This window comes from Maritalea sp. (genome assembly GCF_047634455.1).
GTDB lineage: Bacteria > Pseudomonadota > Alphaproteobacteria > Rhizobiales > Devosiaceae > Maritalea.
Map to the genome: position 1 here is coordinate 1 of NZ_JBLIAI010000006.1, position 56,867 is coordinate 56,867.

The 56,867-nt window shown below is 49.9% G+C and carries 58 protein-coding genes, 1 tRNA gene and 1 pseudogene (1 of these 60 running past the window's edge); 30 read left to right on the top strand and 30 right to left on the bottom strand.

Annotation, left to right across the window (positions count from 1 at the left end):
• Positions 1–174: 174 nt before the first annotated feature.
• On the bottom strand, positions 175–2,322 hold the full coding sequence (locus ACJAZW_RS03370; protein ID WP_415155460.1) for a hypothetical protein: 2,148 nt from the start codon (positions 2,320–2,322) through the stop codon (positions 175–177).
• A 1,028-nt stretch (positions 2,323–3,350) separates the two neighbouring features.
• Between ACJAZW_RS03370 and rplS the strand changes: the two genes are divergently transcribed.
• Positions 3,351–3,860: a 50S ribosomal protein L19 gene (gene rplS / locus ACJAZW_RS03375; RefSeq protein ID WP_415155461.1), complete on the top strand. Its 510-nt coding sequence runs from the start codon at positions 3,351–3,353 to the stop codon at positions 3,858–3,860.
• 129 nt (positions 3,861–3,989) lie between these two features.
• Here rplS and putA read toward each other — a convergent pair whose 3' ends face one another.
• Positions 3,990–7,553 (bottom strand): bifunctional proline dehydrogenase/L-glutamate gamma-semialdehyde dehydrogenase PutA, encoded by a 3,564-nt coding sequence (gene putA, locus ACJAZW_RS03380; protein WP_415155462.1) that lies wholly within the window; start codon positions 7,551–7,553, stop codon positions 3,990–3,992.
• A gap of 175 nt (positions 7,554–7,728) precedes the next feature.
• On the opposite strand from putA, the gene ACJAZW_RS03385 reads away from it, so the two are divergent.
• Entirely contained in the window at positions 7,729–8,166 is a 438-nt protein-coding gene (locus ACJAZW_RS03385) for an Lrp/AsnC family transcriptional regulator (RefSeq protein WP_415155463.1), read from the top strand.
• Position 8,167: 1 nt separating this feature from the next.
• On the opposite strand, the gene rocF is transcribed toward ACJAZW_RS03385, so the two are convergent.
• Positions 8,168–9,106: an arginase gene (gene rocF / locus ACJAZW_RS03390; protein ID WP_415155464.1), complete on the bottom strand. Its 939-nt coding sequence runs from the start codon at positions 9,104–9,106 to the stop codon at positions 8,168–8,170.
• Positions 9,107–9,255: 149 nt separating this feature from the next.
• On the opposite strand from rocF, the gene ACJAZW_RS03395 reads away from it, so the two are divergent.
• Both ACJAZW_RS03395 and ACJAZW_RS03400 read left to right on the top strand, forming a co-directional pair.
• Positions 9,256–9,690, top strand: coding sequence for an Lrp/AsnC family transcriptional regulator (locus ACJAZW_RS03395; protein ID WP_415155465.1), 435 nt, complete (start codon positions 9,256–9,258; stop codon positions 9,688–9,690).
• A gap of 57 nt (positions 9,691–9,747) precedes the next feature.
• Entirely contained in the window at positions 9,748–10,368 is a 621-nt protein-coding gene (locus ACJAZW_RS03400) for a YdeI/OmpD-associated family protein (protein WP_415155466.1), read from the top strand.
• A 107-nt stretch (positions 10,369–10,475) separates the two neighbouring features.
• Here the strand turns inward: ACJAZW_RS03400 and ACJAZW_RS03405 are convergent.
• Positions 10,476–10,550 (bottom strand) — tRNA-Gly (locus ACJAZW_RS03405).
• A 255-nt stretch (positions 10,551–10,805) separates the two neighbouring features.
• On the opposite strand from ACJAZW_RS03405, the gene trxA reads away from it, so the two are divergent.
• Genes trxA through ACJAZW_RS03420 form a run of 3 tightly spaced genes read left to right on the top strand, consistent with a single transcriptional unit; the run spans position 10,806 to position 12,636 of the window.
• Positions 10,806–11,735, top strand: coding sequence for a thioredoxin (gene trxA, locus ACJAZW_RS03410; RefSeq protein ID WP_415155467.1), 930 nt, complete (start codon positions 10,806–10,808; stop codon positions 11,733–11,735).
• A gap of 24 nt (positions 11,736–11,759) precedes the next feature.
• Complete coding sequence (locus tag ACJAZW_RS03415) at positions 11,760–12,419, top strand: LON peptidase substrate-binding domain-containing protein (protein ID WP_415155468.1); 660 nt, start codon at positions 11,760–11,762, stop codon at positions 12,417–12,419.
• A 1-nt stretch (position 12,420) separates the two neighbouring features.
• Positions 12,421–12,636: a Trm112 family protein gene (locus ACJAZW_RS03420; RefSeq protein WP_415155469.1), complete on the top strand. Its 216-nt coding sequence runs from the start codon at positions 12,421–12,423 to the stop codon at positions 12,634–12,636.
• Between the two features lie 23 nt (positions 12,637–12,659).
• Here ACJAZW_RS03420 and ACJAZW_RS03425 read toward each other — a convergent pair whose 3' ends face one another.
• Entirely contained in the window at positions 12,660–13,883 is a 1,224-nt protein-coding gene (locus ACJAZW_RS03425; protein WP_415155470.1) for an FAD-dependent monooxygenase, read from the bottom strand.
• Positions 13,884–14,153: 270 nt separating this feature from the next.
• On the opposite strand from ACJAZW_RS03425, the gene ACJAZW_RS03430 reads away from it, so the two are divergent.
• The 5 genes from ACJAZW_RS03430 (at position 14,154) to ACJAZW_RS03450 (ending at position 20,254) form a co-directional block, all read left to right on the top strand.
• The gene (locus ACJAZW_RS03430; protein ID WP_415155471.1) at positions 14,154–14,492 is read left to right on the top strand and encodes a P-II family nitrogen regulator; all 339 of its coding nucleotides are present in this window, start codon (positions 14,154–14,156) and stop codon (positions 14,490–14,492) included.
• 32 nt (positions 14,493–14,524) lie between these two features.
• A complete protein-coding gene (locus tag ACJAZW_RS03435) occupies positions 14,525–15,862 on the top strand; it encodes an ammonium transporter (RefSeq protein WP_415155472.1) in 1,338 nt (445 codons plus the stop codon).
• A gap of 165 nt (positions 15,863–16,027) precedes the next feature.
• Positions 16,028–18,655: a DNA translocase FtsK 4TM domain-containing protein gene (locus ACJAZW_RS03440; protein WP_415155532.1), complete on the top strand. Its 2,628-nt coding sequence runs from the start codon at positions 16,028–16,030 to the stop codon at positions 18,653–18,655.
• Positions 18,656–18,752: 97 nt separating this feature from the next.
• A complete protein-coding gene (locus tag ACJAZW_RS03445; protein ID WP_415155473.1) occupies positions 18,753–19,364 on the top strand; it encodes a LolA family protein in 612 nt (203 codons plus the stop codon).
• An 86-nt stretch (positions 19,365–19,450) separates the two neighbouring features.
• Positions 19,451–20,254: an exodeoxyribonuclease III gene (locus ACJAZW_RS03450; RefSeq protein ID WP_415155474.1), complete on the top strand. Its 804-nt coding sequence runs from the start codon at positions 19,451–19,453 to the stop codon at positions 20,252–20,254.
• Positions 20,255–20,276: 22 nt separating this feature from the next.
• Here the strand turns inward: ACJAZW_RS03450 and ACJAZW_RS03455 are convergent, their stop codons facing one another.
• The 3 genes from ACJAZW_RS03455 to ACJAZW_RS03465 all read right to left on the bottom strand — a co-directional run bounded on the left by ACJAZW_RS03455 (position 20,277) and on the right by ACJAZW_RS03465 (position 22,196).
• Positions 20,277–20,720: a cyclic nucleotide-binding domain-containing protein gene (locus ACJAZW_RS03455; RefSeq protein ID WP_415155475.1), complete on the bottom strand. Its 444-nt coding sequence runs from the start codon at positions 20,718–20,720 to the stop codon at positions 20,277–20,279.
• A gap of 9 nt (positions 20,721–20,729) precedes the next feature.
• On the bottom strand, positions 20,730–21,413 hold the full coding sequence (locus ACJAZW_RS03460; protein WP_415155476.1) for a response regulator transcription factor: 684 nt from the start codon (positions 21,411–21,413) through the stop codon (positions 20,730–20,732).
• A 102-nt stretch (positions 21,414–21,515) separates the two neighbouring features.
• Complete coding sequence (locus ACJAZW_RS03465) at positions 21,516–22,196, bottom strand: YggS family pyridoxal phosphate-dependent enzyme (protein WP_415155477.1); 681 nt, start codon at positions 22,194–22,196, stop codon at positions 21,516–21,518.
• A gap of 174 nt (positions 22,197–22,370) precedes the next feature.
• Between ACJAZW_RS03465 and leuS the strand changes: the two genes are divergently transcribed.
• From leuS to holA, 3 genes are read left to right on the top strand one after another with little or no spacing between them, the layout of a single operon-like run.
• Positions 22,371–24,998 carry a leucine--tRNA ligase gene (leuS, locus tag ACJAZW_RS03470; protein WP_415155478.1) on the top strand — a complete coding sequence of 876 codons (2,628 nt, stop codon included), beginning with the start codon at positions 22,371–22,373 and terminating at the stop codon, positions 24,996–24,998.
• Complete coding sequence (gene lptE / locus ACJAZW_RS03475; RefSeq protein ID WP_415155479.1) at positions 24,985–25,482, top strand: LPS assembly lipoprotein LptE; 498 nt, start codon at positions 24,985–24,987, stop codon at positions 25,480–25,482. Before leuS ends, lptE begins: the two co-directional genes overlap by 14 nt.
• Positions 25,479–26,501 (top strand): DNA polymerase III subunit delta, encoded by a 1,023-nt coding sequence (gene holA, locus ACJAZW_RS03480; protein WP_415155480.1) that lies wholly within the window; start codon positions 25,479–25,481, stop codon positions 26,499–26,501. Before lptE ends, holA begins: the two co-directional genes overlap by 4 nt.
• Before the next feature lie 22 nt (positions 26,502–26,523).
• On the opposite strand, the gene ACJAZW_RS03485 is transcribed toward holA, so the two are convergent.
• The 8 genes from ACJAZW_RS03485 to hemE all read right to left on the bottom strand — a co-directional run bounded on the left by ACJAZW_RS03485 (position 26,524) and on the right by hemE (position 35,041).
• Entirely contained in the window at positions 26,524–27,411 is an 888-nt protein-coding gene (locus ACJAZW_RS03485; protein ID WP_415155481.1) for a ParB/RepB/Spo0J family partition protein, read from the bottom strand.
• Between the two features lie 9 nt (positions 27,412–27,420).
• Positions 27,421–28,221, bottom strand: coding sequence for a ParA family protein (locus ACJAZW_RS03490; protein WP_415155482.1), 801 nt, complete (start codon positions 28,219–28,221; stop codon positions 27,421–27,423).
• Between the two features lie 26 nt (positions 28,222–28,247).
• On the bottom strand, positions 28,248–28,895 hold the full coding sequence (gene rsmG, locus ACJAZW_RS03495) for a 16S rRNA (guanine(527)-N(7))-methyltransferase RsmG (protein ID WP_415155483.1): 648 nt from the start codon (positions 28,893–28,895) through the stop codon (positions 28,248–28,250).
• Positions 28,896–28,906: 11 nt separating this feature from the next.
• A complete protein-coding gene (gene mnmG / locus ACJAZW_RS03500; RefSeq protein ID WP_415155484.1) occupies positions 28,907–30,787 on the bottom strand; it encodes a tRNA uridine-5-carboxymethylaminomethyl(34) synthesis enzyme MnmG in 1,881 nt (626 codons plus the stop codon).
• A 28-nt stretch (positions 30,788–30,815) separates the two neighbouring features.
• Positions 30,816–32,132, bottom strand: a complete 1,317-nt coding sequence (gene mnmE / locus ACJAZW_RS03505; RefSeq protein WP_415155485.1) for a tRNA uridine-5-carboxymethylaminomethyl(34) synthesis GTPase MnmE — start codon at positions 32,130–32,132, stop codon at positions 30,816–30,818.
• An 11-nt stretch (positions 32,133–32,143) separates the two neighbouring features.
• Positions 32,144–33,409: a transcription termination factor Rho gene (gene rho / locus ACJAZW_RS03510; RefSeq protein ID WP_415155486.1), complete on the bottom strand. Its 1,266-nt coding sequence runs from the start codon at positions 33,407–33,409 to the stop codon at positions 32,144–32,146.
• Between the two features lie 164 nt (positions 33,410–33,573).
• A complete protein-coding gene (hemJ, locus tag ACJAZW_RS03515) occupies positions 33,574–33,999 on the bottom strand; it encodes a protoporphyrinogen oxidase HemJ (protein ID WP_415155487.1) in 426 nt (141 codons plus the stop codon).
• A 4-nt stretch (positions 34,000–34,003) separates the two neighbouring features.
• Complete coding sequence (gene hemE / locus ACJAZW_RS03520) at positions 34,004–35,041, bottom strand: uroporphyrinogen decarboxylase (protein ID WP_415155488.1); 1,038 nt, start codon at positions 35,039–35,041, stop codon at positions 34,004–34,006.
• A 456-nt stretch (positions 35,042–35,497) separates the two neighbouring features.
• Here hemE and ACJAZW_RS03525 point away from each other — a divergent pair, with 456 nt between their 5' ends.
• Genes ACJAZW_RS03525 through dnaQ form a run of 4 tightly spaced genes read left to right on the top strand, consistent with a single transcriptional unit; the run spans position 35,498 to position 38,260 of the window.
• Positions 35,498–36,082, top strand: a complete 585-nt coding sequence (locus ACJAZW_RS03525; RefSeq protein WP_415155489.1) for a Maf family protein — start codon at positions 35,498–35,500, stop codon at positions 36,080–36,082.
• Positions 36,083–36,925: a shikimate dehydrogenase gene (locus ACJAZW_RS03530; protein WP_415155490.1), complete on the top strand. Its 843-nt coding sequence runs from the start codon at positions 36,083–36,085 to the stop codon at positions 36,923–36,925.
• Positions 36,918–37,511: a dephospho-CoA kinase gene (coaE, locus tag ACJAZW_RS03535; protein ID WP_415155491.1), complete on the top strand. Its 594-nt coding sequence runs from the start codon at positions 36,918–36,920 to the stop codon at positions 37,509–37,511. Before ACJAZW_RS03530 ends, coaE begins: the two co-directional genes overlap by 8 nt.
• 47 nt (positions 37,512–37,558) lie before the next feature.
• The gene (gene dnaQ, locus ACJAZW_RS03540; protein ID WP_415155533.1) at positions 37,559–38,260 is read left to right on the top strand and encodes a DNA polymerase III subunit epsilon; all 702 of its coding nucleotides are present in this window, start codon (positions 37,559–37,561) and stop codon (positions 38,258–38,260) included.
• 8 nt (positions 38,261–38,268) lie between these two features.
• Here the strand turns inward: dnaQ and secB are convergent, their stop codons facing one another.
• Entirely contained in the window at positions 38,269–38,766 is a 498-nt protein-coding gene (secB, locus tag ACJAZW_RS03545) for a protein-export chaperone SecB (protein WP_415155492.1), read from the bottom strand.
• Between the two features lie 95 nt (positions 38,767–38,861).
• Positions 38,862–39,335, bottom strand: coding sequence for an FxsA family protein (locus ACJAZW_RS03550; RefSeq protein ID WP_415155493.1), 474 nt, complete (start codon positions 39,333–39,335; stop codon positions 38,862–38,864).
• 152 nt (positions 39,336–39,487) lie between these two features.
• Between ACJAZW_RS03550 and ACJAZW_RS03555 the strand changes: the two genes are divergently transcribed.
• Genes ACJAZW_RS03555 through ACJAZW_RS03565 form a run of 3 tightly spaced genes read left to right on the top strand, consistent with a single transcriptional unit; the run spans position 39,488 to position 41,221 of the window.
• Positions 39,488–40,210, top strand: a complete 723-nt coding sequence (locus tag ACJAZW_RS03555) for a Tim44/TimA family putative adaptor protein (RefSeq protein ID WP_415155494.1) — start codon at positions 39,488–39,490, stop codon at positions 40,208–40,210.
• A gap of 22 nt (positions 40,211–40,232) precedes the next feature.
• A complete protein-coding gene (locus tag ACJAZW_RS03560; RefSeq protein ID WP_415155495.1) occupies positions 40,233–40,844 on the top strand; it encodes a Smr/MutS family protein in 612 nt (203 codons plus the stop codon).
• Positions 40,841–41,221 (top strand): helix-turn-helix domain-containing protein, encoded by a 381-nt coding sequence (locus ACJAZW_RS03565; RefSeq protein ID WP_415155496.1) that lies wholly within the window; start codon positions 40,841–40,843, stop codon positions 41,219–41,221. Before ACJAZW_RS03560 ends, ACJAZW_RS03565 begins: the two co-directional genes overlap by 4 nt.
• Before the next feature lie 42 nt (positions 41,222–41,263).
• Here the strand turns inward: ACJAZW_RS03565 and hslU are convergent, their stop codons facing one another.
• From hslU to hslV, 3 genes are read right to left on the bottom strand one after another with little or no spacing between them, the layout of a single operon-like run.
• Complete coding sequence (gene hslU / locus ACJAZW_RS03570) at positions 41,264–42,574, bottom strand: ATP-dependent protease ATPase subunit HslU (protein WP_415155497.1); 1,311 nt, start codon at positions 42,572–42,574, stop codon at positions 41,264–41,266.
• Complete coding sequence (locus tag ACJAZW_RS03575) at positions 42,571–43,092, bottom strand: GNAT family N-acetyltransferase (protein ID WP_415155498.1); 522 nt, start codon at positions 43,090–43,092, stop codon at positions 42,571–42,573. Before ACJAZW_RS03575 ends, hslU begins: the two co-directional genes overlap by 4 nt.
• On the bottom strand, positions 43,089–43,652 hold the full coding sequence (gene hslV, locus ACJAZW_RS03580) for an ATP-dependent protease subunit HslV (RefSeq protein WP_415155499.1): 564 nt from the start codon (positions 43,650–43,652) through the stop codon (positions 43,089–43,091). Before hslV ends, ACJAZW_RS03575 begins: the two co-directional genes overlap by 4 nt.
• Before the next feature lie 168 nt (positions 43,653–43,820).
• Here hslV and hisB point away from each other — a divergent pair, with 168 nt between their 5' ends.
• From hisB to coaA, 7 genes are read left to right on the top strand one after another with little or no spacing between them, the layout of a single operon-like run.
• Positions 43,821–44,408 (top strand): imidazoleglycerol-phosphate dehydratase HisB, encoded by a 588-nt coding sequence (hisB, locus tag ACJAZW_RS03585; RefSeq protein ID WP_415155500.1) that lies wholly within the window; start codon positions 43,821–43,823, stop codon positions 44,406–44,408.
• Positions 44,409–44,439: 31 nt separating this feature from the next.
• Positions 44,440–44,847 (top strand): DUF2628 domain-containing protein, encoded by a 408-nt coding sequence (locus ACJAZW_RS03590; RefSeq protein WP_415155501.1) that lies wholly within the window; start codon positions 44,440–44,442, stop codon positions 44,845–44,847.
• Positions 44,844–45,500 carry an imidazole glycerol phosphate synthase subunit HisH gene (gene hisH, locus ACJAZW_RS03595; RefSeq protein ID WP_415155502.1) on the top strand — a complete coding sequence of 219 codons (657 nt, stop codon included), beginning with the start codon at positions 44,844–44,846 and terminating at the stop codon, positions 45,498–45,500. The genes ACJAZW_RS03590 and hisH overlap by 4 nt, the downstream gene beginning before the upstream one ends.
• Positions 45,501–45,518: 18 nt before the next feature.
• Entirely contained in the window at positions 45,519–46,250 is a 732-nt protein-coding gene (gene hisA / locus ACJAZW_RS03600) for a 1-(5-phosphoribosyl)-5-[(5-phosphoribosylamino)methylideneamino]imidazole-4-carboxamide isomerase (protein WP_415155503.1), read from the top strand.
• Positions 46,247–47,047, top strand: a complete 801-nt coding sequence (gene hisF, locus ACJAZW_RS03605; protein WP_415155504.1) for an imidazole glycerol phosphate synthase subunit HisF — start codon at positions 46,247–46,249, stop codon at positions 47,045–47,047. Before hisA ends, hisF begins: the two co-directional genes overlap by 4 nt.
• 3 nt (positions 47,048–47,050) lie before the next feature.
• Positions 47,051–47,368: a phosphoribosyl-ATP diphosphatase gene (locus ACJAZW_RS03610; protein ID WP_415155505.1), complete on the top strand. Its 318-nt coding sequence runs from the start codon at positions 47,051–47,053 to the stop codon at positions 47,366–47,368.
• Between the two features lie 4 nt (positions 47,369–47,372).
• The gene (coaA, locus tag ACJAZW_RS03615) at positions 47,373–48,329 is read left to right on the top strand and encodes a type I pantothenate kinase (protein ID WP_415155506.1); all 957 of its coding nucleotides are present in this window, start codon (positions 47,373–47,375) and stop codon (positions 48,327–48,329) included.
• Positions 48,330–48,398: 69 nt separating this feature from the next.
• On the opposite strand, the gene ACJAZW_RS03620 is transcribed toward coaA, so the two are convergent.
• Positions 48,399–49,403 carry an adenosine kinase gene (locus ACJAZW_RS03620; protein WP_415155507.1) on the bottom strand — a complete coding sequence of 335 codons (1,005 nt, stop codon included), beginning with the start codon at positions 49,401–49,403 and terminating at the stop codon, positions 48,399–48,401.
• Positions 49,404–49,471: 68 nt separating this feature from the next.
• Positions 49,472–50,128: an endonuclease III gene (nth, locus tag ACJAZW_RS03625; protein ID WP_415155508.1), complete on the bottom strand. Its 657-nt coding sequence runs from the start codon at positions 50,126–50,128 to the stop codon at positions 49,472–49,474.
• 158 nt (positions 50,129–50,286) lie between these two features.
• Here nth and ACJAZW_RS03630 point away from each other — a divergent pair, with 158 nt between their 5' ends.
• Positions 50,287–51,159 carry a methylated-DNA--[protein]-cysteine S-methyltransferase gene (locus tag ACJAZW_RS03630; RefSeq protein WP_415155509.1) on the top strand — a complete coding sequence of 291 codons (873 nt, stop codon included), beginning with the start codon at positions 50,287–50,289 and terminating at the stop codon, positions 51,157–51,159.
• Positions 51,160–51,295: 136 nt separating this feature from the next.
• Here the strand turns inward: ACJAZW_RS03630 and ACJAZW_RS03635 are convergent, their stop codons facing one another.
• From ACJAZW_RS03635 to dnaK, 7 genes and pseudogenes are all read right to left on the bottom strand, one after another.
• Complete coding sequence (locus tag ACJAZW_RS03635) at positions 51,296–51,910, bottom strand: 2,3-bisphosphoglycerate-dependent phosphoglycerate mutase (protein WP_415155510.1); 615 nt, start codon at positions 51,908–51,910, stop codon at positions 51,296–51,298.
• A gap of 44 nt (positions 51,911–51,954) precedes the next feature.
• Positions 51,955–52,755 carry a 4-hydroxy-tetrahydrodipicolinate reductase gene (dapB, locus tag ACJAZW_RS03640; RefSeq protein WP_415155511.1) on the bottom strand — a complete coding sequence of 267 codons (801 nt, stop codon included), beginning with the start codon at positions 52,753–52,755 and terminating at the stop codon, positions 51,955–51,957.
• A 68-nt stretch (positions 52,756–52,823) separates the two neighbouring features.
• A complete protein-coding gene (locus ACJAZW_RS03645; protein ID WP_415155534.1) occupies positions 52,824–53,219 on the bottom strand; it encodes a GNAT family N-acetyltransferase in 396 nt (131 codons plus the stop codon).
• Between the two features lie 129 nt (positions 53,220–53,348).
• A pseudogene (gene pyrF / locus ACJAZW_RS03650) lies at positions 53,349–54,041 on the bottom strand (orotidine-5'-phosphate decarboxylase); the annotation flags it as partial.
• A gap of 159 nt (positions 54,042–54,200) precedes the next feature.
• The gene (locus ACJAZW_RS03655; protein WP_415155512.1) at positions 54,201–54,755 is read right to left on the bottom strand and encodes an NADPH-dependent FMN reductase; all 555 of its coding nucleotides are present in this window, start codon (positions 54,753–54,755) and stop codon (positions 54,201–54,203) included.
• Positions 54,756–54,826: 71 nt separating this feature from the next.
• Positions 54,827–55,981 carry a molecular chaperone DnaJ gene (gene dnaJ, locus ACJAZW_RS03660; protein WP_415155513.1) on the bottom strand — a complete coding sequence of 385 codons (1,155 nt, stop codon included), beginning with the start codon at positions 55,979–55,981 and terminating at the stop codon, positions 54,827–54,829.
• 89 nt (positions 55,982–56,070) lie between these two features.
• Positions 56,071–56,867, bottom strand: the end of a protein-coding gene (gene dnaK, locus ACJAZW_RS03665) for a molecular chaperone DnaK (RefSeq protein WP_415155514.1). The gene runs 1,105 nt beyond the window's last position; 797 of the gene's 1,902 nt are visible here — the last part of the coding sequence; its start codon lies off the right edge, out of view; its stop codon occupies positions 56,071–56,073.

Sequence of the window (56,867 nt, forward strand, 5' to 3'; positions counted from 1 at the left end):
TGACATCAGCCGCCAGTGGTGGAGTTACGACACCCCAGGGTCAGCAATTGGGCTGACCTTGAAAGCGACTTTAATGTGATTTGCTGAGTATGGGTAGAGGGAGAGTTGCAATGCCGGAATGTGGGGTGATGTTACGTAATTTCACGTACACTTGTCGAGGTGCAGTTCATTACCTTAGTCCTGTCCATCAAGTAAATCGAGTTGCGGCTTCCTTCGAACTTCCGAGTTCTCTATAAGCATCTCGGTGGAGTCACTAACAACTGTTCCCTGAACGCGCCCCATCTCCCAATTAATTTCAAATTCGCGACTGTACTTTTCACCCAAGAACCTTTGCGCTCTACGATTTGCACGGTTTACCCAGAAACCTTGCAAAAACCTTGCAGGCTTTAACAATTTGAAATTCAGCATCGTTGCTGCAACTTGGTATGCCGAAACAATTCCCAGTGTAGCGAAACAAACCATAACGAAGATGTTTCCGATCCCAAAAAGTGTAGGCCAAAAGGAGCCAACGCCAAACACTACCAGAGAAAGGGCGGTCGCCACCGCTCTGATAACAAGTATCTCACGATTCACGCCATCAACTTCTTCATTTGCATTTGTCAGGACAACTTCTCTTTCAGATTCAAGTTGCGTCCGCAGCTCCGCAATTTCAAGCCGTTTTGCGCCAATTTGTTCGGCATGTAATTCTTCGATTTTTTTTTGGTTCTCGTTAGTATAACGCACATGGTCGTCGATTAGAGACTCTTTCATCTCTTTCAAAAGTCGGGGTGCATCAGTCTCGCCGAACATTCCTTGCATTCCATAAGTAGAATTCATCACCACTCTTGCGGTACGGCTATCACTCATCAGAGTTTTGTATTCCTCAAAGTCTGCCTCCGAACTTCCAGAAATAATATCTGCAACTTCCTCCAAAACTCCTTTTGAGGTTTGTAAAATTGTTGAACAGGCGGCATAGAGTATATTGCGGGGGATCTCGTTTGAAGAAAACGCACCGGTTTTTAGCCAAACAAGCGTCGCGAGCTGGCGGCGTAGTATTACTGCACTAACATGTCGTCGACGGACCACATCTAAATCTCGTTGTAATTTCCATGCCGCAGAGCTGAAATATGCATTCTCAGTCACAAATACATAATTCGCTTCGAAGAGATCGGGAAATCTTTTATCCTCACGCATCCTAACTACCGTCGCCAATGCTAATGCATCATGCTGCTTTGCATCGATACTTTCAACCCAGTTTGCATCGTCTATGAATGCTTCATATTGAGACTTATCAAAATAACGGTGTTGGTTTGGAAAGTCGTCGATCTTCCGCGTGATGATTGAAACGCCATTTTGCTTTGCGGCATTCTCGGGATTTCCACGAACAGACTTCACAAATTTCATGGAAACTTCATTTCTTCGCAGCGCATCGGCTGTAGGTCCATACCTCTCGTGTGCTTGCAGATTCAACATTGTCTTTAGGCTTCTGGATGCCTCGTCCAGTGTCGCGGCATGTACTGCTAACCTACCCCCGATTGACTCCAAACTGCGTAAGGTGGTCGTCATGTTTTGCTTGTGCAGTTTTCCATTTGCACCGATGAATGCCAAAAATGGCCCGGTATCTAGGATTACTGTTAAACCTGTTTTTTGTTTTTGAGACTCTGGTGAACGCAAATCTTCTATGACTTCCGCGACCAACCCAATCTTGACTACCGGCAGAAGTGCATTAAACAAGTGTTCGTTCGTCCTAGATAACTGCTCTACAAACGACGCGCAGATGTACTTTTCGTCCGCATTTAGCGCAAAGATTGAGTCAAGTTCGCTAACTTCTTTTCCGTTGTCAAAGGCAGCCTTAAGTTGTGATTGCGCATTCTTACGAATTTCGATGTTGCTATACGACTCAACGGAAACCAACCACTTAGTAAGGATTTCGGCATACTCGCTTTGAGTTTTGTTAAACTCAAAGAGTGGAGAAACGGTAGGGGCGAATGCCGCGAACTCCGAAATAATGGTTTCAAAGTCGCCATAGCTGTCGTCTGCACTTCCAGAACCATCGTTGAACTCCAAAACCTCAAATGCGATTTTGTTGTTAGTTTCCATCTTTTTAAGGTAGCCGGCACTGACAAGTCTTGGCGCTAGTTCCTCGATTACGTCGCTGGTAATGTTCCAACCGTAGGCTCTAACTGCGGCTGCTGCAATTAACTCCGCGTTCAAAAGCCTTCCTCTGAAGGGAAGTAACAAGGGAGCAAAGAGTGGAACCAGGGCCTCGAGAAAATCAGTTGCGCCACCAGAAAATCCATCAAGCAGTTCTGAAACACGCCAAGCCCGTTTGGAAAATGCCATCTAAATATACTCTTGAAAAAGCAAAAAAGTAGCATGCATTTGCACCTACTTTCTGTCAACCTAACAAAACCAATCCCCCCCCCAATAAAAACTTATCCTCGCCCCCAGCAACCTGTGCCATCATCCCCATGTCTTTCATTTAGCCACGCAGCTTGCCGACGGGTGGGATGTGGTCGGGTTGGTCATTCAGGCTAGCCTGTTGGAAGATGGTGGAGAGTTGCGATGACGATGCAGCTTGAACGTTCAATTGCTATGTCCAGTCTGACGCCGAAGGCAGCTTGTAAGACGCTTATTGGGTGCTGTTATCCAATATCGCCAAATGATCCATGCCGATCATAACAGTTTTGGTGGAGCGCTGAGTAAGGGGATAAAAGGGTTTAGCTCCTCGGGGCATAGAAATTGAAACGTGAAATCCGCCACATGCGAGGCCTTTTTGGGCTCAAATTACAAACCACTAGCGCATATCGAGCCTTAAAAGACCTCGCATGCTGCATTAATATTCGCTCGCGGTGCATACCGCCAATCGCATGACGCGCTAAACACACTAGTGTGTCTGCGCTATGTGAGTGGCTGCACCTGCGCGGGCGCGGCCAAAAAGTTGGCCGGGGTCCTCAACAACAAGTTGTTTCGTCCGTCTTTTCTCTCGCTTGCTCAGAATTGGTGGCGGGCACCAATCGGCGGGGGTGCCGGGGTCGGGAGCGCAGCGACCAACGGCGGCACGAAAAAAAGAGCCCGGGGGTGCCGGGGAAGCGCCAAAGGCGCGACGGCGGCACGTAAAATGCTCGGGGGTGCCGGGCCAGCCTGCGCGGCGAGAGCGCCAAAAGATGCTGAGCGTAGCGACCAAGGGCGGCGCGTAAAGTACCCCCCCTTAATTCATCAAAAACGCAACAAAACCATAGACTCTGAACTCATTTCGCGGTATAGCCCGCCAATCTATTTTGTCACTAAACAACAAGACCGGTGTAACCGCCCCTTCTGGCTAGACTATTAGGGACGCTCTGATTGGCGAGAATCAACGGACGAAAAAAATGAACATTATTCAACAGCTCGAAAAAGAGCAGCTCGACGCGCTTGCCGCCAAACGTGAAACACCTGACTTTTCTCACGGTGATACTGTTAAAGTTTGGGTGAAAATTCGCGAAGGCGAAAAAGAACGTTTGCAAGCCTATGAAGGCGTTGTGATTGCCCGTTCAGGCGCCGGCCTAAACGAGAGCTTCACAGTGCGCAAAATCTCTTACGGCGAAGGCGTTGAGCGGGTTTTCCCAGTTTACTCACCTGTTGTCGACAGCATTGAAGTGCTGCGCCGCGGTAAGGTCCGTCGCGCGAAGCTTTACTATCTTCGTGAATTGCGCGGCAAATCAGCTCGTATTTTTGAATCAACAAATTCACGTACGAAGAAAATTCAAGACGGCGAGCGTCAAGCGAACGCAATAGCAAAAGCTGCCCGCGAAGCTGATAAAGCTGCTGCAAAAGCCGCATCAGATGCCGCAAAAGCTGCTGAAGCGGCGGCCGCAGAAGGCGAAGCAAGCGCTGAATAGTTGCTCTTCACGTCATCAAGAATTAAAAAAACCCGGCTGATTGGCCGGGTTTTTTATTGCTTGTTGACAGAACACCAAGCTGAAAATGGCAGCCCCGGATTTGATCCGACGCCAATTTCACTCTGCGGGCTAACTCGATTGCGCCAACAATGATGCGTTGCCGCCAGCCGCTGTTGTATCCACGCAAATCGCCCGTTCATGCACAAACCCGGCCACGTCAAATCCATTGCTGATCACCGGCACAATCGGCCCATTGCGCTTTGCCAGTTCGATGCGCACAGATTGCGCAAAATCACCCGATGCGGCAAGACCGAAGCCGTCAATATCCAGATGCGATAATGCAGATATTTCCAACTCACCTTCAAGAATAGTAATTGGCGCGCCCACCATTTGAACCTGGGCCAGTTGCGCCGAATTCTCTGGCGTCACAACCACAACTGAATTGCCGCATGCCAGCGCCATTTTTGCCAATTCAACCAACCCCTCTCCGGCACCCAACAGCAACATTTTGCCGCGCGGCGTATAGGATAAACGGTTAAGCTCACCGGTTGGGCCGGGCAGTTCAATTTGCATCTGCACAGGATCAACACCTAAGAGCTCGGCTCTATCATCCCGCAAAATCCATTCGGCACCATCTTGGGTTGAAAACGCATCGGCAATGCTTTGTCCATCAATCTGAACCCCACCTTTATCCAATTCGCGACCGACTGAAATATTGCGGAAACGATTGAGGTAGTTCGGCCCACCAGCTTTTGGCCCTGTGCCAGAAAGCCCTTCCCCGCCAAATGGTTGCGAGCCAACAATCGCACCGATTTGGTTGCGGTTAACATAGAAGTTACCGACCTTGATCTTCGCACCAATCTTTTCAATCCGATCATCAACCCGCGTATGTAACCCAAACGTTAAGCCGAAACCACGTGCATTAATATCTGCAATCACCTGATCAAGATCGCGCGCCTTAAACGTCGCCACATGCAGGATTGGGCCGAAAACTTCCCGTTCCAAATCCTTGATGCCGTCCACTTTGAAGATGTGCGGCGGCACAAAATATCCCTTTTGCGGCGCATCGAGTTTGCGCAACAACCGACCTTGTTTCTCTTGAGCTGCGCAATAGGCCAAAATCTCTGATTGTGCTTCCGCATCAATCACCGGCCCCACATCGGTCGCATCATCCCACGGGTCGCCCATTTTTAAGGTTTCCATGGCGCCGTAAAGCATTTCCAACAAATTGTCGGCGATATCTTGCTGCACATAAAGCATACGCAACGCCGAACACCGTTGACCTGCGGATTGGAATGCAGAGGCGACAATGTCGCGAACCGCTTGTTCGGCAAGGGCTGTACTATCCACGATCATGGCGTTCAATCCACCCGTTTCAGCGATCAACATCGCATCACTTGGTGCGGTTTTGGCCAATTGCATATCAATCAGCTTTGCCACTTCCGTTGACCCGGTAAAACACACACCTGCGATCCGTGGATCGGCAGTTAGAGCTGCTCCAATATCGCCCGCACCAGCGCACAATAACAACACATCTTTGGGCACACCCGCATCATGCAAAATGGATATTGCCAACCCACCCATCAAAGGGCTTTGCTCGGCCGGTTTTGCCACGACCGCGTTACCGGTCACCAATGCGGCGGCAACCTGTCCGGTGAAAATCGCCAAAGGAAAATTCCACGGCGAAATACAAGCAATCACCCCACGCGGCGCACCATGATGCTCAGCGCTCAAGCCCTCATTTGCGTAATACCGCAAGAAATCAACAGCTTCGCGCACTTCAGAAATACCGTCTGGCAGGCTTTTACCGGCTTCACGTGTGGCCAGCGCGAAGAATTCAGTTGCCCGCTCTTCAAACATGGTGGCGGCACGCCGAAGAATGCCAGCACGATCCACCACATCGGTTTCCCCCCAAGCCTTTTGCCCTTCAAGAGCAAGACCAATAGCTTGTTTGACTTGGGCAGGCGTTACATTCTCCACAAAGCCAACGATTTCGCTGGGGTTGGATGGGTTAAAGATCGGCTGATCCTTCGCCCCTTCGCCTAACATTTTTGCAGCTTTTGCATGCCATTGGAATGGCGTCGCAAATTTGCGGCTTTCCTCGTGGATCGCGCGCACATCATTCACGTCGGTGAAATCCCACCCCTTTGCGTTCTTGCGGCCAACCCCAAAAATACCGCGCGGCAACGGCAAATTTGAATTGTGCGCACTAACATGATCAAGGTGGGCAGAAATGGGGTCAGACACAATCGCGCGGGGCGGAATATTTTTGTCGTAAGCTTGGTTCACAAAGCTTGAATTTGCCCCATTTTCAAGTAAGCGCCGCACCAAGTAAGCCAACAAATCGCGGTGGGCCCCAACAGGCGCATATATGCGGCAGCGGGTTCCATTTTGCGCCCGCGTAACATCATGTAAACCTTCACCCATGCCGTGCAACCGTTGAAACTCGAACCCTTGCCGATCATTGCCCGCCATGCGCAACACAGCAGAACTTGTGTGGGCGTTATGGGTGGCAAATTGGGGGTAAACCCGGTCCTGCATATCCAACAATTTACGCGCGCAAGTAAGATAGGAAATGTCGGTGTTCACTTTGCGGGTAAAGACGGGATAACCTGAAAGGCCCATCACTTGGGCGCGCTTCACTTCCGTGTCCCAATAAGCGCCTTTTACCAGCCGCACCATGATTTTGCGGTCAAGCTTTGTGGCCAGCGCATATAGCCAATCGATCACAAAGGAAGCCCGCGGACCATAAGCTTGCACCACCACGCCAAATCCGTCCCAGCCGGCAAGCTCGGGATGTTTGAGGACTTTTTCAATGATGTCGAGCGACAAGTCCAAACGGTCTGCTTCTTCCGCGTCGATATTCAGCCCCATATGTGCGGCGGCAGCGGGTTTAACCAGCTCAATTACCCGCGCAACCATCTCGTTCACAACCGTGTCGCGTTTAATATATTCGTAGCGCGGATGCAGCGCTGAAAGCTTGATCGAAATACCCGGATTTTGGCGCACATCGCCAAAAGTACACTCCTTGGCCAACCGCTCGATCGCGTTCAAATAAGCTTTGTGATAGCGCTGCGCATCTTCTTCTGTACGCGCGCCTTCCCCCAACATGTCGAAGGAATAAGTATAGCCTTTGGACACCGGACCAGCGCCGTTTTTAAGCGCTTCATTGATGTTACGGCCCAGCACAAACTGCGACCCCATAATGCGCATGGCCTGGCCCACAGCAGTGCGAATAACCGGGGCAGACAGACGACGGCTTAATTGGGCAATTGGTTTCAGCACACCCGGACCATCACCATCCAGCAGCGCCGCGCTAACCACCAACCCTAAGGTTGATGCTTGCACCAAGAAGCTTTCAGCAACACCCAAATGTTTCAGCCAATCCTCATCAACAATTTTATCGGCGATCAAATCATCAATCGTTGGTCCGTCCGGCACCCGCAACATGGCTTCAGCCAAACACATCAGCGAAACGCCTTCGTCGGTGGAAAGCCCATATTCGGCCAGAAATGTCTCCATCAAACCCTGTTTAGACTGATCGCGTAGTGTGGTCACCAAATTGGCAGCATCATCAACAATTGTCGCGCGGTCGGTCTCGCTGAGTTTGCTCTCACGCACCAAACGATCAACGACTTTGTCCTCATCGGGCAAATAATGTGCTCTAATCTCTTCGCGAATTTGGTCCAACATGGGTCCACCCTTTACCTAGCCAGTGCAGCGTAACTACAAATACAACTTCTATGGATATCTTACCACTTCCAACTCAGCACATTGTCCCGTACAATACGAATATGTAGAGCTTATGGACTTTAATCGAACGGTTTTGCCCGCTTAATGATAAGCATTTCAGAGAAACACAGATCAAATGGATCAAATAGACCGAAAAATCATCAATGCGCTTTCCGCAAATGCCAGACTGTCAATGGCCGAATTGGCAGCAAAGGTTGGCCTGTCTAAAAGCCCCACCCAAGCGCGGGTAAAAAAACTCGAACGCGATGGCGTCATTTTAGGCTATGGAGCCCGTATCAACCATGCCAAAACCGAAAGTGGTCACATCGCCATTGTGCAAGTGACCTTAAACGATACACGCGCCAACGCGCTTAACGCATTCAATGCGGCCGTAAAGCAAACACCCGAAATATCGCAATGCCATATGATGGCCGCCAGTTTTGACTATTTATTGAAAGTCCGCACCAAAGACATTTCTGCTTATCGGCGGGTGTTGGGCGAGGTCATTTCCGCCCTGCCCCATGTCGCTCAAACGTCAACTTTCGTGGTCATGGAATCGGTCAAGGAATATTGATCTAGCCAGTTGAGGTGGGTCGATCAAACACGCGTCGCCCAAAACCACTTTCTGTGAGCGCCACCAACATGCGGGCGCTTTTGCCACGCTCGTCCAGATAAGGGTTCAACTCAACCAAATCCATTGAAGTCATCAATCCGCTATCTGAAATCATTTCCATCGCCAAATGCGCTTCACGATAAGTCGCACCACCTGGCACTGTGGTCCCAACGCCGGGCGCAAACTGGGGATCAAGAAAATCCACATCAAGACTAACGTGCAGCATTGCATCATCTTGGCGAACCGCTTCAATCACGCCATTGATCAAAGAAACCACGCCCCGCTCATCAATCCGGCGCATATCCATCACGTCAACACCACGGGCGCGCAATAAAACGCCTTCTGCCTCGTCAATCGAGCGGGCGCCAAACACATGATAATTTGTGGGATCAACCGGGTGAATAGGTTCGTCCAAAACCCCATCAAATCCGGGTTCTCCACAAAATAGTGCGGCCGACATGCCGTGCATATTGCCCGATGTCGATGTTGTTGGCGTATTAAAGTCCGGGTGCGCATCAAGCCACAAAACATGCAATTTGTTGCCCCGTTCAGCGGCATATTTGGCCACACCAGTGACCGACCCCATCGCCAAAGAATGGTCACCACCCATAAAAATTGGCGTCTGACCAGATTTTAGCGCTGTATAACCGGTTCGGTTCAGCGCACGAGCAAAACCGGCGACCTCATTCTCATGATGAGTTGCACCGGCCAATTTGAGTGACACCTGTTCGGGTGTCACGTCCCCTAGGTCCTGAACCTCAAAACCCAATTCCGTCAACGAAGTGGCCAAACCTGCCACACGCAATGCGGCCGGACCCATGATGCAGCCCGAAAGACCAGCACCGCCGTCAACAGGCGCACCGATCAGCGCCACTGATCCGCGTGAAGCAGTATTTGTCATAAATGTACCCTAGCTCTTTACCCCAGAACTCTTTTGTTTCCGGTTCCACCCTTTATAGAGCAGACAAGCGTACATCGAATAGTTGAATATATGTGCAAAATTGAGTTATCATTTCTCATATCGTCAGCCAATTGTGAGCATTTTGATAAATGGATGATCTCGACAATAAGTTAATTGCCTTGCTGCGCCACGACGCACGCACCCCGGTAGCAACCATCGCCATGACCTTGAATATTTCGCGCGCCACCGCAAAATCACGCATTGATCGGTTGGTTGGCGCTGGCATTATTGCCGGTTTCACCATCATTACCGGTTCACCCAGTGATGACAAAACCATTCATGCCATCACGCTGGTCGAAGTCGGCGGGCGCAGTACAGAGGCAGTGGTAAGGTCGATGATGGGACTGCCCCAAGTGCGTTCTTTGCATACAACCAATGGAAGATGGGACCTGATCGCGGAGCTCGAAACATCGGATTTGATTGAATTTGACGATGTGTTGCGTCGCATTCGCCTGATAGAAGGCGTCAGTCTGACAGAAACCAACATTTTGCTGGCACCGAAAAAATCAAAACTGGATCGTTAGAATTAAATCCAGTCAAATTTGATTGATTTGCCGCCCAACGCATTCTACAAAATTGATATGATTACAGATGTCGAAGATTTTTTCACCAAAGGCTGTGGCCGCTGCAAACGATTTGACACCCCAGATTGCTCTGCCAACATTTGGAACAAGGGTTTGCGCACCTTACGCCAGCTTTGCCTCGCGGCTGGTTTCGAGGAAACCGTGAAATGGGGTCACCCCTGTTACATGCGCGGGCAGCGAAACATGGTCATTATAGGCGCATTTCGCGGTGATTTCCGTTTGACCTTTTTCAATGCGGCGTTGATGAAAGACCCTCAAAGTGTGCGGGAAAAGCAGGGCCCTAATACGCAAAACCCTAACATGTTGCGGTTCATTAGTGATGCGCAAGTTGATGAGATGACGCCGATCATTTCAGCCTACCTCGCCGAGGCAATTAGCTATGCAGACGCGGGCATGAAAGCACCAAAAAGCCAGACTGAAATTGAGATGCCAGAGGAGCTCATTGATGCACTGGATAGCGACCCGGAACTGGCAGAGGCATTTCACGCCCTTACCCCCGGACGACAAAAGAGCTACGCATTTAACTTAAACGGGGCGAAACAATCTGCCACGCGGGTGACACGGATCGCCAAATTCCGAGACAAAATCATCGCGGGCAAAGGGGCCTTGGAGCGCTAGAACCCAGCAGCCAACCTGTTGGGCAGGGTTTTTTAAGAAACGCCTCAAAGTTGATCACAACGGCCAAGGGCCGTTCTTCAGTCATTTGATCATCATTTTGAGTTTTTTGGAGCGGGCGATGAGATTCGAACTCACGACCCCAACCTTGGCAAGGTTGTGCTCTACCACTGAGCTACGCCCGCATCCGTACCAAGCCTATGTGCGTCGCTAGGACGTGGCTGGTGCGCGCTTATATGCCCAAACCATTCAGCAATTGCAAGCCATATTTTTCACCTTTTTTTCGTGCTGCCGTAAAAATAGCGCGATGCGTCGGCAAATCATTGAAAAAAGCACGCCGCAAGCAGCTCTGGCTCTAGCCAGGGCCTTGTTTTTGTCGCATGAAGGTCCCAAATTAGGCCGTAACACATTAGACTTTGATCGATGAACTGGAAAACAATATGAACTCAGATCTCATAAATGGTGCCACACCCACCCAATCAGCGGATCTGATCAAGGATTCGAACACACAAAACTTTGCGGCTGACGTTCTTGAAGAATCACAAAATGTGCCGGTTTTGGTGGATTTTTGGGCACCTTGGTGCGGCCCGTGCAAGCAACTCGGCCCGATGATCGAAAGTGCGGTCATCAAAGCTGGTGGCAAGGTCAAGTTGGTCAAGATCGACATCGATCAAAACCAAGCGATAGCAGGACAGATGGGCATTCAATCCATTCCAGCGGTCATTGCCTTTGTGGGCGGGCGCCCACTTGATGGATTTATGGGTGCCATCCCTGAAAGCGAAATCAAAACCTTTATCGACAAAGTCATAAGCGCAGCCCCAGCTGCCCCTGAAGACCCCGCAGCACAAATAACAGCCGCGCTTGAACAGGCACAAGGCGCTATGGACGCGGGCGATTTCGCCAGTGCTTCGCAAATCTATTCGCAAATTTTACAATTCGACCAGGAAAATGACGAAGCGATTATTGGGATTGCAACGATTCACGTGAAACTTGGTGACACTGACAAAGCGCAGCAAACCTTGATGGCGGTAAGTGAAGACGGCCAAAAGTTGGATACTTATCAAAAATTGAACGCCAGCCTTAACCTTGCCGCTGAAGCTGATGGTCTGGAAACCCCCGACGCGCTTGAAGCCAAACTGCAGAACAATCCAGAAAATCATCAAATACGATTTGATTTGGCCATCGCCTACAACGCCGCCGATGAAAGACTAAAAGCAGCGGAAGCCCTTGTCGCCATCATCAAACAGGACCGCGAGTGGAACGAAGATGGCGCGCGCACCAAGCTGCTTGAACTGTTTGAAGCCTGGGGGCCAATGGACCCCGCATCAGTTAAAGGCCGCCGCATGCTCTCGGCTGTACTTTTCAGTTAGGTCAATTTGAGGTATTATTTTTCCATGGGCTCCTCAACAACAAAAAAGCTTGCCACTGTAGAAGTGGCACCATTATTGCCGCTAGAAGGCGCGCTGTTGTTTCCACGCGCCATCTTGCCGCTACACATATTCGAAGACCGTTATGTGCAATTGGTGGACGACGCGCTTTCGAGCAACCGCCAGATCGGGTTAATCCAACCACAACGGCCCGACGATGAGAGTGAACAACCTGCCCTTCAATCCATCGGCACATTGGGCCGGATAACACATTTCGAAGAAATTGGGGATGACCGCTATATGATCGGCTTAACTGGCCTATCGCGTTTTGCGCTGAAAAGCGAAATTCACTCCAAGGACAAACTCTATCGCAGCGCACATATCGATGTCTCTGCGTTCAGCATGGACTTGATCGCCGGATTTGGTGAAAACACTATTGATAGAGACCGGTTTGTAAATCTACTGCGCTCCTATGCCGAGTACGCTGATTTTGATTTGGATTGGGACGAAATCAATGAAGCGGGTTTGGAAGACCTGATCAATACCTGCTCGATGGCCAGCCCATATGCCGCGCGCGAGCGCCAAGCCCTGCTGGAAGCTGAAACATTGGCGACCCGTGCCGAAATGCTAATGGCGTTTGCTGAAATTGAGATGGCTCGGCAAGAATCCAACATCACGATGCAATGATATGACAACCAAAGAGCACAATATCGACCCAAAAATGCTCGAGATTTTGGTGTGCCCGTTCACAAAAACCCGGCTTGAATGGTCAAAAGACAAAACCGAACTAATCTCGTACGCCGCCCGACTTGCTTTCCCCATCCGCAACAATGTGCCGCTGCTGATTTTAGATGAGGCCCGGCAATTAACTGACGAGGAACAACGCAATCCACATCAAAAATGAGCGGCCCAACTAGGGTTAGGACCCTAAATTGGACGGCCGTCCAATAGCCTTGGACCGCCATTTTGCGCAGCAGCTGCATGACCAATAAAGGCGTTTTTGAGCATCGGCAGGCGATCAACCACGCCCAATCCCACATCGCGGATCACCCGAAGTGGTGGCAAATTATTCGAGAATAATTTGTTCAACCCATCCGTTGCTACTGCCATCAAACCAATATCCATACGTCGCCATTCTTCATAGCGTTCCAACACTGCACCATGACCAATGTCTTCGCCGTGACGCATCGCCAAAATGACCACCTCAGCCAACGCCGCCACATCTTTGATCCCCAAATTCATGCCCTGCCCGGCGATCGGATGCACCACATGCGCAGCGTCGCCAACCAAAGCCAGGCGGTCCGCAATAAAACTTTTGGCAATTTGTAGCTTCAATGGAAAAGCCTGCAACGGGGCCTCAATGGTCACCTTCCCAAAGGATGAGCCCATGCGCCTTTCAATCTCCAGCGCCGCATCTGCCAAACTCATATCCAAATAGTGTTGCACGTCTTGCGTACGTTCCGTCCAAACCAAACTCGAACGTTTGTTGGGCAATGGCAAAGTGGCAAATGGACCCGCGGGTAAAAAGTGCTCATAGGCGATTTGATGATGGTCATATTCATGGGCAAAAGTCGTCACAATGCCCGACTGCTTGTAGTCGTGACCAAATGTGTCGATTTTCGCCAACGCTCTAAGCGCTGACCGTGCGCCATCTGCGGCCACCACCAATGACGCGGTTAATGCAGTACCGTCTTGCAAAGCAACATCAACATGCGAAGAGCCAAATCTGAAATCAACGGCTTTGTTGGGTGCAAATATTTCAACACCCGATTCTTTAGCCGCCTCAATCAACGCCTTTAAAGTCACTCTATTTGGCACCATATGCGCAAACGGTTTGCCCGGCTTCACATCACCCTCAAAGTGCAAAAACAACGGCCTGTGCAAGTCAGCCTGATCACTATCTGTAATTTTCATGCCCTTAATTGGTTCCGCTTCGGGCAGCATTTGATCCCAAATATTTAAGGCCTCAAACACAGAAGTGATGCCCAGCGCCAGTGCAGACGAACGCTCATCCTTGGGCACAACAAGGTCCCGCACATCATTAATCGCCACGCGCATGCCCGGTGCAAATTGCTTTAACGCCAAAGCCAACGTCAGGCCAACAGGCCCCGCCCCAACAATCATCACATCAAATTGCAGTTTCTTGGCCATATTCTTGCTCCACAAATCACTTGCACGCATTCTAATGCCTTTCACAATCGGGGCAAGACGTGCTTCGTCGCATGCTGTTCATTTTTTGATCACCTGCGTAATTATGCATATAAATTGAGCAAATCTAAAATCGCTTAATTGCAGACCAATAGAGTCACGCTGCTGAATTTATCTCGATATTTCAATAGCATAAGTAGTTACAAACCGACTTGGCACGAGTCTTGTTCCTCTTTCAGCAGGAAAGACGTCACAAGTATAAGGATTCTGCTCATGAAACTACTTGCCGCAATTATCAAACCCTCACGCCTAGACGCTGTGCGCAATGCACTAAGCGCTAAGGACATTCACGGCATGACCGTCACCGAAGTGCGCGGCTATGGCCGACAAAAGGGTCACACAGAGATTTATCGCGGTGCTGAATATGCCGTGAACTTCATCCCAAAACTCAAAGTTGAAGTTGCTGTGACAAGCGATCAACTCGCAGACGTCACTGATCTGATCACAGAAGCGGCACATTCGGGTCGGATTGGCGATGGCAAAATCTTCGTCTTCGACCTGCTCGATACCATTCGTATTCGTACCGGCGAACGCGGCACCGAAGCACTTTGAACCGATTGATAGACATTTTGGAGGTCCAAAAAATGATCAACAACAAGAAAAATATCGCCTTAGCGTTCGCCGTGCCTGCATTGGTGACAGCGTTGAGCTTACCCGCCTTCGCGCAAGAAGCGAGCGCAGCACCTGTGCCAGCAGAGCACACCATTTTCATTCTGAACACATTGCTGTTTCTCATCGGCGGATTTTTGGTGATGTGGATGGCTGCTGGGTTTGCCATGCTCGAAGCGGGGCTGGTCCGTCGAAAAAACGTCTCCATGCAATGCCTAAAGAACATTTCACTATTCTCCATCGCAGCCGTCGCCTATTACGCTCTAGGATACAATTTAATGTATCCAGGCGACGCATGGATCATCCCCAACGTGCTTGGTGCCATCAGCCCAACTAGCTTGGAACCTGTGGGCGTTAGTGCCGACGCGGTCGTTGACTTAAGTTACGCATCAGTTGGCGCGGATTTCATCTTCCAACTGATGTTCTGCGCGGCCACAGCTTCCATCGTTTCTGGCACATTGGCCGAACGCATTCGCCTCTGGCCATTCCTCGCCTTCACCATTTTTCTCACCGCTGTTATTTATCCCATTCAAGCGTCATGGAAATGGGGCGGCGGCTTCCTCGATGATATGGGCTTTCTTGACTTTGCCGGCTCAACAATCGTTCACTCAGCAGGCGGTTGGGCTGCCTTGGTGGGCGCGCTCATTCTTGGTGCTCGGGCAGGCAAGTATGATGCACAGGGTCAAACAGTGCCAATGCCAGGGTCGTCCATGCCCCTCGCCACATTAGGCACATTCATTTTGTGGCTCGGATGGTTCGGTTTTAACGGCGCATCTCAACTGGCCATGGGATCAATTGGAGATGTTGCTGACATTTCACGTATTTTTGCCAACACCAATGCCTCAGCCGCTGGTGGTGCCATCGCCGCTCTTATTGCCACGCAGCTATTGTACAAAAAAGTAGACCTGACAATGGTGCTCAACGGCGCGTTGGCTGGTCTGGTTTCAATCACAGCTGAACCGCTAACACCGGGGCTCGGGACTGCCACTCTTATTGGTGCTACAGGCGGTATCATTGTGGTCTTTGCTGTGCCAATGCTCGACAAATTGAAAATCGATGATGTTGTCGGCGCGATCCCGGTTCACTTGCTGTGCGGCATCTGGGGTACAATTGCAGTTGTGTTTACCAACCCAGCGGCAAACCTCATCACCCAACTTACCGGCATTGCTGTAGTGGGTGTTTTTGTGAGCACGGTTAGTGCCGTTGCATGGCTAGTCCTCAAAGCCGTTTGGGGCATTCGTGTTTCAGCCGAAGATGAGGCGCTCGGCCTTGATAAAGCTGAAGTGGGTGTGGAAGCCTATCCCGAGTTCTAACCAAGACTGTTATTATGTTGACTGTGTAAGCGCAGTCGATTGATAAACTGGGCCCGGCGGTATCCACCGCCGGGCCCTTTTTCATGCAAAAGTTAGCCACAAATTAACCATGCACCCCTAGTTTATGAAATGAGTTATTGCGTAAAATGAGATCGACCATTGGCTGTGCACACATCATCCGCTTTGGAAAAACAACAAAATGCCCAAACGGCAATCGCTGTGAAAATCCCACTGCGCTTGATTGGCATCCTTTGTCTGATCTTTGTTGCCTTCATCATTCTGGCGCTGATGTCATGGTCAGTAAATGACCCAAGTTTAAGCTATGCCTCTGCCGAGCCGGTCAACAATTGGATCGGTTATCCCGGTGCCGTTGTCGCCGATATTATGTTCCAGTTCTTTGGATTAAGCGGCGTCTTATATATCACCCCGCCCGCCATTTGGTCACTTTCACTCATCCGCAAAAAAGTCCCGCTTGGGTTTGGCCTGCGTGTTATTATGTGGATCAGCGCTTTGTTGCTGACATCAGGCGTGCTCGCGTTTATCCCCACCCCAACCACTTGGCCACTGCCCACAGGCTTGGGCGGCATAATTGGTTTGGGCTTTTCAACCATTGCAGGTTTCGTTGTTGGCGCAGAATTGCGTACAGATGCGGGCTGGTTGTTTTCCCTCATTTTGCTCACCCCCGCGCTTGTGAGTTTCTGGATTGCCGTCAAACCGGGCGCGCGGTTTGGGCTTGACCCAAATGGCACAAACGAGTTGAGCAATAAAGACACCAAGTCTGATGAACCCAAAAACATTGTGCAATGGATCGGTGCACAACTGTCTGCCATGTTCACAATTTTGCTCGGTGCCATTACCCACCTGATTTTTTCAACCCATACCAGCATCAAAAAGTCATGGGCAGAAAAAAAAGCGCAAAAATCCGACGCCGCACAACAACCATGGCGACACGGCGGGCAAGAACCCCACTTATCGGCGCAACCAGCAAACACGACACCACAAAACGAGCGCCGCATTGAACCTCGGTTCCAGGATCAAACAGCACATGACAATCAAACGTGGGTTGAAGGGCAGCATCAACCCCTTGGTGATGATTATGTCGATGTGGCCCCAACTGAGTACAACTATGCAGCACCCGCTGCTGGCCCCACATCTTCATCCCCAGACCCGCAATCGCACAGTACCGCCTCAAAACCAGGGCCCCGCGTCACCGCTCCTGCGCCGCGCCCTGCGCCCGGCCGCCGAATTGTTGCAGAAGCCCAACAAAGCCTATTGGGCAATGACACATTTGAATTGCCCGAGCTCAGCTATATGGCTGAACCGCCAATCACCAAAGCTGCCCGCGAACACTTGCCGGAAGTATTGGAAGAAAACGCGCGGCTCCTAGAAGGCGTGCTTGAAGATTTTGGCGTACGAGGTGCCATCATCAATGTACGTCCCGGCCCTGTGGTCACCCTTTACGAGTTGGAGCCAGCCCCGGGCATAAAATCTTCACGTGTTATCGGGTTAGCTGACGACATTGCACGATCCATGAGCGCCATCTCAGCTCGGGTTGCGGTGGTTCCTGGGCGCAATGCCATCGGCATTGAATTACCCAATAAAACCCGTGAAACCGTTTATCTGCGTGAAATGCTGGGTTCTGTTGATTTTGAAAAATTCAAAGGCAAATTGCCACTTTGTTTGGGCAAAACCATTGGCGGCGAACCAGTGATTGCCGATTTGGCGCGGATGCCCCACCTATTGATCGCCGGAACAACCGGGTCGGGCAAGTCGGTGGCGGTAAACACTTTCATTCTCTCATTGCTCTATCGCTGGACACCCGAACAGTGCCGCTTGATCATGATCGACCCCAAAATGCTCGAGCTGTCGATCTATGATGGCATTCCGCATCTATTGACCCCCGTGGTCACCGATCCAACCAAAGCGGTCACCGCCCTTAAATGGGCCGTGCGCGAGATGGAAGATCGCTATAAAAAGATGTCAAAAATCGGTGTGCGCAACATTGATGGCTTCAACCAAAAAGTCATCGAGTTCAAGAAAAAGGGCGAAATCATCACCCGCACGGTGCAAACCGGTTTTGACAAAGACACCGGTGAAGCGGTTTTTGAAACCGAAGAATTTCATCTTGAACCTCTCCCCTTCATTGTGGTGATTGTTGATGAGATGGCCGATTTGATGATGGTTGCGGGTAAAGACATTGAAGGCGCAATCCAACGCCTCGCCCAAATGGCACGCGCATCTGGTATTCATCTGATCATGGCCACACAACGCCCTTCGGTTGACGTGATCACCGGCACGATCAAAGCCAATTTCCCGACACGGATTTCATTCCAAGTCACCTCAAAAATTGATAGCCGCACCATCCTAGGTGAACAAGGCGCGGAACAATTGCTCGGAATGGGAGATATGCTCTATATGGCCGGTGGTGGTCGCACCAGACGCTTGCACGGCCCATTCGTGGCAGATGGCGAAGTGGAAACCGTTGTTAATCATCTCAAGGCACAAGGCACCCCCGAATATCTTGAAAGCGTCACCGAAGAAATCGACGACAGTGGTGATGGGGGCAATTCAAATCTGGGCAATTCCGGCGATGATCTATACGACAAGGCCGTCAATATCGTTCTAAGCGATCGCAAAGCATCCACCAGCTATATCCAGCGGCGGCTGTCAATTGGCTACAACCGGGCCGCAACGCTGATTGAACGTATGGAACAAGAAGGTGTCATTTCGCCTGCCAACCATGCGGGCAAACGTGAAGTGTTGGTCGGGGGCGAAGACGACGCTCCGTTCTGATTCACGTGAAACTTTGCGCATATGCACCGCTCATGTAATCGCCATATTGTATCGATATGAGTTTAAACAACATCACGTCACAACCAGCGGATTATTTATGCGCCTCTTTTTCAAAACGCTTCTCGCTTTTCTAATTGCAATCGGTTTGACCATGCCTATCCAAGCGCTTGACCGCGCCCTGACAGAAGAAGAAATCCAGATCATCAATGACATTAGCGCGCACCATTCTGCCGTAGAACAAATGGCTGGTCGGTTCTTGCAACTCGATAGTGCAGGCAACCGCTCCGAAGGCATTTTCTATTTGAAACGGCCAAACAAAATCCGCTTCAAATATGCCCCACCATCCTATGAAGAAGTCATTTCAGTGGGCAGCGGCTTTTATGTGATCAACCGAAAAGAGAAATCCAAATTCGCCTACCCACAACAACGTGTGCCTCTGCGCCAATTCCTCTCGGACAACATTGATCTGTTCGCGGCCAACATTACCGACGTGGTCAAAACAGAAGAAATGATTGCGGTTACCGTTGCTGACGACACCCCCGCAGGCCCTGTATCTGTGACCATGATCTTCAATCTTGAAACCAAAGACATACAGCAATGGACACTTACAGAACCCAACGGCAACGAGGTGACCTTTTCGATTTACGACACCACGACTGAGATCGATATACCAAAAGCATATTTTTACCTGCCAGATTACAACAATTAACTGCACAAAACGGGTGGACCCTGCCAACCAAATTGCCAATATAGAACGGTTGGCGATTCGCCAATTTGTTGAGCGCGGGAGCATCTATGTCTATATCGGTCGCCACTTGGAACATCAATTCGGTGCGTTTGCGCTTGCCCATGGTGCAAGACTTTTTAGCCGATCATCGACCTGACATTTTATGTTTGCAAGAAATCAAGTGTCAAAACGATCAGTTCCCCACCAAAGCGTTTGAAAAGTCGGGCTATCAATATCAGGCGGTGAATGGCCAAAAGAGCTATCACGGCGTGGCGATTGTTTCACGTATTCCACTTCAAGACCATCAAGCGCGTGAATTTTGCCAGATGGGCGACGCCCGCCATATCAGTGGGGTCGTTGAAGCGCCATTTGGCAAAACCCGGATCCACAATTTCTACATTCCGGCAGGTGGCGACGAAGCCAATATTGAGACCAATCCAAAGTTCAAACACAAAATGGATTTCCTGAGCGAATTGCAAACTTGGTTTGATCACAAGGATTTTGATGCAGGCCAGGTGATTGTTGGCGATTTCAACATCGCCCCACACGAAAACGATGTGTGGTCACACAAGCAATTGCTAAAAGTCGTCAGCCACACCCCGCTTGAAACACAGACCCTGGACGCCATGCAAGCACGGCGCGATTGGGTTGATGTGGTGCGCAAACACATCCCGCATGAAGAACGGCTCTACAGTTGGTGGAGTTACCGCTCTAAAGATTGGAGCGTATCCAATAAAGGTCGTCGGCTCGACCATATTTGGTCAACACCAGACGTCGCCAAACATAGTACTGAAACAATCGTATTTCGCGATGCGCGCGGCTGGACAGAAAAGCCGTCTGATCATGTGCCGATTATTTCAAGATTTGGCTAAAACGCGATTGAGCCTATTCACATCAATGCACGTCGGCAGCGGTAATTGCGTGCACATATCGGCTAATGGATAGTTTGATCCGGGCGGCGACTTTTGCTGCCAAGTCGGGGTAGTTCTCAATCAACCGTTTGAAATGAAGTCGCGGTACAAATACCAGCTCTGTGTTTCCAATCGCGCGCACGGTCGCGGGACGCGGCTTATCAACAATCAAGGCCAATTCACCAAAGGTCGTGCCCTGCTCCTTGATAACCGGACCCTGTGATTTTGCCCCTTCATGGCTCGATTGCATCGCGCCCTTAACCAGAATATAAGCACCATCTGCCACCGCGCCCTCGCTGAACAATATTTCATTATCCGCCAATTTGCGCGTATCAGAAACAAAGCCAATCAGCTTGAGCTGCTCGTCGCTTAACGTTTGAAACGGATCAGCAAGTTTTAATATCGCCGTAATTTCATCAAGTGTCATCTTTGACCCTTAAGGTACCAATCGGTAGCCGCCCTCTTCTGTGACCAAAAGTCTGGCATTGCTGGGATCTCGTTCAATTTTCTGCCGCAAGCGATAAATGTGCGTCTCAAGCGTATGGGTCGTCACCCGATTATTATATCCCCAAACCTCCTGCAACAACACATCACGTGAAACCGTTTTAGCCCCTTGGCGATAGAGGAACTTCAATATCGATGTTTCTTTGTCGGTCAGCCGCACCTTACCGCCATCCTCGGTTTCAAGTGTCTTGGTGGCGGGCTGGAAATTGTAATGCCCGATGGTAAACACCACATCTTCACTTTGATCATGTTGACGCAACAATGCCCGCACCCGGGCGAGCAAAACAGAAAAGCGAAAAGGTTTTGTCACATAATCATTGGCCCCGCTCTCAAGGCCCAATATCTCATCCGAATCGCTATCGTGCCCGGTAAGCATCAGAATCGGGCTTTTAAAACCGTCCTGACGCATGATTTTCACCGCCTCACGCCCGTCCATGTCCGGCAAACCAACATCCAACAGGACCAAGTCAAACGGGGAAGCTTTTACCGATCGCAATGCCGTCGCTGCATCGGCACCTTGTGTGATTTCAAATTCTCGATAATGCGAAAGCTGGTCCACCAAAGATTGGCGCAACTCATCTTCATCATCCACAATTAAAAGCCGACGTTTGTTCATGTTCTTGCCTTTTGTTGGCGCACCAGAGTTTTAACGCGAAGCACTAATGTAGACATTAGCTGTTAACATCCCAATCACAAGCCCGTGTGAAGATTGTGTTGGTTAATCGACAAGATATTCCCGCCGCCCAAAAATTGCAGACCCAACCCGAACATAAGTAGCACCCATTTCAATAGCTGTATCAAAATCCGCACTCATACCCATCGACAGTTCGTGCAAATCGGCAGTTTTTGCCAACCCGGCCAATTGTGCAAAATACGGCGCAGCTGGCACCCCGGCTGGGGGAATACACATCAAACCGCGCACATTCAGACCGTATGTTTCACGGCAAGTGTTCACAAATTCAACGGTTTCAGTTGGCGCAACGCCCGCTTTTTGCGGTTCCTCGCCGATATTAACCTGAACAAAAACCGGCAAATTTCGACCCGTCGCCGTAAACTCTTTAGCCAAAGCCTTCGCCAGCTTCTCTCGATCAACTGAATGTATGACGTCAAACAAAGCGACAGCATCTTTTACTTTATTTGTTTGCAGCGGACCAATCAGGTGCAAAATGGTATCTGGGAACTGCTCTTTCAGGGCGGGCCATTTGCCCAACGCTTCCTGAACCCGGTTCTCACCAAAGTCAATTTGGCCCGCTTCCAATATCGGCAGGATATCTTCAGACGCAAACGTTTTAGACACTGCAATCAGTTTTGGCGCTGGCGCGTGCACACTTAACGGGCCAAACCGAGCCGAAGCAATTGCAATGCGGTCATTTACGTCTTCTAATCCTGTGATAGTCATAATTCCCCTCAAATCACTTGCCTCCCCCTTTTTGAATCATTTTTCGCTACCGAGCAAACGATTCAATGCCAACCGATATTGACCCCACCACCCAAATCTGGTGAAGGTCGCTGTAACGCTTAGAAATCGGGCGATTGACCCGATCGAACATGACGACTTAAAGGACGTATAGAATTGACCGGCAATAATTCAGAACGGTATAACCCTCGCGAAAGCGAACCCCATTGGCAAAACCTATGGCGCGAACGCAAAAGCTTCGTTTCCAGCAATGATGACGACCGCGAAAAATACTACGTCCTAGAAATGTTCCCCTACCCCTCAGGCCGCTGCCATGTGGGTCATGCGCGTAATTACACAATGGGCGACGTGATCGCCCGTTATAAACGCGCCAAAGGTTTTAACGTTTTGCACCCCATGGGTTGGGATGCGTTCGGCATGCCCGCTGAAAACGCTGCGATGAAAAACAATGCCCACCCAAAAACATGGACCTACCAAAATATCGCATCGATGAAGACCCAATTGCAATCCATGGGGTTTAGTCTTGATTGGACCCGTGAATTCGCCACGTGCGATCCCGAATATTACGCGCATCAGCAAAAACTATTTATAGATTTTTTGAGCGAAGACCTCATCTACCGCAAAAGCTCCAAAGTTAATTGGGATCCAGTTGACAATACAGTATTGGCCAACGAACAAGTGATTGACGGTCGTGGTTGGCGATCTGGCGCGTTGGTGGAACAAAAAGAGCTCACCCAATGGTTCTTCAAAATCACCGACTACGCCGAAGACCTGTTAAACGAAATCGACAATCTTAATGATTGGCCTGAAAAAGTCCGGTTGATGCAAAAAAACTGGATCGGCAAATCCGAGGGCCTAACCATCCGCTGGGCGCTTGATGCAGCAACCGCACCCGAGGGTTTTTGCGATCTTGAAGTCTATACCACACGCCCTGATACGATTTTTGGCGCCAGCTTTATGGCTGTCGCCGCCGATCATCCATTGGCGCAAGAAGCAGCCAAATCGAACCCTGAACTGCAAACCTTTATCGAGGAATGTCGCCGATTGGGCACATCCGTCGCCGCACTTGAAACCGCAGAGAAGCGTGGCTTTGATACCGGGATTCACGTGAAACACCCGTTTGACGACGATTGGACTTTGCCGATCTATGTGGCAAACTTTGTTTTGATGGATTACGGTACGGGTGCGATTTTTGGCTGTCCATCCGGCGACCAACGCGATTTGGATTTCGCCCGCAAATATGATTTACCTGTCAAGGCAGTGGTTATGCCAGACGGCGAATTGGCAGAACATTTTGTCATCGACAATGAAGCCTATACAGGCGAAGGCGTGATGATCAACTCCGCCTTCCTAAATGGCATGACACCAAGCATCGCCTTTGATGAGGTGGCCAACCGTTTGGCCAATATTGACATTAACGGTCGCGTACAGGGCGAACGCAAAGTCAATTATCGCTTGCGGGATTGGGGCATTTCGCGCCAGCGCTATTGGGGCTGCCCAATCCCCATTATCCACTGTGATAATTGTGGCATCGTGCCAGTGCGCGATGAAGACTTGCCCGTAAAATTGCCCGACGATGTAAGCTTTGATAAACCGGGCAATCCGTTGGACCACCACCCAACATGGAAAGACACGCACTGCCCAACTTGCGATGCACCTGCACGGCGCGAAACCGATACCATGGACACATTTGTTGACAGTTCTTGGTACTTTGCGCGGTTCACAGCCCCCAATGCCTCGTCGCCAACTGATCCCAAAGCCGCCGATGAATGGTTGCCTGTCGACCAATATATTGGCGGTGTTGAGCACGCAATTTTGCACCTGCTTTATTCCCGCTTCTTCGCCCGTGCCATGAAAAAGTCGGGCCACTTGAATGTCACAGAACCGTTCAAAGGTCTGTTTACCCAGGGCATGGTCACCCACGAAACCTACAAAACGTCTCATGGCGACTGGGTGTCACCTGAAGAAATCAATTTTGAAGGGACGACGGAAAACCGTAAAGCCACGCACAAGGTGTCCGGCGAAGCGGTAAAAATCGGTTCGATTGAAAAAATGTCGAAATCAAAACTCAATGTGGTCGACATGACAGCAATGGCGCAAAGCTTTGGTGCCGACGCTACCCGATGGTTCGTGCTGTCTGATTCTCCGCCAGAGCGCGACGTTCAATGGACCGAAGCAGGTATTGAGGGTGTTTGGCGATTTGTGCAAAAGGTTTGGCGTTTGGTAGACGAGGCCCATGCTATTGTTTGTGCAACTGAAGATGCGTCCGTTGAGAACTTTGATGTCGAAGCTTTGCTAAAGTCAGCTCACCGTGCGGTTGATCAAGTGTCTGATGCATATGAAAATTTGCGCTTTAACCGTGCCATTGCCCAACTCTATGAGCTCACGAATGTTTTGGGCAAGGCGACAGCGTCCATAAAGCACAATCCAACAATTAAAGAACGTTCGGCCATTCGCACCGCGACAACATTCTTGGTCAAATTGTGCAACCCAATCGTGCCCCATGTAACCGAAACATGTTGGGCACATTTGGGCAACACCACCATTTTGGCCGACGAGAGCTGGCCGGAGCCGGACCCGAAATATCTTGTGAGTGACACCATCATCTTGCCCGTTCAAGTCAACGGCAAACGACGTGGTGAAATACAAATCAATAAGGATCTTCCCAAAGATCAAATTGAAGATGCCGCCTTGTCACTGGACGCGGTTTCGCGCATCTTGGACGGACAAGCACCCAAAAAGGTGATCATCGTTCCAGGCAGGATCGTCAATGTTGTTGTTTAACAGATCAATCAAATATCTATTCGTCGCTCTGACCGGCCTTATCGTCTTGGCCGGCTGCACCTTCAGTCCGGTATATGATGCTGGTGGCGCAAACAATTACGCTATTGGTTTTGGCAAACCGGCATCGGTTGTTGAACAAACAATCGTGCAGGAATTGACTTTCAAATTGGGACGCGCAACAACACCAGCTTATATGGTAAATCTGTCAACATCGACCGCAACGCGCTCCATTTACGGTGTTGGTTCACAATTTGTGCGAACCGAATATGAGGCCACCGTGCGCACGTCTTTCACCTTGATCGATACGTTGACGGATGAACAAGTGACATCGGGCCAACGTTTCGCTTCCGCAATCTATCAAAGCAGCACGCAAAATGTAGCCAACAATGCCGCGCTATCTGACGCCTACCAGCGCGCTGCCAAAGATGTCGCGGGCCAGATCGAACTGCTGATCGTTGCGGCTTTAAAAGAGAACAAACCTTGACTGCAATAAAAGCCCGTGATGTGGACAGTTTTCTTGCGCACCCTGACATAAAAGCGGGTTTTATATTGATCTACGGCCCAGACGCCGGTCGGGTTCGAGAAACCACAGATAAACTGCAAACACAGTTTCACGGCCAAACTGGTGACCCAATGGGCCTCGTCAGTCTGCAATTTGGCGACTTTGAGAACCCTGGCGAACGCATTTCGGTGGAGGCCAACACACCTTCCATGTTCGGCGACCAGCGTATCATACGTGTGCGTGGTGCCACCAATGCACTGACCAAAGAGATTGAACAGACTGTAAAAGACGGGTTTGATGCGATTTTATTGGTCGAATCGGGCAATTTGACCCCAAAAGATGGGCTGAGAAAGCTCGCTGAGGCTCAAAAATCGGCTCGAGCCGTGCCCTGCTACGCTGACGACACTAGAAGTTTGACCCAATTGGCCCGTCAAATGTTCGAAAAGGCGCAAATCACGGTCGAAAACGACGCTTTGCGTGCACTAATTGACGTATTGGGAAATGACAGGCAGATCACCAGACAGGAAGTTGAAAAACTTATTCTGTTTGCACAGGATACAAAGCACATTGATTTTGACGATGTGATGGTGCTGTGTGGCGATAATGCAGCGCAAACCATGGATGAAATTCTGGATAGCACTGGCACGGGCCACATGCAAAAGCTGGACACCGCCCTCACCCGGGCATTTAGTTCGGGCACCAATTCATCTGCCATCCTTACGCGGGCATTGATGCACTTTTCCACTCTGCGCGAAATGCGCGCCGGGTTCGATGAGGGAAAAACCTTAACTGAAGTTTTGAACGCGGGGCGTTTCCGCGTTCACTTTTCCCGCAAAAGCGCCATTGAAAGCCAAATCAGATCTTGGTCTTCAACAAATTTGGCCGCCGCTTGCGTCCGACTGCACACAACGGTGCTTGAGACCCGCAAGAACGCCAATTTGGCCGATGAGCACACGCGCCAAGCCTTGCTGGCAATCGCAACGATTGCCGCAAGAAACTAACTAACATGCTGTAAACAAAGAACTATCGAGACTGAAGCCGCTGACACACATCGTCCAATTGCTCAAGCGTGCGATACTTAATCTCAATCTTACCGCCGCGTTCTTTGTGATCGATTGCAACTTTTAGCCCCAGTAAATCACTCAGGCTTTTCTCGAGCGCTAAAGTATCCGCATCCTTTGCCGCCTTGGCAGCTTTTGTAGAATGCCCAACATCGTCATTGGCCTGTGCTTGCTTTTGAGCCAAATTTTCAGCTTCACGAACGCTCAGACCACCATCAATAATTCGACGGGCCAATGCTTCAGGATTTGTTGCCGTAATCAATGCCCGCGCATGGCCCGCCGACAACGCACCGTCTGTCACATATTGCTGCACATTGGCTGGCAATTTCATCAACCGCAACGTATTCGCCACATGGCTCCGGCTTTTGCCAATAACTTGCGCCAAGTCGGCTTGGGTATATCCAAACTGTTGCATAAGCTGATCATAACCCTTTGATTCTTCTAAAGAATTAAGGTCTGACCGTTGAACGTTTTCAATAATCGCAAGTTCTAAAGCTTCGCGATCATCAACCTCTCGAATAATCACGGGCACTTCGTGCAAGCCCGCGCGCTGCGCCGCCCGCCAGCGGCGCTCACCTGCCACCAATTCATATTGGTCAGGATCAACCGCACTGGGTCGCACCAAAATCGGTTGCATGACGCCTTTTTCACGAATTGAGTTGGTTAAGTCTTCCAACTCCTCAGGGGCAAAATGTCGCCGTGGATTGTTGGGACTGGCCACAATAAACTCAACTGGCAAACGACGAATACCGTCGCCCGACGGCACCCGCGTCGCTTCAATAGGTGGCACATCGCCTATCAGTGCTGCCAAACCCCGGCCAAGTCTGCTGTTTGTGTTTTTGTCGTTCATTTTGCTGTCCTATGCCGCCGTCAATCGACGTTCGCGCTTAATAACCTCAGTAGCCAGATGCAAATAGGCCTGGCTGCCTGCACATTTCAGATCGTATAAGAGCGCCGGCTTCCCGTAGGAAGGCGCCTCAGATAGTCGAACATTTCTCGGAATGACCGTTTCATAGACCAAGTCACCCATATGCGAGCGAACATCACTAAGTACTTGATTAGACAAGTTATTTCTCTTGTCATACATGGTCATAACCACACCTTGAATATAGAGGCCAGGATTAAGACTGGACTTGATCTGCTCAATGGTATGCAAAAGCTGGCTAAGACCCTCAAGCGCAAAAAACTCACATTGCATTGGCACCAAAACCGCGTCTGCGGCGGCGAGAGAATTAATTGTAAGTAAGTTAAGTGACGGCGGGCAATCAATCAGAATGTAGGTAATTGGCTTGCCATCAAAAATGATGTCACCAGCCCCACTCAGTGCATTCCTCAACCGAAATGCTCGATCACCTTCATTTGAGATTGCCATTTCCAGGCCCAATAAATCCATTGTGGACGGTACCACCACCACATTTGGCACATTGGTTGAAACAATCGCGTCCTTAAGCTCAACTTCGCCGGTCATCAAATCATAAGCAGAATAATGCCGCGCCTCCCGGTCTATGCCAAAACCTGTGCTGGCATTGCCCTGTGGGTCAATATCAACAATCAAAACACGCTCACCAATGGCGGCAAGGGCTGTTGCCAAATTGATGGCCGTCGTTGTTTTACCAACACCGCCCTTTTGATTTGCCAATGTAAGAATCCGCGGTTGCACTGCAAGCCCCTCCGACAACGAATAATTTAGCGTCGTTCCAACCTGGTAATCGACAGAATAACCGAGTCAGACGCAACAACGCTGCTATAAGTCTTATGAGCATACCGCCAATTTGCGGCAGCCGCTGAAATTTCTTCATCATATCCACGGCCTTTTTGCAAAAGCGCTATTGTATCCACGCCAAAATGCGGAAAACAATAGGAGAATGTGGACGCCAGATCAGCAAAACCGCGCGCTGTAATGACCCCAACCTGCAGACCAGCATCAAGCACCAAATCCTCCGCGCGAACATTGTGGACAACGCAACTTAGGCCCAGCAAACGAGAAATATGTCGCAAAAACGAACACTTACGGGCATTCGCCTCTATCATATGCACAATTAGGTCACAAGATTTGAACGCAATGGCGAGCGGAATTGCAGGCAACCCACCGCCACTGCCATAGTCCAACAAAATGCCCCTGTCTGGATCCACATGTTTTGCGAGCTGCAAACTATCCAAGAAGTGTCTCGACCATATTTCCGGCAATGTTTCACGTGAAACAAGATTTTTGATCTTTTGCCACCGAATCAGTTCCTGGGCGTATTTTTGCAGGTCTGACCGCACAGTTTCAGCGTCCAAACCAAGTTCAACGCACATATGAGAGATGCGGTCAGCCTCTATGGCAGTCGGCAATATCGCTTCCATCACACGGCACGCTTGGCAAAAGTTTCACGTGAATCCATTCGCTTCGCCGCCGCAAGAATCAACAGGATAGCCGCCGGGGTCATCCCTTCAATCCGCTGTGCCTGGGCGATCGTAGAGGGATTGTGTTGAATTAACTTTTGGCACATCTCAATCGACAGGCCATCAAGTGACGCATAGTCCATACCATCCGGGATTTTGCGATTTTCGTCTCGCTGAACCGCCTCAATATCAGCCCGTTGCCGATCAAGATAAACCGCATATTGCGCATCCACGGTCACTTGCTCCAATATGGCCATTGGAAATTCTAACAGTGCGGGCCAAATATCTGTAATTGTCTGCAAGGACACATTTGGATGAGAGAGTAATTGAAATGCACTGCGTCGCACCCCATCCGCACTGACTTGGATATCTTGTCGGCTGGCTTCGTTTGGCGTCAGATTAAGCTCATTTAGCATCTTTCTAGCTGCAACAAGTTGCGACATGCGCCCGGCAAAAACCACTTTTCGTTCAGCGCCCACCAAACCACAATCAATGCCGATTTGCGTTAAACGCTGATCGGCATTATCGGAACGTAAATGAAGCCGAAATTCGGCCCGACTGGTAAACATTCGATATGGTTCTGTAACGCCACGCGTCACCAAATCATCAACCATTACAGCAATATAGCTCTGCGTGCGCGACAGAATAAGCGGAGCACACCCCAAAACACGCATGGCGGCATTGGCACCGGCCAGCAACCCTTGCGCCCCTGCTTCTTCATAACCAGTTGTGCCGTTTATCTGCCCCGCTAAGGAAAGCCCGGGCAGCTTCTTCAACTGGAGAGTATGATCCAACTCGCGCGGATCAATATAGTCATATTCAATCGCATAACCTGGCTGATTAATTACAGCATTTTCGCACCCGGGCAGTGAACGAACCAAGGCCAGTTGTACATCTTCAGGTAGGCTCGTCGAAATGCCGTTCGGATAAATATTGTCATCATCCAAGCCCTCAGGCTCCAAGAATATTTGATGCGAATCTTTGTCTGCAAACCGCACAATCTTGTCTTCAATCGAAGGGCAATAGCGTGGACCTTTACTTTCAATCTGCCCAGAATAGATTGCCGATTTCTGCAAATTGTCTTCAATAATCTTATGGGTACCGGCGTGGGTGCGTGTAATGTAGCACGGCACCTGCCGAACAGTGATGGCAGCGGTCAGCGCAGACATAGGCTCCAAATCTGCATCACCATGCTGTACTTCCAATTGCGCCCAATCAATCGTGTTCTTGTCCAAACGCGGTGGCGTGCCGGTTTTCAGCCGCCCGAGGCGCAAACCCATTGTTTCCAAACGCTTAGACAGCCCCAGAACGGGTTTTTCGCCAACCCGACCAGCAGGAATTTGTTTGTCCCCAAGATGAATGAGTCCGCGCAAAAACGTGCCGGTGGTCAGCACAACTTCTGCAGCATCTATACGCGTACCGTCACCTAAAACGACCCCTGCCACACAGCCATTTACCGAGATCAAATCATCGACTTCGCCCTCAATGACGGTCAAATTTGCTTGTTCAGTAATCGCCGCTTGCATCGCTTCACGATAGAGTTTTCGGTCCGCTTGCATGCGCGGTCCGCGAACAGCAGGACCTTTGCGCCGATTGAGCAGCCGATATTGAATGCAAGCCTGATCAGCGATCCGACCCATCAAACCGTCAAGCGCGTCAATCTCGCGCACCAAATGCCCCTTGCCCAACCCACCAATGGCCGGGTTGCAAGACATTTCGCCAATCTTTTTGAATTGATGTGTCACAAGCGCTGTCTTGACGCCAAGCCGCGCAGATGCAGCGGCCGCTTCACAACCAGCATGCCCACCACCCACAATGATGACATCAAATCTATTTGTCATGCCCACATCCTCATGCGTTTCACGTGAATCATTTACCAATACAAAACCCTGAGAACAGCTCGTCTAAAACATCTTCGGTACCAACTTCGCCAACCAGCCGCGCCAAACAATAGGTCGCCACGCGGAGTTCCTCAGCAAGCAACTCCGGTGCATACACCAAATCGCACCCACGTACCAGCGCCTCAGAAGTTTCCGTCAGCGCAGCCTTGTCCCGCACATGTGAAATCAACATTGTTTCACGTGAATCATTTGCCTCAGTGATTGTTGAAATCAGTGCAGCTTTCAGCACTGTCAGATCGGGGTCTGTCTTTGCACTGATCTCGCAGTCCACGATGTTCTGCGCCAAGCTGGAGCCTCGCATGTCAGATTTGGTGCCAACAATCAGGTCATACTCAAATCCATCAGGCAGGGAACCGTCATCCGTCAATCCAACCACAATGTCCGCCTGGAGCGCAGATCGAACCGAGCGCTCGATGCCAAGACGTTCAACCTCATCCTCAGTATCATGCACCCCGGCCGTATCTGCCAGCCGGAACAAAATGCCGTGCAAATCAATTTCTACTTCAATCACGTCGCGTGTTGTTCCAGGAATATCGGTAACAATTGCCGCGTCTGACCGAGAAAGCGCATTCAGAACGGTGGACTTGCCGACATTTGGTTTCCCGACCAAAGCAACGCTAACGCCCTCGCGGATCATCCGTCCTTGATCAAATGTCTTCAATTGATCGCTGATTTGAGAAGCCAGTTCTAAAAGGTCTTGCGAATAGCTGGTCGGCAACTCAAACGGGACATCCTCTTCATCAGAAAAGTCTAAGCGGGCTTCAATCTCAGCACGCAAGCGAACTAATTGTTGCCGCCAGTCAGCCAGTTTTGCACTCAAACCGCCCTGCATTCGAGCAACTGCCAAAGCCCGTTGGCTTTCTGTGCGCGCATCAATCAGGTCAGCAATACCCTCGACACGAGTTAAATCTAGCTTGCCATTTTCAAACGCCCGGCGGGTAAACTCACCCGGCTCCGCAAGCCGAATACCGGGCAATTTGATCATTTGATCAAGTACGAACTGCACAACAGCCCGACTGCCGTGCAGCTGCAACTCCAAAACCTGCTCGCCTGTAAAACTATTGGGTCCAGGAAAGTACAAAACCAACCCCTCGTCAACGACGCTGGCATCAAGAGGCGATAAGATTTTTGAAAAATGCGCGAAGCGGGGGCGGGGTAGCTTTACCCCAAAAGCGGCACATATACCCAACACATCGGGGCCAGAGGCCCGGATCACACCAACACCTGACGGCAATTGTCCCGACGACAGCGCAACAATGGTGTCCATTTGCTGTCCTGCTGTCATCTGGGCGCCTGCTAGGTGTTCATTGAATCGAAGAAATCAGAATTTGATTTGGTTTGACGCAATTTATCAATCAAGAATTCAATCGCATCAATGGTACCCATTGGGGTCAAAATACGGCGCAAAACATACATTTTCTTGAGCATTTCAGGTGCAACCAAAAGCTCTTCTTTGCGTGTACCGGACTTGGTAATGTCAATCGCTGGGAAGACGCGCTTATCAGCCACTTTGCGATCAAGAATAATTTCAGAGTTACCTGTGCCCTTAAACTCTTCAAAAATCACTTCGTCCATCCGGCTACCCGTATCAATCAGCGCCGTCGAAATGATTGTCAGCGAACCGCCGTCCTCGATGTTGCGCGCAGCCCCAAAGAAACGCTTTGGTCGCTGTAGGGCGTTCGCATCCACACCACCGGTCAACACTTTGCCCGAGGATGGCACAACCGTATTATACGCCCGGCCAAGCCGCGTGATTGAATCAAGTAAAATCACCACGTCGCGCTTATGTTCGACCAAGCGTTTCGCCTTTTCAATAACCATTTCAGCTACTTGCACGTGCCGGCTAGCGGGCTCGTCAAATGTCGAAGATATAACTTCACCGCGCACAGAGCGCTGCATATCTGTCACTTCTTCAGGGCGCTCATCAATTAACAGAACAATCAAATAACATTCTGGATGGTTTATTGCGATTGATTGTGCAATATTTTGCAACAATACAGTCTTACCAGTCCTAGGAGGCGCAACAATCAACGCCCGTTGTCCTTTGCCTAAAGGCGCAACCAGGTCTATAATCCGCGCACTTTTATCCTTAACCTTTGGGTCCTGCACTTCCAAATTGAAGCGCTCATCAGGATAAAGCGGGGTCAAATTATCAAAATTGATTTTGTGCCGCGCACGTTCGGGTTCTTCAAAATTGACCGAATTGACTTTTAACAGCGCAAAATAGCGCTCACCATCTTTGGGAGACCGTATTTGGCCCTCAACAGTATCGCCTGTTCGCAAAGAAAATTTACGAATTTGAGAGGGACTCACATAAATATCGTCAGGACCAGGTAAATAATTGGCGTCTGGACTGCGCAAAAACCCAAACCCATCCGGCAAAATCTCAACAACGCCTTCGCCAGTTATATCAACTTCATTTTCGGCAAGCTCTTTTAAGATAGCAAACATCAATTCCTGTTTGCGCAAAGTGCTTGCATTTTCTACTTCAACTTGTTCGGCGAAAGCCAATAGTTCGGCTGGTTTTTTAGCCTTAAGCTCACTGAGCTTCATATTCTGCATAAAGGACGTATCCTGGCGCTGGCAGATAACAATAAGGGGATGGGGAGACGTAAACCGAGGTCTTTTTGTCGAAAGGACCAATATGTTTCGTTAGAGTTGGCGGTGTATATCGCAAATAACCAACAATGACAAGGAAAAATCGTCAATTCGCCTCAAAATCAGACCTAGAATGGCTTCACAATAACCATAATCACAATCACAATCATCAACACCGTCGGCACTTCATTTATTAAACGGAAAAACCGACTGGAATTGGCATTTAAACCGCGCTCAAACGCCCTCTGGTAGCTCCCAAGCCGAAAATGGACAATCGTAAGTCCAACAACGCCAAACCCCTTCACCCAAGCCCAAACATCATCCGCTGCAATTGCTTGAAACCCAAACGCCAACCACAATCCAAACACCCATGATCCAATCATCGCAGGCGTCATAATTGCCTTTAACAATCGACGTTCCATAATAATAAATGTATCCGATTGTTTTGAGCCATGTTCAGCATCGCAGTGATAAACAAAAAGCCGCGGCAAATACAAAAGGCCTGCCATCCAAGCAATCACTGAAATCACGTGTAACGCTTTCACCCATTCCATCAGCTCAGTGCCCTTTAACGTGGTTTACAAGCGCTTCTACGTTCGCAATAGGCGTCTGCGGCACAATTCCATGACCCAAATTGAAAATATGCGGACGCCCCTCAAAAGCGGTCAGAATGTCATCAACACGATCGAACATTTGTTTACCACCGGTCACTAAACGTAGCGGATCAAGATTTCCCTGTACCGTAGCCAATGGCGAAATATTGTCTCGAGCATAAGCCAGCGGCATCGCATAATCCAAACCAACCGCATTTACTTTAGTGGCCTTAATGTAACCGGGAATCATTGTCGCAGCGCCGCGTGGAAAACCAATTATTGGCGCATCCGGCCGCTCAGCGCGTACTCTATTCACAAGTTTTACAGTTGGCTTGATCACAAAGTTCTCAAAATTGACTTCGTCTAAATTCAAAGCCCAGCTTTCAAATATCTGAACAACATCGGCGCCTGCATCAAATTGTGCCAGTAAATATTGCGCACTCGCTTCAACCAAAATATCCATCAATTGCGCAAACAATTCAGGATGCGCTAATGCAAACAATCTGGCTTTTGCCTGATCAGGGGAGCCACGACCCCCGAGCATATAAGTTGCCACCGTCCAAGGTGCGCCACAAAACCCGATCAATGTCTTGTCATCATTAATGCCGGCTCGAACCCCACGCACAGTTTCTAAAACTGGTGCCAAATGCTGCAAAACTTTAGAAATGTCTAATTTGGCAAGATCCTGAGCAGTTTCAATTTCTGTTAAAATTGGTCCCTCACCCACTTCAAACCTGACATCTTGTCCAAGCGCATCTGGAATAACTAAAATGTCCGAAAAAATGATTGCTGCATCAAGGTCAAAACGCCGAAGGGGCTGTAATGTGACCTCAATTGCCTTTTCGGGTGTATAACATAAATCCAGAAATCCTTTTGTTGATGCACGGACTTCACGATATTCCGGCAAATAGCGTCCCGCTTGGCGCATAATCCACATCGGTGGCACGTCATCAACAATTCCTCTGACACAATCTAGCAACTTACGACCCGTTTTTTTTACCACGATCTTTTCCGGTTCCTATTTAAATAAGATTCTATTTTTAGATTCTTCTTCTTCTTTATAGCTGTGTTTTGCAGGAATTCTTTTACATCCACAAGTCTTGTCCACATGTGGCAAATCCGCCTCAGCTGTGGGTTGAATTTTTGATGCTCATGTTGAATTAGTGAACAAAAGCTTAAACGGCATAGTTACCGGAACGTTAACATCACATGAGGATGTGGATATTAACTGGATAAATTGTGCAAAACCCGGGATAAAAAAGCATGAGACCAAATTATGCACATATCCCAGCATTCAGCCTAACCATTTTCCACCGCGCATTACCTGTGGATGAGATTCACAACAACGGGTACAAATCTCAAGAAGGCCAATTTCATACGCGCTTATCGCCCTAAGGCCCATAATGGGGGATAAGTATGTGGATATGTCAAAAACTCAACAAGGTAACTGATTGATATTATGATTGTTTTAGCATCCAGAAGTACAACCAGAATATCCCTGATGCAGAACGCCGGGTTGAAGTTTGACGTTGAAGTCGCACGAATCGATGAACGAAAAATCGAAGAAGAAAATTCACAAATCGGATACACGCAATTCGAACTGACCGCAAAATTAGCAGAGGCCAAAGCGCTTAGCGTATCTGAAAATCATCCACAAGCCTTTGTGGTTGGTGCGGACCAAACGCTGCATATTAACGATTCATATTTACACAAACCGGCAGATATTGGCACTCTCAAAGCACAATTGGACCTTTTACGCGGCAAGACGCATATGCTTTGCTCAGCGGTTTGTGTTGCGCACAACAATAAAATTGTCTGGCAGCATCAAGGTCTAGCGCAAATGACGATGCACGATTTTACTGATCAAGAACGTGATCTGGTGATGGAACTGGAGGGCAATCAGCTGTTGCAAAGTGTTGGCGGCTACCGCTTAGAAGGACCATCTATTCGACTGTTTGAACAAATTCAAGGCGACTATTTTACGGTCTTGGGATTGCCGTTGTTGCCGCTATTGTCTGCGTTACGTGAGTTGAAAGCGATTTAAATGGAAAGAGCATTTGTCATCGGTCACCCCATCAGCCACTCCAAATCACCCCTTTTGCATCGCCACTGGCTGCAAGAATATAATCTTGGGGGCACATACGAAGCTGTAGACGTGGAACCTGCTGATTTAGTCGCCTTCACAAACGCGATCAAATCTGGCGCATTTATCGGTGGCAATGTCACCATCCCCCACAAAGAAGCGGTCATGGCGCTGTGTGAGAAGCTCTCGGCCACAGCAACGCAAATCGGGGCGGTGAACACCTTGTGGATGCAGAACGGACAATTGCATGGCGATAACACAGACAAATATGGCTTTTTGGCCAATCTGGACCAACAATGTCCCAAATGGGATGCGCAAAATTCCGTCGCAATCGTTTTAGGGGCAGGTGGTGCAGCGCGGGCAATTTTGGTTGGATTGATCGAACGCGGCTATCAAACAATTTATGTGCTCAACAGAACAGCAGAACGTGCACAAAGGCTCTGTGCAGAACTAAATACCGTATTCCAGACAAAAATATTTTCTCCAACAACGCTACAGGATTTCAACAAATTAGCCCCAAACGCCGACCTGATCGTCAATGCCAGTTCAATTGGTATGAACAATACAAAATGTGAACATGTTGATCCAACTCGCGCGCCAAAACACGCCATTATTACCGATATCGTCTACACCCCACTTGAAACGCCCTTGCTAGCGGACGCTCGACGCGCAGGATTGCGTACGATCGATGGGGTGGGCATGCTGTTGCACCAAGCAGTTCCTGGGTTTGAGCGTTGGTTTGGCCTGCGTCCTCGCGTAACCCAACAGTTACGCGACAAGATTTTGGATGGCCGCCATGATTAAGCTTGGCCTTACAGGTTCAATGGCAACAGGAAAGTCAACCGTTGCTGGCATGTTCGCCAAGCGCGGCATTCCAATTTATAACGCTGATAAGGTGGTACACGAGCTCTATCAAAAAGAGGCTGTGGCACCTGTTGGGGCTAAATTTCCCAAGGCAGTTATTGACGGAAAAATTGATCGCGCCGTACTTGCAAGCCAAGTCTTGGACAACAAAGAAAATTTAGCCCAACTGGAAGCCCTTGTGCACCCAATGGTTCATCAAAAGATGGCCGAGTTTATTGAAGTTCACAAACAAGCCGAGCAAAGCCTGGTTGTCTTGGAAATTCCACTGCTCTTTGAAACGGGCAAAGACTACCCGCTTGACAAAATTGCAGTGACTTTTTGTGATGATCAAATTCAAAAGCAACGTGCGCTGACCCGTGATGGCATGACACCAAAGAAATTTGCCGCCATCAAGGCCCGCCAAATGTCACAACACGATAAAAAACAACGTGCCGATTTTCTAATTGATACCGGACTTCTGCCTGAAACGACCCAACAAATCGTGGATGAGATTATCCAAACTTGCCGTCAGCTGGCAATTGGCTAAACTCTGATCCATTACCAAATAAATCAAAAAGCGAAATAATAATGGCAATCCGGGAAATCGTACTCGATACCGAAACCACCGGCCTTAGCGCCGCAAAGGGCGATCGATTGGTGGAAATTGGCTGTGTTGAGCTGGTTAATCACATCCCGACGGGCAAGACTTTTCACAAATACTGCAACCCTGAACGTGATATGCCCGAAGGCGCGTTTAAAGTGCACGGCCTATCCGAAGAGTTTTTGGCCGATAAGCCGCTCTTTAAAACGGTCGCCCAAGAATTCCTTGATTTCATCAAAGATTCGGTACTGATTATACATAACGCCCCGTTTGACATGGGTTTTTTACAGGCCGAACTTGAATGGAGCAAATTTGGCCGCATTGAAAATGACGTGATCGATACGGTGTTGCTGGCCCGCACCAAACATCCCGGTGCGCGGGTCAATTTGGACGCCCTTTGTCGGCATTATGGCATTGACCTGTCACGCCGGGCGCTACACGGGGCGTTGCTGGACAGTGAAATTTTGGCCGAGGTCTATCTTGAATTGATTGGCGGCCGCCAGGTGGCGTTCAGTCTCGCCCAAGAAACCACAGATCAAACCGAACTTGAAGTGTCGATGCGCCCGGTAAAAGCCCGCACCAAACCTTTGATACAACGCATGAATGAAAAACAGCGACAAAATCACAAGGACTTTGTCGCTGATAAGACAGCTGCACCCATTTGGCAAAAATATTGGCCAAAACCAGGTCGTTAGACTTAACCCTAGTTAACTGTGCTGCCTTCACCTTCTTTAATCTTGGCCGCAGCCACTTCCAAATTCTGGCGATAAATCGCGCTAAAATCCACTGGCTCCATCAACAAAGGTGGGAAGCCGCCATTTTGAGTAACGTTGGAAAGGATTTGCCGCGCAAAGGGGAAGATCAAGCGGGGGCATTCGATCATCACAAGCGGATGCATCTGATTTTCTGGGAAGTCTTTGATGCTAAACAGGCCGCCGTAGACCAATTCAACATTGAACAATACTGACCCATCACGCTCCGCTTTCGCATTGATGGTCAATTCGACCGCAAAAATATCATTCTCTTGCTTTTGTGCGCCCACATTGATGCTAATGGCGATCTGCGGGGCGACACCAGGCGCAAGCGAGGCGGGGGCATTTGGGTTTTCAAAGCTAAGGTCTTTGATATATTGACCCACAATATGCAGCGACGGTTGGGTTGCTTCTTTGGTATCAGCTGTATTTGGTGTTTTTTCGGCCATCTAATTGCCCATCTTTCCAATATAAAAACTTGGCATTTGGCTATCATCTTTATGTGCAGGCGGCAAGAACCCAACATGCCGCATACGTCAATTTGCTAGCTTTTTCCGCGCCAATCATCATCTTCAAGGTCAATAACCCCATCGTCATCGCGAATGGATGAATTTGGCTGTTTGGTGTCTTGAGATGTGTAATTGGTGAATGAACTGGCTTGGACAACATCAACCCGCAAGCGCAATTGTTCAAAGATGAAATAGCGGACCTGGGGCACAAATAGCGCAAATCCCACCGCGTCCGTGAAAAAACCTGGGGTGAGCAACAGTGCACCAGCAATTGCCAGCATGATCCCATCAACAATCGATTGCCCGGGGAACTGACCCACACGCAGTTTGCCCTGCACATCAGCCCAGACGGCAAATCCTTGTAGCCGCAACAAATATGACCCCAGAATGGCGGTAAACACCACCCCGCCCATGGTCCACCAAAAGCCGATTAACCCACCCATTGCCACAAAAATGGCAATTTCAACAATAGGCACCACCAAAAAAAGTGCGAACAAATAGCGTCCCAAAACAACTTCCTTTCTTGCTTAAAGCCGGACAAAGTGAACCAAATCGCGTAAATACCACGTTCAGCGCTGGTCATGAGCCGGTTTAGTTATATATATAGGGGCGATTGATAAAGAATACGAGTACCGCGCGACGGTATAAAATTGAGGCAGATATGGGCGAATTTTTTGACATTCCAACACTATTCTTTTTGATTGTTGCGGTGGTGGTTTTGCTCCGCCTTCGAAATGTGTTGGGCACACGTGATGGGCTTGAACGCCCACCTCAGCATCCCGATGAAGCGAAAAGCGAAAATGAATCAGACGCGGACAATGTTGTAAGCTTGCCCAAGCGTAAGCGTACTGCTGCGCCAGTAAATCTTGATGCAGATAAACATCGCCTTAAACTAGACGCTGAAATTGAGCGTTATGCAAAAGGCAATAGTGCCCTTGAAGCGGGCCTAAACGATATCATTTCAGCTGATCCGGATTTTGCGCCAAAATCGTTCATGGATGGCGCAATATCTGCGTACGAAATGGTTGTGGTCGCCTTTGCACGAGGGGATCGAAAAACACTGAAAATGGTTCTCGATAAGTCGGTCTATGATGGTTTTGAAGCGGCCATAAGCGAAAGAGAATCACGCGGCGAAAAAATCGATTTTACCTTTGTCGGCTTTTCTGACGTGAAAATGCGGGACGCTGAAATGGATGGCAAGAATGCCAATGTCACCGTAGAATATGCGGCGCAAGTGGTTTCAGCCACCAAAAATGCCGATGGTGAGTTGATCGAAGGCGATGAAGAAGCGATTGTAAATATCGCGGACGAATGGACTTTTTCTCGCAACACCAAAACACGCGATCCGAACTGGAAACTGATCAGCACCAACCAACTGGATTAATCACAACGGACTGCCAACACACATGTCACGCGCCAAAAAGCCGCCAAAAGATATTGCCGATTGGCACCTTTGGACAGAAGTGACAAAATCTGTCAGTCCGTTGAAGCCGCCCGAACAAAATATCTTGCGGATAAAGCCTAGTGAGCTGCCGTTGGCGTTGGCGAAAAAGCCGCGTGTAAAAGTACGCCCATCCTCTAAAAGCTGGGCGCCGCTGGCCACGCATATGCACAATACAGATCGGAATTTGCCGCACTTTAACTCAGTTGCGGTGCCGCACAAAATTGACAAACCCCTAGATCCAAAATTGCGGCGCAAAATCGCCCGTGGTCGCGTATCCATTGATGCCACGCTCGACTTGCACGGCATGCGTCAGCATGAGGCACGCTCGGCCTTGATCCATTTTATTTCAGCTGCGTTTTACCGGGATGATCGCAATATATTGGTGATCACTGGTAAGGGCATTAAGCGCACCGGATATGCCGAGTTTGAGCACAAAGGCGTGTTGCGACATCTAGTCCCCCAATGGCTGAAAGAGCCCGCTTTGCTGCATATGGTGGCCGGCATTGATGCTGCGGCGCAAAATCATGGTGGGGCTGGGGCGCTCTATGTTCGGCTGAAAAGAGCAGGTAAATGACCCCACTCGGTGCAAAAATCCGTCAAATCCGCAAGGATCGGGATATTTCGCTCAAGCAAATGGCTGCCGATTTGAATGTGTCTAGTGCGTATCTTTCGGCTCTGGAGCACGGCCATCGAGGTACACCCACATGGTTTATGCTGCAGCGCATCATCACCTATTTTAACGTCATTTGGGATGAGGCTGAGGAATTACAGCGTCTCGCCGAAATTTCAGATCCCAAAATTACCATAGATACGGCAGGGCTGGTGCCCAAAGCCACTGAGCTGACCAACAAGCTTGCGCAAAACATTGAAAGCCTGGTTGAGGAAGATTTAATCCACTTGGTGCACGAAGTGGAACAGCGCGGCGCACGGGCACGGGCAAAAAAGAACTAGCGCACAAAAGCAGGGCGCACCCGAAAGCGCGCCCTATTTCATTTAAAGAATAAACCGGCTCAAGTCTGTATCACCGGCCAATTCACCAACCTGCTTGCGCACATAATCGCCATCAATCCTGATGGTTTCACCATTCTTGTCAGGCGCATCAAATGAGATGTCCTCAACGAGCTTTTCCATTACCGTTTGCAAACGACGCGCACCAATATTTTCTATCGTTGAATTGACGGCCACGGCCAGTTCAGCGATCACGTCAATGGCGTCGTCTGTGAAATCAAGCGTAACCCCTTCTGTGCCCATCAAGGCCACATATTGCTTGATCAAGCTGGCATCAGTGTCATTCAGGATGCGCACAAAATCTTCATGCACCAGAGCCCGCAATTCAACGCGGATCGGCAAACGGCCCTGCAATTCTGGCAAAAGGTCGGACGGTTTGGCCACATGGAATGCGCCTGAGGCAATAAACAGAACATGATCGGTTTTCACCACACCGTGTTTGGTGGAAACGCTAGTACCCTCAATCAACGGCAATAAATCACGCTGCACACCTTCACGAGACACATCGCCGCCAGAACGTCCGTCACGCACGCAGATTTTGTCAATCTCATCCAAGAAAACGATGCCGTGATTTTCGACGAGATCAATCGCATCTGCGGTGATCTTGTCCTGATCCAAAAGCTTGTCAGCCTCTTCGTTGATCAAAAGTGCATAGCTTTCTTTGACCTTGATCGTGCGCTTCACGCTTTTCTGTTTAAAGGCTTTACCGAGCATATCGGACAGATCGATCATGCCAACATTCGCGCCCGGCATGCCTGGCATTTCGAACATGCCATTGCCTTGTGGTGCAGACATTTCAACTTCGATTTCTTTATCGTCTAACTCATTGGCCCTAAGCTTCGCGCGAAAGCTTTCCCGGGTTGAAGGTGTTGCAGAATGTCCCACAAGTGCGTCAAGCACCCGCTCTTCGGCTTGCAAATGTGCCTTGGCCTGCACTTCTTTGCGGCGTTTGTCGCGCAACAGCGAGATACCAGCCTCGACCAAATCACGCACGATCTGTTCAACGTCACGGCCAACATATCCCACCTCGGTAAATTTGGTGGCCTCCACTTTCACAAAGGGCGCTTGTGCAAGTTTGGCCAAGCGGCGGGATATCTCGGTTTTACCGACGCCAGTTGGGCCGATCATCAAGATATTCTTTGGGCTGACTTCTTGGCGCAGCTCGCTATCAAGTTGTTGCCGACGCCAGCGGCTGCGCAACGCCACCGCGACGGCGCGCTTAGCGTCACTTTGACCCACAATGTAGCGGTCCAATTCAGAAACGATTTCACGGGGAGAAAAACTTACTTCACTCATTCTTTTTTACCTTTCGGTGCCTCATCCAATAAGCGCACCATCAGTTCTTCATCGATATATTTTTCATTTACAAAAAGGCTGCGTGGTTCGACCCCATACGTCTTAAAGCCTGCCTTCTCATAAGATTTCTTTGCCGCAATACTGGTTGCCCCAACCCCAAGATGAAGTTGAATAATGCCCTTGCTACGCGCATGATCTGCCAATTGCTCTATGATCTCTTGTGCAGCCCCTTGGCCACGTAATTGCGGAGCGCAATACATCGAGATCACATAAGCGCGATGCGCCATTTTGAGCCCGCGTTCGCGGAAATAAGCGCCGATTGCCAAAAGCTGATCATCAACAAATGCACCATAGGCCACCATATCTGTCAGCCATTCTTCAAAATGCGAAACCGGCTTGGAGACCAGCTCGTCATATGAAGACCCAAAGGCTTCTGGATGGGTTTTAAACGCTTCAAGCCGAACATCACGAAACGATGCGGCATCTTTTGCGTCTAGCCTGCGGATTGCATAGATCATTCGTCCAAATCTATCGTTTCAACCGTTAGACTTTCATTGGTGTAGACACATATCTCAGCGGCAATTTTCATCGCACGTCGTGCTATTTCTTCAGCTTCATAGTCGGTGTCCATTAACGCACTTGCCGCAGCTAGTGCATAATTTCCACCAGAACCAATGCCCATTACACCACCATCAGGCGACAAAACATCGCCGGTTCCGGTCAGGACAAGGCTGTCTTTCTTGTCTGCAACGATCATCATGGCCTCTAAACGCCGTAAATAGCGGTCCGTGCGCCAGTCTTTGGCCAATTCAACGCATGCGCGCATCAATTGATCCGGATATTGCTCAAGTTTTGCTTCTAACCGCTCAAATAAAGTGAAGGCATCCGCGGTCGCGCCCGCAAACCCGGTAATCACTTTGCCGCCGGCCAAACGCCGCACTTTTTTGGCCGTGTGTTTAATCACTGTCGGACCCAATGAGACTTGGCCATCTCCGGCCACAACCACCTTATTACCCTTGCGGACAGTCAAAATAGTTGTGCCGCGCCATCCCGCTGAGCCTTGCTGATTTTCTTGCATAGTTGAATTTTCTCCTGCAATTGGACTACCTATTTAGGCGTTCTGACGTCAATTACAATCACTTCAGACTTTTAGCGACTTTTCGCTTTCCTCAAGAGGTGCTAATAAGGCGCATAAATTAAGGACGAGCGGCGATATCTGCTCGCAAGTAAAAAGGTTGCAGCAACGATGCGCCAAGCAAAACTGACCCGCAAGACCAATGAAACAGATATTTTTGTGTCTGTTGATCTGGATGGTACTGGCAAATCTAACATCAATACAGGTGTTGGATTTCTCGATCATATGCTGGATCAGGTCGCGCGTCATGGCATGATTGATATTGAAATCACCGCGAACGGCGATTTGCATATTGATGCGCACCATACAACCGAAGATGTGGGCATTGCGCTTGGCCAGGCCATCAAACAAGCTTTGGGCGACAAAAAAGGCATCCGGCGCTATGCATCGTGCGATTTACCAATGGATGAAGCGCTGTCTCGTGCCGCGATTGACATTTCGGGTCGTCCATTCCTTGTGTGGCGGGTTGAGTTTAAACGCGACAAGGTGGGGGATTTTGACACCGAACTGTTCCAAGAATGGTTCCAAGCTTTTGCCATGAATGCAGGTATCACTTTGCATGTTGAAAACGTCTATGGTGACAATGCCCACCATATCGCGGAAAGCTGCTTTAAAGCCTTGGCCCGCGCTTTGCGTGACGCCATTGAAATCGACCCGCGCAATGCGGACAGAATTCCTTCCACCAAAGGCGTGCTTTAAGCCGCCTTTGGCCCAAATTTTGAGGCAACTCATGAGCCTTTTTGCCATTTATGCAAAAGCTGCGGCACCAGATCAGCCGCAAACACTGGCCAATCAAGATGTTGAGGTCATCAAGGATCGGTTTTCCATCCTTGCATGTTTGTTCACGCCAATTTGGTGCGTTTGGCATCGCCTTTGGCTTGAACTGGCGGCCTATTTGGGCGTTGCCTTTGTGCTTGGTTTCATTGCGTTTTTTGTTGGTGAAAGTGCCGCTGGATGGATCGGGTTTTTGGCGGCGATTTTAATCGGCCTGGAGGCATCTGCAATTCGTGGCTATGCCCTCACGCGAAAAGGCTATCTGTTTGAGGGGCAAGTAGTGTCCCCGTCTGCGCGCGACGCTGAATGGCGCTATACGGCGGGTCAATTGTCGAACGAACACTCAGCCGGAGCGCTCCAATGAGCGAAAAAATTGTCATCGTTGATTATGGCGCTGGTAATCTTAAGTCTGCTCAAAATGCAACGCAGCGCGCTGCGTGTGAGTTAGATGGCGAATTTGACGTTTTGGTTTCAAGCGATCCCATTGACGTAAAAAACGCAGACCGGGTGATCTTGCCTGGTGTCGGCGCGTTTGCAGACTGCATGAACGGCTTAGCCGCGGTTGAAGGCATGGTGGATGCGCTGCACCAACGGGTGATTTTGGATGCTGTGCCCTTCCTTGGTATCTGTGTCGGGATGCAATTACTGGCTAGCGAAGGTCGAGAAAAGGTCTACACAAATGGTCTGGACTGGATTCCGGGTGTGGTCAAACATATTGAGCCAGATGACAAAAGCCTAAAAGTGCCGCATATGGGCTGGAACACGCTCACGCAAACCAATCCGCATTTAATGCTGGACAATCTCGACATCGGACCAGGTGGTTTGAACGCCTATTTTGTGCATTCTTATCATTTTGAAGTGGCGGACCCAGCCCAATTGTTGGCAACCACTGAATATGGACAGAAGCTAACGGCGATTGTTGGGCGCGATAATCTGATCGCGACGCAATTTCACCCTGAAAAAAGCCAGGCCCTAGGTCTGAAATTCATTTCAAATTTCCTCAATTGGTCGCTTTGACGAAAGGCCAGACTTAGTATGATTTTGTTTCCAGCGATCGACCTAAAAGACGGCAAATGCGTGCGCCTGCAAAAAGGTGATATGGACGCGGTGACCGTGTTCAACGATAGTCCAGCCGATCAAGCCAAGCAGTTTGAAGACCAAGGTTTTGAATATCTTCACGTGGTGGACCTCAACGGTGCTTTTGCTGGCGAAAGCGTCAATGGCGATGCCGTTGAAGCGATCATCAAAGCGGTGAACATGCCTGTGCAATTGGGCGGTGGTATCCGCACCATCAAACATATTCAAGCCTGGCTCGACCGTGGGTTGGCCCGCGTGATCCTTGGCACCATCGCGGTACGCGACCCTGAATTGGTCAAACAGGCTTGCAAAATGTTTCCCGGCCAAATTGCAGTGGGCATTGACGCGCGGGGCGGAAAAGTTGCGGTGGAAGGCTGGGCACAAACCTCAGAACTTGATGTGATTGAGCTGGCGGAAAAATTTGAAGGGGTTGGCGTGGCGGCGATTATCTTCACTGACATTGATCGCGACGGCATCCTTACTGGCATAAATTGGCATGCCACTCTGGAATTGGCGCAAGCCGTTTCAATTCCAGTTGTGGCTTCTGGTGGCTTGGCGTCGATGGATGACATCAACACAATGTGCAAACCTGAGATGGCCGTGCTTGAGGGCGCGATTTCAGGCCGCGCGCTCTATGATGGGCGGATTGATGTCGAAAAAGCGCTCAAGCAGATCAAGGAGACGTCATGACCCTAAAAACCCGCGTCATTCCTTGCCTTGACGTTAAAGACGGTCGTGTCGTTAAAGGCGTCAACTTTGTTGATTTGGTCGATGCGGGTGATCCGGTTGAATCAGCGATTGCTTATGATGCAGCCGGGGCTGACGAACTTTGTTTTCTGGACATCACCGCCAGCCACGAGGGTCGCGACACGATTTATGATGTGGTGGCGCGCACGGCAGAACATTGTTTTATGCCCCTTACGGTGGGTGGTGGCATTCGCACAGTTGAAGACATCCGCAAGCTTTTGCTTTCCGGTGCTGACAAAGTGTCGATTAATTCCGCTGCGGTGAAGGACCCAGATTTCATCAACCGTGCCGCCGATAAATTTGGCAATCAATGCATTGTGGTGTCTGTAGATGCGAAGCGCCGGGCAGAGGAAGCGCTGGTTGCAGGGCAGTCGAAATGGGAGATCTACACCCACGGTGGCCGCAATGCCACGGGGATAGATGCGATTGAATTTGCACGCGACATGGTCAAGCGCGGGGCAGGGGAACTGCTGGTGACCTCTATGGACCGCGATGGCACGAAAATCGGCTTTGATCTGGAACTAACCCGGGCGATTTCGGATGCGGTGGAAGTACCTGTGATCGCTTCGGGCGGCGTTGGCACTTTGGACCATTTGGTTGACGGGGTAAAAGAGGGGCGCGCGAGTGCTGTACTTGCTGCATCGATTTTTCACTTTGGCACTTTTTCAATTGAGCAGGCAAAAACTCATATGGCACAAAGTGGTATTGCGGTGCGCCAAGACAATGTGGCTAAAGGATAGTCTATGACATTCTCTTTGAGCGACTTAGAACAGATCATCGCCAAAAAAGCAGCCGCTTCGCCGGACAATTCTTACACGGCCAAATTGCTGCAAAATGGCGGCAAAGAAGCGGCGAAAAAACTCGGTGAAGAAGCAGTAGAAGCGGTGATCGCTGCGATCAATAATGACCGTGAAGAGCTGACCAAAGAGGCAGCGGACGTAATTTACCACCTGTTGGTGGTTTTAAAAGCCAATAATGTTTCGTTGTCCGATGTTATGGCGGAGCTAGAGCAACGTACCGTGCAATCCGGTTTGGCCGAAAAAGCCTCCAGAAAGGGCTAGAGTTTTGGATCAAGTTTCAAGCGCAACCTACCCTTCGCCCTATTATCAGTTTTCCAAAACTGAATGGTCGGCGTTGCGTGCTGATGAGCCAATGACTTTAACGGCAGAGGATTTGACCCGGCTGCAATCCCTAAACGACCCCATTTCATTGGCAGAAGCTGAAAAAGTCTATTTGCCGATTACCCGTCTCCTGTCATTTTATGTTGAAGCCGTGCAAGGCCTGCACCTAGCGGCCGGTAAATTCTTGCACCACAATGGCGATAAAGCGCCTTATATTATTGGTGTTGCGGGTTCTGTTTCTGTTGGTAAATCCACCACAGCGCGGATTTTGCGCGCGCTTCTACAACGTTGGCCATCGTCGCCAAAAGTTGATCTGGTCACCACCGATGGATTTTTGTTGCCCAACGCCGAATTGGAAAAGCGCGGCCTGATGGAACGCAAAGGTTTCCCCGAAAGCTATGATCGCGGCGCTTTTTTGAAGTTCTTGGCCCAAATTAAAGCCGGTGAACCAAATGTCAAAGTTCCCACCTATTCCCACCTTGTCTATGACGTGGTGGAGGGCGAGGAAATTATCGTTGATCGGCCAAATATCTTGATCGTTGAAGGGCTTAATATTTTGCAGCCGGGTGATTTGCCCAAAGATGGTAAGCCGATCCTATTCGCTTCAGATTATCTGGATTTCGCCGTCTATATTGATGCTGAGGAGCCACACCTGCGCAAATGGTATGTGGAGCGGTTCTTGCGTTTGCGAGAAACGGCGTTTCGTGACCCCACAAGCTTTTTTCATCAATTCTCAAAACTCGACATTGTAGCGGCCAAAACGTTGGCCATTTCGATCTGGGAACAAATCAACCTGCCCAATCTGCGCGATAATATTTTGCCCACCCGTGGTCGCGCCGACCTGATCCTGACAAAGGGATTGGATCACACAATCGATAAGGTCGCGCTGAGAAAGCTCTAATTTAACTAGGGTCTGAACTCAATTCAGTCCAGACCCTAGGCTTTTTCCCGGCCTTGAGCCGGGATCAGTTTAGAGCGTCAGACCATTCTTTATTGCCAGCCCTTCAAGACTGACATTTGGCCGTGCACCCACATGCGAAATTACCTCAGACGCGCACAAACATCCAAGTGACAGGCTTTGTTCCATCGCGTGGCCGCGGGCCAAGCCATAAAGAAAGCCCGAAGCAAATAAATCGCCAGCTCCGGTTACGTCTTCAACTTGATCCACTTTGAACGCGGGTACCTCGCTCACAACACCATCCTTGATAGCCATCGCGCCCTTCGCACCGAGCGTAATTGCTACGGTTGAACAGTCCTTTTGCACCGCAGCGATCGCGTCATTTAGATCACTGACCTGATAAAGCGATTTTATTTCATCATCATTTGCCAACAAGACATCCACGGTTTTATTGCGGATAAGGCCGATAAATTCGTCGCGGAAACGACCAACGCAGAACGGATCAGAAAGCGTAAGCCCGGTTTTGCGCCCATGTTTGTGCGCCAATTCTCCAGCTTTCACGAAAGCGCGTTTCGCCTCCGGGGGATCCCACAAATAGCCTTCCATAAACGTAAGAGCAGATGCAGAGATCAAATCTTCGTCCATGTCAGCGACGGTGAGTTCCTGACATGCGCCCAGATAAGTGTTCATGGTGCGCTCACCGTCAGGGGTGATCACAATCATCGAACGGGCGGTCGAGGTGCCATGAATGAGGGTTGGCGTATTGTAAAAGACGCTGGATTTGGTGAGGTCTTTGCGGTAAATCGCGCCCAAATCGTCTTCAGCGACCTTGCCAATAAACGCGCCATTACCACCAAGCGAGGACACACCGACCGCTGTGTTGCAACATGATCCGCCTGAAATATGCTGCGGATTGCCGGGCAATCGAGAATAAAGATATTCAGAACGCTCCGCGTCAACCAAATGCATGATCGATTTGTCCATGCCCTCTGCCACCAAGAACGCATCGTCGACCTTTGCAAATACATCAACAATTGCATTGCCGATGGTCAACACATCAAATTTGGCATTTGCCATAATATCGGATCTCCAAACAAGCCCGGTTTGCTTTTAGGGTGCTGGTTGCTCACGTCAACCCGCACCCCTTATGCTTTTAGGACTTTGTCCTTAAATTTGCATTGATCGATGATGACGCAGTGATAGCACTCTGGTTTTCGCGCCTTGCAAATATATCGACCGTGCAAAATCAGCCAATGATGCGCGTGCTGCAAAAACTGTTTTGGAATGATCCGCTCGAGCAATAATTCAACAGCCAACGGTGTTTTGCCCGGCGCAAGACCTGTGCGATTTGAAATCCGAAACAGATGGGTGTCCACCGCAATGGTCGGCTGTCCAAAAGCTATGTTAAGCACCACGTTTGCGGTTTTGCGTCCGACACCGGGCAATGCTTCCAGCTCTTCGCGGGTTTGCGGCACTTCAGAATTGTGCCTGTCGATCAGGATTTTGCTCAACGCATATACGTTTTTGGCCTTGTTGCGATAAAGCCCAATGGTTTTGACGTATTCGCGGATTTTGTCTTCGCCAAGCGCATACATCTTTTCAGGCGTTGGCGCAATTTCAAACAGGCTTTTGGTGGCTTTGTTCACCCCAATATCTGTCGCTTGTGCACTCAAAACCACAGCCACCAGCAGGGTAAACTCATTGACATAATCCAGTTCCCCTTCGGGATCGGGGTTGCTCGCCTCAAAATTGGCGAACAATTGGTGAATAGCTGGTTTTGTCAGGCGAGATCGTTTGGTCATGGGGTCGCATATCTTGGTGAGGACGTGCGGATTAGGGCACGAGAATGGGGGAATGAAAAGAGCAAATGCTGCATTTTTGCGCGGTACGCACACCCCATTGCAGAGGAAGTCAAAATCGGGTCGCCTCACATGCGTAATGGAAGTAAGTTTGATCTATTATGAACGACATGACCCCCCTATTCGCGCAGGCCAAAGATTATTCCGTAATCACAAAGGTGATCGAGGAACTTTCTGCGCGGCCGGCAGATGAGCATGATTTTGAAGCCTTAGCAGGCGATCTTAACATGACTTCGCGTCAACTCACCGCTCTGTTTAAGCGCTGGGCAGGTTTAACCCCGAAAGCCTTTTCGCAATGTGTAACCCTCAATCGCGCGCGCCAGATGCTCAAAGAAAATGTGCCGCTTTTGGACACAAGCTATGAACTTGGTCTGTCTTCTGCCGCCCGGCTCTACGACCTGTTTGTCACCCATGATGCAATGCCACCGGGTGCTTATAAAGCCAAGGGCGAGGGGCTTGAGATTCGCTACGGTTTTCATCCATCTCCGTTCGGGCAGGTGCTGATTATGCTCACGGATTATGGCATGGCAGGCCAAGCCTTCTGTGATGAAGGTGAGGAACAAGCTGCGCTGGAAGATATGACGCGCCGTTGGCCAAACGCGACATATCTCAATGCAGAACCCAGTGAAATTCGCCAATGGGCAGAAAAAATTTTTGATCCCAAGAAATGGAATCAAGATCAACCTATAAAAATCGTGATGATTGGCACAGACTTTGAAGTGCGGGTTTGGCAGACCTTACTGCGTATTAAACCGGGGCAGGCCACCTTTTATGGCGATATTGCCGCAAGCATTGGCAACCCAAAGGCCGCCCGCGCTGTTGGGGCAGCTGTGGGGCGCAATCCAATTTCATTCGTTGTGCCTTGTCACAGGGTGATCGGTAAAAACGCTAAACTAACCGGCTATCATTGGGGCTTAACCCGCAAGCAAGCCATTTTGGGCTGGGAAGCGGGATTGGTTGGGGGGGCTGAATAGGTTTCGCGCGGGGGGCGGGGTGAAAAAGTAGACCCCAGATCAAGCCCAGGGCGGCCGAAAGTGAAAAGCAATCACTCTACAGATGCAATCCCGGCCCTGAGCCGGGATCGATTTTGCGGTGTTATGATGTCGGCTATTAGATATTTTCTACGTTGGTGACGTTACCGTCCGCATCAAAATCATAAATGATCGGTTTGCCCGTTGCGATTTCACGTTGGAGAATTTCCTCGGGGCTCAGATTTTCCAGCTGCATCACCAAAGCGCGCAACGAGTTGCCGTGTGCGGCAACCAAAATCGTGCCGCCGTCCGCAACACGTGGGGCAATCTCGGCTTCAAAATACGGCAAAACACGTTCGGCCGTATCTTTCAGGCTCTCACCACCCGGAGGCGGCACATCAAACGAACGACGCCAAATGTGAACTTGTTCTTCGCCCCATTTTTTGCGCGCATCGTCTTTGTTCAGTCCAGCCAGATCGCCATAGTCACGCTCGTTCAGCGCCTGATTGCGAATGATCGTCATATTGACGATATCCATGTTTTCAAGCATCAAATCAAGGGTGCGTTGTGCGCGGGCGAGGGCAGACGTGTAGCAAACTTCAATCTCATAACCGCGTGATTTCAGCAATTTTCCAGCTTCAATCGCTTCCTCAACGCCCTTTTCGGTCAGGCCAGGGTTTTTCCAGCCGGTGAAAAGGTTCTTAAGGTTCCATTCGCTTTGTCCATGGCGAACAAGAATGAGTCTACGGTCCATTAAATTATATCCCTTGGATGTTGGTAATAGAGGCCAATCTGATCTTAAAGACCAAGCACATCAGCCATTGAATAAAGTCCGGGTGCTTTGTCTTGCGCCCAAAGAGACGCATAAACAGCACCATTCGCAAAAATTGAACGGTCTTGCGCCATATGGCTCAACTCGATCCGTTCGTTGCTGCCCGCAAAGATCACCGAGTGATCGCCAATCACCGTGCCACCACGCAAAGCAGCAAAACCGATAGTGCCCGGAGTGCGTGCGCCCGTAATGCCATCACGCGACCGTACGGCATTCGCAGCCAAATTGATTTGTCGGCCCTCAGCGGCGGCTTCTCCAAGCATTAAAGCGGTGCCAGACGGGGCGTCCACCTTCATACGGTGATGCATGTCCAAGATTTCAATGTCAAAATCAACAGGTAGCGCGGCGGCTGCCTTTTTAACAAGGCCCATCAATAGGTTAACACCCAACGACATGTTGCCCGCTTTGACCAGCCTGCCTTTGCCGGTAAGGGCAGCCAGTTCGGCGTCTTCCTCCGCTGTCCAGCCCGTGGTGCCAATCACATGTACTAAGCCCAATTCATGCGCTTTTTTGGCATAGTCAATGCTGACTTGGGGGGCGGTGAAGTCGATAATCGCGTCGCTGCCTTCAAGCGCTGCATCAACATCTGAGGTGATGAGCACCCCAGATGGCTCAAGCCCTGCAAGCGCGCGCGCGTCTTTTCCTATCGCGTCAATGCCTTCGCGTTCAAGCGCGCTGAAAAGTCCTGCCCCGTCAATCTGCGCGATAGCGCGGATATTGGCTTGGCCCATTCGGCCGCTTGCCCCCAAAACTGTGATTTTTTGCATAATTTTGCCAATCCTGTTGCCAGATTGATTTAGCAGAAAATTTAGACCGCTGCCAATGCCAGCAATGATTAAAACCGTTTGCCGAATACAACTCTGCTGCCAGCCTGGGACAAGGCAATTTCAGTGTCAGACGACATTATGGCAAGTAATTCCGGCCCAATCAGGTTTTTATCGAGATAATTTAGTCCCAAACGCCGATAATATGGTCCGTTCCACGGCACATCTTTGTAGGTGATGCCGCAAACACCTCTGAACCCGTTTTCTTTAGCAAATTTGATGAAATGTGACATGAGCTTTTCGCCCAGACCCTTACCATGATGGTGGCGCAGCACCGACATTTCAGCGCAATACAGCATATCATCGACGGGTTTCGCGCGCAAAAACCCAACGGGTTCTCCGCGCAACTCGACAAGCCAAATGATTTGATTTTGGGCGATGGCGTTGACATAAGATATAGCCGACATTGGTGCAAAATTAATTTGCGCGAATGCGCCGCCCAATGTTTTGAAAACCTGTGCCGCATTGCCTTCAATCGCGCTCAGGTCTGCAGCATCAGCACTATCCGCGGCGCGAAAATTCGTGATGTTCACGTTGGCGTTGAAGATCTCTTCATTTACCGCACCAGCGGCCGCATAAGGGTCATCTGCGCGATAAATCGGTCGCCCGACCACCAAGTGGTCAGCTCCAATTTCAATTGCCTGTGTGGGTGTTAGAATGCGTTTTTGATCGTCGCTGGCGCTGCCTGCTGGGCGAATGCCGGGGGTCACCGCCATCAATTTGCCGCCGCTGGCCTGTTTGACCAGTTCAATTTCGTGGGCCGAGCAAATCACCCCGTCTATGCCTTCGCCTGCCGCCTGCTTTGCGCGGCGTTCAACCAAATCTCGGACCCCAAAAGCGTATCCACTTGCCTTTAGGTCCTCATCGTCCAGCGAGGTCATCACCGTGACGCCCATCAGCTTTGTGGGCGAGCCTTCTGCCGCGCGTTTTGCCGCCGCCATGCAATGGGGTTCCGCGTGAATGGTCACAATATCTGCGCCCAATTCAACCAGCCCCGCGACGCCTTTTTCAACAGTATTGGGGATATCGAGCAGTTTGACGTCGCAAAAGATTTTTTTGCCAGCGGCCTTTAAGGACTTTGCAAGCCCTAGCCCATCATCGCCGTAAATCAGCTGATAGCCTATTTTATAGAACACCCCATTATCATCAATTTTTTCAACCAACACCTCTGCTTCTTTGCGGGTAGAAACATCAAGCGCGGTGATTAATTGAGGCGTAGCTTTGGTCATGTGATGGGGTGCTCCGGCAACATTGAGCGCGTTTAGAAAAAGCGGAAACCGGTTTTTCGGGTCGAACGCGCGGCCAAACAAAATTCAGAGTGAAACTGCTTCGTCGAACTCTGAGGGTGTCGGAGCCCTTAACTGGCATAATTTTCAGTGAACAACAAGTTATTGTTGACCCCGTCGCCGAACGGTCAAAAGCTCATTCACCATCGCGTCGGCCCGGGCCGCGACGCGCGTGTCCGATAATTCTCCATTTTCATTAAACGCAGTTGTTGCCATGCCGACACCAAGCGCAGTTGGTGCAATCAGAGCACCAACTTTTGAGAGTATGTCGCGCAGATGCGAAAGCGCCATGATCCCGGCCAATGATCCGCTAGACACAGACCCAATGCCGAACGTGGCGTTTGCAAATGCCCCTAGTTTTTGGTGATGAACCCAGTCAATTGTGTTTTTAAGCAGCGGTGTCAAAGAGCCGTTATATTCAGGCGAAGCGATAAAAACCGCGTCGGCGCTTGCGAACAAGTCTGCCAATTCCAGAGCGCTGTCCGGCTGATCTTCTTCAGGCAAATCTTCGTTGAAAAGTGGCATTTGAAAGTTCGCCAAATCAAGATATGCCGCATTTGCCCCCTTGGCCCGAAGATGCTTCACGACCATGTGGGCCAATTGTGCGTTGTAGGAATGTTTGCGTATTGATCCGGAAATCGCGAGAATTTTTGTCATTTACTGCCCCTATCCATCTATCAACGGATCAGATCAGTAAATAGATGACAACCCGCAAAATTGAACCACACCTAGTCCTTGCGCGCATGCTCGCTCAAACCCTCGAACAAACCTTTGATCTTTTTGAAAAAACCAGCAGATGTTGGATTGGTCTCTTTTGTGGTGATGTCTGCAAATTCTTCCAGCAATTCGCGCTGGCGTTTATTGAGATTTTGCGGTGTTTCCACATCCATCTGAATATACAAGTCACCCAATTGTTGCGAACGCAATACCGGCATGCCTTTACCTTTAAGGCGCACGCGTTGCCCAGCTTGGGTGCCTTGGGGCACCTTCACCTTGGCGCGACCACCGCCTAATGCGGGCACTTCAAACTCGCCGCCAAGCGCTGCTGTGGTCATAGAGATCGGCACGCGACAGAAAAGGTCCGCACCATCGCGCTGGAATAGGTCATGCGGTTTAATCGAAACGAAAATATATAGATCACCTGATGGACCGCCGCGCATACCCGCTTCGCCTTCGCCAGAAAGGCGAATGCGGGTGCCATCTTCAATGCCTTGGGGCACATCTACGGACAGGGAACGGGATTCTTGTCGGCGACCTTGCCCCGAGCAATCGGTGCAGGGTTGGTCCATGGTTTCACCGCGGCCGTGACAGTGTGGGCATGTGCGTTCAATGGTAAAAAACCCTTGCGCTGCCCGCACTTTGCCGTGGCCCTGACAGGTCCCGCAGGTTGAAAAGCCTGTGCCCGGTTTTGCGCCATGACCATCGCACGTGTCGCAACTCACCATTGAAGGCACGTCGATATCAACGGTTTGCCCTTCAAAGGCCTCTTCTAGCGAAACTTCAAGATTGTAACGAAGATCGGATCCGCGCATCGCAGAACTGCGTTCGCGTCGTCCGCCACCGCGGCCACCCACAAAGTCGCCGAAAATATCTTCAAAAATGTCTGACATGGAAGACGAGAAATCGGCGCCAAAACCAGGCTGACCGCCCCCGCCATTTTGGAAAGCGGCGTGCCCGAAACGGTCGTAAGCGGCACGTTTTTGTGCGTCTTTTAGCGTATCATATGCCTCGGAAACTTCTTTAAAGGAGGCTTCGGCGGCATCATCGCCCGGATTTTTGTCCGGGTGGTATTTCATTGCAAGTTTGCGATAGGCAGATTTTAGGGATCTTTCGTCAACTTCACGGCTGACACCCAAAACATCGTAGAAATCTTTTTTTGACATGGCGCTGGTGCTCCAAGATCGTTGGCGGGACCCGCTTGCAATTGTTGCAAGCTGCCCCGCCAATCAAGATCAGTTTGTTCGGTTAAGACTTATGACTTTTGGTCTTCGTCTTTAACTTCTTCAAAGTCAGCATCAACAACGTCATCGTCCGCTGCATCGCCACCCTCGAACTCGTCACTCTCTTCGTCTTGAGAAGACTGATACATGGCCTCGCCAAGTTTCATTGAGCTTTGAGCCAAAGCTGTGGTTTTTTCTTTGACCAGGTCAGCGTCATCGCCTTCAAGTGCTGACTTAAGTTCTTCCAAAGCAGTTTCGATCGTTTCTCGAGTGACCTCGTCAACCTTGTCGCCATGTTCTTTCAAAGAGCTCGCTGTTGAATGGACCAAAGCCTCGCCTTGGTTTTTAGCTTCAACAGATTCGCGTTTTTTCTGATCGGCGTCAGCATTGGCTTCCGCGTCTTTCACCATCGCATCAATCTCGTCGTCTGAAAGACCACCAGAAGCTTGGATTCGGATTTGTTGCTCTTTGCCCGTGCCTTTGTCTTTTGCCGACACATTCACAATGCCGTTGGCATCAATATCAAAAGTCACTTCAACCTGTGGTATACCGCGTGGTGCTGGCGGAAGTCCGACCAAATCAAATTGGCCAAGCATCTTGTTGTCCGCCGCCATTTCCCGCTCACCTTGAGAAACCCGAATGGTTACCGCAGACTGATTATCTTCAGCTGTGGAAAAAACTTGGCTTTTCTTGGTTGGGATCGTGGTGTTGCGATCGATCAGACGGGTAAACACACCGCCCAATGTTTCAATGCCCAAAGACAAAGGTGTTACGTCCAACAAAAGAACGTCTTTAACGTCGCCCTGAAGAACGCCAGCTTGAATAGCGG

Excerpts from the sequence above, each read along its gene's own strand:
- ACJAZW_RS03455 (WP_415155475.1), bottom strand. The coding sequence starts at position 20,720 with ATGACACTTGATGAAATTACGGCGATATTAAAACTTGCTGATCCGTTT.
- ACJAZW_RS03590 (WP_415155501.1), top strand. The coding sequence starts at position 44,440 with ATGAGCCTTTTTGCCATTTATGCAAAAGCTGCGGCACCAGATCAGCCG.
- hslU (WP_415155497.1), bottom strand. The coding sequence starts at position 42,574 with ATGAGTGAAGTAAGTTTTTCTCCCCGTGAAATCGTTTCTGAATTGGAC.
- putA (WP_415155462.1), bottom strand. The coding sequence starts at position 7,553 with ATGTTGGACCAAATTCGCGAAGAGATTAGAGCACATTATTTGCCCGAT.
- ACJAZW_RS03530 (WP_415155490.1), top strand. The coding sequence starts at position 36,083 with ATGGAAAGAGCATTTGTCATCGGTCACCCCATCAGCCACTCCAAATCA.
- ACJAZW_RS03370 (WP_415155460.1), bottom strand. The coding sequence starts at position 2,322 with ATGGCATTTTCCAAACGGGCTTGGCGTGTTTCAGAACTGCTTGATGGA.
- ACJAZW_RS03400 (WP_415155466.1), top strand. The coding sequence starts at position 9,748 with ATGATTACAGATGTCGAAGATTTTTTCACCAAAGGCTGTGGCCGCTGC.
- ACJAZW_RS03655 (WP_415155512.1), bottom strand. The coding sequence starts at position 54,755 with ATGACAAAAATTCTCGCGATTTCCGGATCAATACGCAAACATTCCTAC.
- trxA (WP_415155467.1), top strand. The coding sequence starts at position 10,806 with ATGAACTCAGATCTCATAAATGGTGCCACACCCACCCAATCAGCGGAT.
- ACJAZW_RS03630 (WP_415155509.1), top strand. The coding sequence starts at position 50,287 with ATGAACGACATGACCCCCCTATTCGCGCAGGCCAAAGATTATTCCGTA.
- ACJAZW_RS03430 (WP_415155471.1), top strand. The coding sequence starts at position 14,154 with ATGAAACTACTTGCCGCAATTATCAAACCCTCACGCCTAGACGCTGTG.
- rplS (WP_415155461.1), top strand. The coding sequence starts at position 3,351 with ATGAACATTATTCAACAGCTCGAAAAAGAGCAGCTCGACGCGCTTGCC.
- ACJAZW_RS03425 (WP_415155470.1), bottom strand. The coding sequence starts at position 13,883 with ATGGCCAAGAAACTGCAATTTGATGTGATGATTGTTGGGGCGGGGCCT.
- mnmE (WP_415155485.1), bottom strand. The coding sequence starts at position 32,132 with ATGACAGCAGGACAGCAAATGGACACCATTGTTGCGCTGTCGTCGGGA.
- ACJAZW_RS03465 (WP_415155477.1), bottom strand. The coding sequence starts at position 22,196 with ATGACTATCACAGGATTAGAAGACGTAAATGACCGCATTGCAATTGCT.
- ACJAZW_RS03620 (WP_415155507.1), bottom strand. The coding sequence starts at position 49,403 with ATGGCAAATGCCAAATTTGATGTGTTGACCATCGGCAATGCAATTGTT.
- hisA (WP_415155503.1), top strand. The coding sequence starts at position 45,519 with ATGATTTTGTTTCCAGCGATCGACCTAAAAGACGGCAAATGCGTGCGC.
- ACJAZW_RS03450 (WP_415155474.1), top strand. The coding sequence starts at position 19,451 with ATGTCTATATCGGTCGCCACTTGGAACATCAATTCGGTGCGTTTGCGC.
- ACJAZW_RS03560 (WP_415155495.1), top strand. The coding sequence starts at position 40,233 with ATGTCACGCGCCAAAAAGCCGCCAAAAGATATTGCCGATTGGCACCTT.
- ACJAZW_RS03415 (WP_415155468.1), top strand. The coding sequence starts at position 11,760 with ATGGGCTCCTCAACAACAAAAAAGCTTGCCACTGTAGAAGTGGCACCA.
- ACJAZW_RS03635 (WP_415155510.1), bottom strand. The coding sequence starts at position 51,910 with ATGGACCGTAGACTCATTCTTGTTCGCCATGGACAAAGCGAATGGAAC.
- rocF (WP_415155464.1), bottom strand. The coding sequence starts at position 9,106 with ATGACAAATACTGCTTCACGCGGATCAGTGGCGCTGATCGGTGCGCCT.
- ACJAZW_RS03610 (WP_415155505.1), top strand. The coding sequence starts at position 47,051 with ATGACATTCTCTTTGAGCGACTTAGAACAGATCATCGCCAAAAAAGCA.
- ACJAZW_RS03575 (WP_415155498.1), bottom strand. The coding sequence starts at position 43,092 with ATGATCTATGCAATCCGCAGGCTAGACGCAAAAGATGCCGCATCGTTT.
- dnaJ (WP_415155513.1), bottom strand. The coding sequence starts at position 55,981 with ATGTCAAAAAAAGATTTCTACGATGTTTTGGGTGTCAGCCGTGAAGTT.
- ACJAZW_RS03460 (WP_415155476.1), bottom strand. The coding sequence starts at position 21,413 with ATGAACAAACGTCGGCTTTTAATTGTGGATGATGAAGATGAGTTGCGC.
- nth (WP_415155508.1), bottom strand. The coding sequence starts at position 50,128 with ATGACCAAACGATCTCGCCTGACAAAACCAGCTATTCACCAATTGTTC.
- ACJAZW_RS03565 (WP_415155496.1), top strand. The coding sequence starts at position 40,841 with ATGACCCCACTCGGTGCAAAAATCCGTCAAATCCGCAAGGATCGGGAT.
- hemJ (WP_415155487.1), bottom strand. The coding sequence starts at position 33,999 with ATGGAATGGGTGAAAGCGTTACACGTGATTTCAGTGATTGCTTGGATG.
- rho (WP_415155486.1), bottom strand. The coding sequence starts at position 33,409 with ATGCAGAATATGAAGCTCAGTGAGCTTAAGGCTAAAAAACCAGCCGAA.
- ACJAZW_RS03485 (WP_415155481.1), bottom strand. The coding sequence starts at position 27,411 with ATGAACGACAAAAACACAAACAGCAGACTTGGCCGGGGTTTGGCAGCA.
- ACJAZW_RS03555 (WP_415155494.1), top strand. The coding sequence starts at position 39,488 with ATGGGCGAATTTTTTGACATTCCAACACTATTCTTTTTGATTGTTGCG.
- hisF (WP_415155504.1), top strand. The coding sequence starts at position 46,247 with ATGACCCTAAAAACCCGCGTCATTCCTTGCCTTGACGTTAAAGACGGT.
- ACJAZW_RS03395 (WP_415155465.1), top strand. The coding sequence starts at position 9,256 with ATGGATGATCTCGACAATAAGTTAATTGCCTTGCTGCGCCACGACGCA.
- ACJAZW_RS03420 (WP_415155469.1), top strand. The coding sequence starts at position 12,421 with ATGACAACCAAAGAGCACAATATCGACCCAAAAATGCTCGAGATTTTG.
- ACJAZW_RS03525 (WP_415155489.1), top strand. The coding sequence starts at position 35,498 with ATGATTGTTTTAGCATCCAGAAGTACAACCAGAATATCCCTGATGCAG.
- ACJAZW_RS03445 (WP_415155473.1), top strand. The coding sequence starts at position 18,753 with ATGCGCCTCTTTTTCAAAACGCTTCTCGCTTTTCTAATTGCAATCGGT.
- hisB (WP_415155500.1), top strand. The coding sequence starts at position 43,821 with ATGCGCCAAGCAAAACTGACCCGCAAGACCAATGAAACAGATATTTTT.
- lptE (WP_415155479.1), top strand. The coding sequence starts at position 24,985 with ATGTTGTTGTTTAACAGATCAATCAAATATCTATTCGTCGCTCTGACC.
- ACJAZW_RS03435 (WP_415155472.1), top strand. The coding sequence starts at position 14,525 with ATGATCAACAACAAGAAAAATATCGCCTTAGCGTTCGCCGTGCCTGCA.
- secB (WP_415155492.1), bottom strand. The coding sequence starts at position 38,766 with ATGGCCGAAAAAACACCAAATACAGCTGATACCAAAGAAGCAACCCAA.
- hslV (WP_415155499.1), bottom strand. The coding sequence starts at position 43,652 with ATGCAAGAAAATCAGCAAGGCTCAGCGGGATGGCGCGGCACAACTATT.
- ACJAZW_RS03645 (WP_415155534.1), bottom strand. The coding sequence starts at position 53,219 with ATGTCGGCTATATCTTATGTCAACGCCATCGCCCAAAATCAAATCATT.
- dapB (WP_415155511.1), bottom strand. The coding sequence starts at position 52,755 with ATGCAAAAAATCACAGTTTTGGGGGCAAGCGGCCGAATGGGCCAAGCC.
- ACJAZW_RS03385 (WP_415155463.1), top strand. The coding sequence starts at position 7,729 with ATGGATCAAATAGACCGAAAAATCATCAATGCGCTTTCCGCAAATGCC.
- mnmG (WP_415155484.1), bottom strand. The coding sequence starts at position 30,787 with ATGACAAATAGATTTGATGTCATCATTGTGGGTGGTGGGCATGCTGGT.
- coaE (WP_415155491.1), top strand. The coding sequence starts at position 36,918 with ATGATTAAGCTTGGCCTTACAGGTTCAATGGCAACAGGAAAGTCAACC.
- hisH (WP_415155502.1), top strand. The coding sequence starts at position 44,844 with ATGAGCGAAAAAATTGTCATCGTTGATTATGGCGCTGGTAATCTTAAG.